A 57,671-nucleotide genomic window follows, 5' to 3' on the forward strand; every position below is an offset into this window, starting at 1 on the left:
GCGGATGCCAGCCTTGTTTTCGTACCCCCACCGTTCGCCGCGGATTCCATCATGGAGGCCGCCGACGCAGGTATTCGCTATTGCGTGTGCATCACCGATGGCATCCCGGCGCAGGATATGATCCGGGTCAAGCGCTACATGTATCGCTATCCCAAAGACAAACGCATGGTGCTGACCGGACCAAACTGCGCGGGTACAATCAGCCCAGGTAAAGCGCTATTGGGGATCATGCCCGGACACATCTATTTGCCGGGCAATGTCGGAATCATTGGCCGCTCGGGGACGCTTGGGTACGAGGCTGCGGCCCAACTCAAGGAACGTGGTATTGGCGTTTCGACCAGCGTGGGTATCGGTGGTGATCCGATCAACGGGTCCTCGTTCCGCGATATCCTTGAGCGGTTCGAACAGGACGAAAGTACCGAAGTCATCGCCATGATCGGCGAGATCGGTGGCCCACAGGAGGCCGAGGCCGCGGAATACATCCGCGATCATGTGACCAAACCCGTCGTCGCCTATGTCGCAGGCTTGACCGCACCCAAAGGCCGGACGATGGGCCACGCGGGCGCGATCATCTCGGCCTTTGGCGAAAGCGCGTCCGAGAAAGTCGAAATCCTTTCGGCAGCCGGCGTCACGGTCGCTGAAAATCCCGCTGTTATCGGCGAAACCATCGCCCGCGTCATGGGAAAGGCTGCGTAATGGCTAAACCTTCGGTTCTTGTTACCCGTCGCTGGCCTGCTGCCGTCGAGGCGCAGTTGGCCGAGAATTACAACGTCGTTCTGAATACCGGGGACAAGCCCATGTCCCCGGCTGAAATACGGGATTCCTTGAAACGCTATGATGCGGTGTTGCCCACTGTCACAGATACGCTGAACGCCGAGGCACTGGACGTTTCAGCGGCGCAAACCAGGATCCTTGCAAATTACGGGGTCGGCTACAGCCACATCTGCGAACCCGCGGCCCGCGAATTGGGCATGACGGTGACAAACACGCCTGACGTTCTGTCCGAATGCACTGCTGATATTGCGATGACGTTGCTGCTGATGGTGGCGCGCCGTGCAGGTGAGGGAGAGCGTGAGTTGCGCTCGGGCAACTGGACCGGATGGCGGCCTACACATCTGGTGGGCACCAAGGTCAGTGGCAAAACTCTGGGCATCATCGGCTACGGCCGCATCGGACAAGAGATGGCCCGCCGGGCGCACCACGGGTTCGGGATGGATATCATTGTCTACAACCGCAGCAAGGTTGCGCCGGATGTACTGGCCCGATGCAACGCAACTCAGGTAGATACGATTGACGATCTGTTGCCGCAGTGTGACTTCGTTTCGTTGCATTGCCCTGGTGGTGTTGCGAACCGGCACCTGATCAACTCGCGCCGGTTAAGCCTGATGAAACCCGACGCCTTTCTGATCAACACCGCGCGCGGTGAGGTGATCGACGAATGGGCACTGATCCAGGCGCTGATGTTTGACATGATCGGCGGAGCGGCGCTGGATGTTTTCGATGGCGAACCCCGCATCAGCCCGGACCTGTTGCAATGCGACAACCTCGTGATGCTGCCGCATCTGGGCAGCGCCACGCGCGAGGCGCGCGAAGCGATGGGGTTTCGCGTTCTGGATAACCTCAACGACTTTTTCGCCGGACGCGCGCCCCGAGATCGCGTGATCTGAGGCCAACCCCGATCACTCTGAACCAAAAGACGAAGGACCCAAACCATGAGCTTTCATTCCATCGACCAGGCGCCCGCCCGCCTGAACCGCAGCGAACTTGCCGTTCCGGGCAGCCAGCCTGGTATGTTCGAAAAGGCCGCGAAATCAGATGTGGACGTCATTTTTCTTGACCTCGAAGACGCTGTTGCCCCGGACGAAAAGGAACAGGCGCGTAAGAATATCATCGAGGCACTGAATGATATCGATTGGGGTTCCAAAACCATGTCGGTTCGGATCAACGGGCTGGATACCCATTACATGTATCGCGACGTGGTCGATGTGGTCGAACAGGCTGGTGAGCGGCTGGACCTTATCATGGTCCCAAAGGTAGGCACCGCCGCAGACGTCTATGCTGTTGATATGCTTGTCACTCAGATCGAGGATGCCAAAGGATATAAGAAGCGGATCGGTTTTGAACACATTATCGAAACTGCATTGGGCATGCAGAACGTCAGCGAGATCGCGGCCGCCTCAAAACGCAATGAAAGCCTGCATTTTGGGGTTGCCGATTATGCCGCTTCTACCCGCGCGCGGACGACGATCATCGGTGGGGTGAACCCGGATTATTCGGTTCTGACAGACGCGGATGCTGATGGTGGCCGTCTGACTCATTGGGGCGACATGTGGCACTATGCACTAGCCCGCATGGTCGTTGCTGCCCGTGCTAATGGTCTGCGCCCAATCGACGGGCCTTTCGGAGACTTTCAGGATCCTGACGGCTACAAGGCTGCGGCAAAACGTGCGGCCGTTCTGGGCTGCGAAGGCAAATGGGCCATCCATCCCAGCCAGATTGCATTGGCCAACGAGGTCATGTCCCCATCTGACGCTGAGGTGAACAAGGCACAGCGTATCCTTATCGCCATGTCCGAGGCCGAGGCATCCGGGAAAGGTGCTGTGTCGCTGGATGGACGATTGATCGACTATGCCTCGATCCGTCAGGCAGAAGTATTGGTCGAAAAGGCAGGCCAGATAGCGGCGGCATAAACCAAGGTAGACCAGGCATCACTTGGCGCGGGGTCGTTCAGACCCTGCGTTTCGATTTTACGACTACGATCGGAAACGCATGGCCGCGACGACCCCTGCGGACTTGTTCCTTGCTTTCAACCCCACGATCGGTTCAAACTAGGTCCTTGCCAATTGATGTTCGGCTGCCCCAAAGATTGATCGGGTCTTGAAAGGGGCTATCGCGCTGATAAAGAACAACAAGATCTCGTCGAATGTTAGCACTCACAGACAAATCGAAGACCGAACAGCAAATAGCTTTCGAGATTTTTGTTCAGGCGGAATTTGCCTATCTGGAGCTGTCATCCATCATTGCAGTTTTGCAGACGGCAAATGATGTTCTCAACCGCGATCTTTTTCGGTGGCGGATTACGTCGGACACGCCCGGCTTGGTATCCAGCAGTTCAGACCTGATTGTGCGGGCAACGCCTGCCATCTCTGACCAGTATCTGAGCGATTGCCTGTGTGTCGTGGGCGGTCAATTGGGAAATGTCAGTACATGGTTGCGACGCGTCCGGGCAATGCAAAAGCATAAACGACCGGTTGCCTTGTTTTCGGACGCGGCGCGCGAATATATCAAGGCGACAGTGCAACAATCCGGGCCGGTCACGGCACATTGGCGCGACATAGGTTTGCTGCGTGAGATTGGGGATTACCCCATGCTTTCTGAAAGTCTTGTTGCCCGAAATGGAACGGTGCTGACTTGCGCCGGGCACGGTCATACCGTCGAGGCGATCATCGGCATTCTGGCCGAGGTTCTTGAGCCTCAGGACAGGGCTGAACTGGCCTGTCAATTGATGCTGAACGACGTTCGGGGCCACGCGCAAGAGCAACCCAAAGGCGTGAGCGCGAACCCGAATTTCCTAGAAAAGCGGCTGCAAAACGCGATCCGCATCATGGAAGAAAACACGGAACACCCGTTGCCAACGGCCAGTCTTGCCCGCCGCGTGGGCGTATCCACCCGGCAGTTAGAGCGCCAGTTTATGCTGCACTTGAGCACATCGCCCGGAAAATTTTATAGAAAGATCAGATTAAAAAAAGCGTTTACCCTGGTCTCGAACTCGCAAATGCCGATTATTGACATCGCCATTGCCTGCGGTTTTGCATCAACCTCTACGCTTGCCCAGACATTTAAGGCCGAATACGGCAAAACACCAAAGCAATTGCGGCGCACCGAGTGACCTTTATGTGGCCTCCGGAATTTCTGGCAGGTTATGCTGAGGGGCCAAGGGTCTTATCTGCATCGCAAAGGCGGTAGACATTCACTTTCCTTGAACGTCCTTTGACCGTGAATTCGCCGCAGTCGATTAGATGAAAAACCGGGCCGATCAGTCGCGCTGTGGCATCGCTGATCAAAATCCTGGTTTGCTCGTCACTTGGCAGTTCGCCTACCAGGGTTTCGATCCGGGCACAGGTGTTCACCGTGTCGCCGATCACTGTGTAATTCATCCTGTCGACGGCCCCGATATTGCCGACAATCAGCGGTCCGGTGTGCACCGCGATCTTGACGCCGTACTCGACGCCAGCCTCAGCCAGAGATTGCTTGATTGCCAATGCAGCCCGGCAGGCGCGCTCGGCATGATCCGTCTGGTCCTGAGGGGCGCCCCAGAACGCCATCGCCGCGTCGCCGATGTATTTGTCGAGCGTTCCGCCTTCGGCTTCGATACAGCGGTTCAGGATCTCGAAATGCCGGTTCAGCATTGCTGCCGTGGCTTGTGGTGTCATGGCCTCGGATGCGGGTGTGAACCCCACGATGTCGGCGAACATGACGGTCAGTTCGACTTCGCGCGGCAACACAAGGTTAGGGTCTCCGGTCTTTAGCATTTGCCGTACAAGGGTTCGGGGCAAATAAGTTTGAAACCAGCGCAGCCCGTCGAGCATCTTGTTGAAGGCCACAGCCTGAAGGTTCAGTTCAGAGACCCGAGAGGGGGGCAGGTGGTCGATTTGGTTCAGATTCAGCTCGCTGATTTTGATGGCTTCTTCGGTCGACCTGTGAATGGGTGCCGCCAATCGTCTGGCCAAAACAAGCGCCGCAATGACCGAAGCGATCAGTAAACCAAGACTGACCAGGGCGGCATCACTCAGCCGGGACCACTGGTTGCTCCAATCGCTTAGTGGAGAATACTGCCCGATCACCCACGGCTCAGATCCGAAGCCTCTGACGATGCTTGTCAAAACCAGGTGTTCTCCGTTCAGCGCCTCGACCAGATATCCGACAAATGTTCCATCGTTGCCCTGAAACTCAGGTGGCTGCATCAGCATTTGTGAGATGACCGCGTCATCAAGTGCTGCGACCGAATGCAAGGGGGCGTTTGAGCTTAACGTGTTTGCAGACAGGTTCAGCAATTTGGGATGGGCCAGAACGCGGTTGTCACCGTACAGAACAAAACCGGTTGCCCCGTATTTCCCGCTTAACTCGTCGACCAGGCCCGAGAAATGGTGAACGGTAGAAGAAACGAGCACGGCCCCGAGGAAAATACCGTCTTTATAGGCAGGTACAGTCGCTGAGATATGTGTCCGGCCCTGGTCAAAGAAGGGTTCGTTCCAGAACAAACCATCATAGCCTTTAACATCTTTAAGATACTGAAGTGTGCCTGCAGCCGGAGGCTCGTATGACGTTATTAAACGTGGCCCCTCAACATCCGTGATATGTGTTGAAATGAACAGACTGCCGTCAGGATACACGATGGCAAGATCTGTCAGATACGGGACCGAAGCCACCACGCCTTTGAAGTAGGCTTTCAGAAAATCGGTGTCGTGCAGATCGACTTCACCCGTGCTTGCGTCTTCTTGTAGGGATTGTGCCAGTTCCTCGATCGGTGTCGTCAGGCTGAAGATATCGTCTTCGATGGATTCGACGATCATCGCGGCAGACGTATTCAACAGTTCCGTCGTGTTCTGAAAATTGGCATAAGTCGAAACCAACAGAACTGCGCCAGCCGATATTGCCACCAGTCCGCCAATGGTCAGCGCCAGCAGAGTGGAAATTCGGATTTTCAACCTTGTTTGGCGGTTGCTTTGCGCCTGGGCGCTTTTGTCGATCACGCCAGTGTGCTGCGTATGCTTGTCTTCGTTGACCATCTTTGAACGATATTTAGCTTGGCGACCCGTTACAACGCCTCGTTGACTTCTGAGGCGGGATCACCGCTAGCCAAGATAGGCACGCAGGCTTGGCGGCGGGTTGTCAAAGAGTTCCGCTGTCTGAACGGGGGCATGCACCGTTTCGTCTGCAACAAGTACGGTTTGGTCGGCAATACGGCGTGCATCCTGCGGGTCGTGGCTGACCATCAACAGGGTCGTTTGAGTTTCGGCTACCAGATCGGCCACCAAATCCAGCATTTCGGCCTTTAGGGCTGGCCCAAGGGCCGCAAATGGTTCGTCCAAAAGCAACAGTTCGCGCCGCTGCACAAGTACGCGGGCCAGGGCAACCCGGCTTTGCTGTCCTCCGGACAGTTCCGAGGGTTTGCGCGCGCCCATACCATGCAAAGAAACCCGGCCCAGAGCGGACTGAACCTGTGCATCCTCGTCTTCGGACAACCGACCGTTTGGGCGCAGGCCCAGGGCGATGTTTTGTTCAGCCGTCAGATGCGGAAACAGGTTTCCGTCTTGAAACAGCATCGCCATAGGGCGCTTGCCGGGATGCAAGTTGGAAATCTGCTGACCACCCCAAAAGATCTGACCCTTTTTCAGATCCCGAAATCCAGCGATAGTCTCCAACAATGTGGACTTGCCCGCCCCGGAGGGGCCGACAATGGCAATGCTGTTGCCAACCTCGATCTGGATATCGGCGTTTAGGGTGAAATTCCCGTTTTCAATCACGCAGTCGTCAAGCTTCAGCATGCGAGCGCCCTCCTCGGTCCAATAGCCAGAATGCGCCCATGGACAGCAGCAACAGCAGTAATGCCCCGCCGGCAGCCGCCTGCATCTGATAGGCACCCATCAAGCGGTAGATTTGCAAGGGCAGGGTCGCGATCTGCGGATCGGCGAACAGTGCGATCACGCCCAGATCACCCATTGACAGAGCCGCCCCAAGACCAGCGGCGAAACCGATCTGTGGACGCATGCGCGGTAGCAAGATGCGCGTGAAAAACGTCCATTTTGTCATATCCAATGAAAGCGCGAGACGTCCGTGCCTAGCGGTTATGTCGCGCGCCGCGGGGACCAGAATGCGTAAAGCAAAGGGCAGGGCCATCGCGGCATTCACCAAAGCAGTGACAGGCAGAGCCAATGTCGTCGGATTTGCCAAAGGCCGGATCAGGATGAACAGGCCCGTACCGATGACCAGTGGTGATGCCGCCAAACCCAAAATGCCACTGAGTTCCACAAGCCCGTGCCGGCCGCTCGCGACGGCGGTGGCCATGGGCAAAGCAAGCAAAAGCAGGACAGCGGTACTTGCAGCGGCAACAAGGACCGAGATCAACGCGGCACGAAAAACGATTGCGGGCATGTCAAACAACCCGGCAACTCCCGAAATTACGACCGATGCCAAAGGCAGTAGCAAAAAGACGGCCGCTGCGACGATCCAGAATACATCTATCGTCGGCGCACCCCCGTCCCAGCGGCGCAATGCGCGATCAAGGCCTGTTCCAAAACCGTCCCCGCGCGAAAACTTCAGCGCCACTAAAGCGGTCGCAGCTGTCAGGGCAAGTTGCAGGGCGGATAACAGGGCGGCGCGGCCCAGGTCGAAATCGTAGGTGAAGGCCTGATAGATCGCCAGTTCGATCGTTGTAGCCCGTGGTCCTCCGCCCAAGGTGAGGGCGACGGCGAAGCTGGTCAGGCAAATGGCGAAGATTACTGCAAGAACCCCGGGCAGGGTCCGTTTCAGCATGGGCATCTCGATCAGTCGAAACATGGCCATGCCGTTGCATCCCAGTTGTGCGGCCAGGCGAAACCGTTCTGCCGGAATTTCCTGCCAGGCTTGCAACACAAGGCGTGTGGCCAGAGGCAGATTGAAGAACACATGCGCCAATACGACGCCATGCAAGCCGTAGATGCGTATGGGCGGCAGGCCGAAAATGCCAAGGATGTCCGAGATCCATCCCGACCGGCCAAAGACTTGCAGCAGACCCAGAATGGCAACGATGACCGGCAGGATGAAGGGCGCGCCCAAAAGCGCAATTAAAGCCCGTCGGCCGGGGAACCTCCGACGTGCCAAAGCCCGCGCAACCGGCACGGCCAACACCACGCTGAACAATGCGGACAGTGTGGCTTGGGTCAGCGTGAACCGCAGCGCAGCCCAGTCGGCGGGAGTGAACCCGCCGCTGGTTTCAGCACGCAGTGCAACCGCCGCAAGAGTGCCCAGGATCAGCGCGGCGACCAGAGCTGCCGCACCGATACCGGGCCATAGGCTTACTGGCTGAGCGCGTTCTGCCATTCTGCCAGGGCCTGATCCCGCACGGCGGCGGCTTCATCGGGAGAGAACAGCAGCGACTTTGCCGGCACTGTCAGGGTGTCAAACCCTTTAGGCAAACCTTCTGCCGGGGTTACGGCCGGGTACATCCAGTTGGTTGTCGGAATAATTTGCTGGAACGCATCCGAGACCATGTACTGCAAAAACTGATCCGCCAGTTCGGCCTGATCCGTCGCGGCCAGCTTTGCCGCAACCTCAACTTGCAGATAGTTGCCCTCGTCAAAAGCGGACGCGGCCTTGCTGCCGTCATCCTCGGCGATCAGGTGATAGGCCGGAGATGTGGTGTAACTGAGAACCATGTCCGACTCGCCCTCAAGGAACAGGCCGTATGCCTCGGACCAACCTTTGGTGACGGTCACGATGTTGTCGGAAAGACCTGCCCAGATTTCGGGTGCTTCGTCACCATAAGCCGCTTTGACCCACATCAGCAGACCCAGACCTGGTGTGGACGAGCGAGGGTCCTGGATGATGATCTTGGTGTTGCTGTCCGCCAGTTCCCGGAAGTTTGCAGGCGCTGTCGCATCCGCTTTGTGAACGAAGGCGAAGTAGCCCCAGTCATACGGTGTGAACGTGTCATCGGTCCATTCGATCGGCAGCGCGAAGTCGGCAGAGACGGAATTGGGCGCAAACAGGCCGGTTTCCCGGGCCGCTGCAATCAGGTTGGTATCCAGACCAAGCACGACGTCGGCGTCAGAGTTTTCACCCTCAAGCCGGACACGCGACAAAAGTGCGGCACCATCTTCGACGCCCACGAGGTTCAGCTCGCAGTCGCAGGTTGCCTCAAAGGCTTCTTTGACCTGCGGGCCGGGGCCCCAATCGGATACAAAGCTGTCATAGGTGTAAACGGTTAGCTGAGGCTTGTCGGCAGCGATGGCCGTAGTTGCACTCAGAAGTCCCGCAGCAATTAGCAGATGTTTCATGTCATCCTCCATTGCGGCGAGAGGGCAAGGATGGATGAAACCGAAACCCTTCCCTCCGCCGGTTCTAGCCGGTTCAGGTTCTACGGGTTCGCTTGATAAGCATCTCAGCGCGGCAGGCCGTGCTCCCCGAGGTGAGGCCGTCACTAGGGGGGATTGGCTAGAAAGACAACCAAATTCGGTGCCTCAGCGCGGTGCGTGTCACATGCGGGCAAGTAAACCTGTCCGGAGTCGGACGCCCTTTGAACCTGTAATACGTTTGGTTCAAAGGGCCATAGGTCAGAAGTAACGCAGCCAAATATAGACGTTCGCGATCATCAGGGTGAGGATCATGATCGGGAATGCAATTTTGGCGAAGGCGATGAAGCCGATGGGCTGCTTGGCCTTTTCCGCAAAAGCAGCCACCGTAAGGTTGGCGCTTGCCCCCAACAGTGTACCGTTGCCGCCCAGACAGGCCCCAAGCGCCAGCGACCACCAAAGGGGTTCAATCGCGTCCTTGCCGCCGAACGTGTCTGCGGTGGACTCGATCAGAGGGATCATCGTTGCCACGAAAGGAATGTTGTCGAGGATTGCGGACAAAATGCCGGAGGCCCAAAAGATGAAGAACGCGGTCCACATCATGTCGCCTTGGGTCAGCTCCAGCACTTTCTCACCGAAGAATGCCAGCAGTCCAACATGTTCGACACCGGCAACGATGACGAACAGCCCACCGAAGAAAAAGATTGTGACCCATTCAACTTCGCCAAAGATGTGGTGAACCGACTCCGACTGTTCTTCACCGCTTTGGTGGCCATAGGCCAGCAGCATCAACAGGCCCGCACCGGCCAACGCTGACGTACCCGGCTGAATGCCGTAGCTGTGCCCCAGCGTGAACCCCAGCAAAACCAGAGCCAAAACGGCCAGAGACTTGATCATCAAGACTACATCAGTAACCGCTTCGGATTCGTTGAACCCCATAATCCGATCGCTGGCCGATTTCGGAATGCGGGCCAGTTCCTTGCGGTTCATAAGGTAAATAATGCCGGTCAGGACAACCAGACATATGGCCGAGATAGGCGCCAGGTTCACCACGAAATCGTTGAAGCTAAGCCCTGCGGCCGAGCCAATGATGATGTTGGGTGGGTCACCGATCAGCGTCGCTGTTCCGCCCACGTTCGAGGCCAGGATCTCGGCGACAAAGAACGGGAACACACGCGTTTCCAGGGCTTCAGTGATCAGCAGCGTAATCGGGGCGATCAGCAAAACGGTCGTCACGTTGTCCAGCAGGGCCGAGAACACCGCCGTAATCAGCGTCAGCATGATGAGGATGCCGGTTGGATTGGCTTTCACCGCTTTTGCGGCCTTGATCGCTACGTATTGGAACAATCCGCATTTGCTGGTGATCCCCACGATGACCATCATGCCGATAAGCAGTGCCAGAGTGTTGGCGTCCACACCCGCCACGGCCTGTTCCTGATTGATGATGCCAAACAGGACCATCAGGGACGCGCCCAGCATCGTCAGAATGGCGCGGTTAACCTTTTCGGTGATCAGGACCGCATACACCAAAATCAGAATTCCGGTCGCGATCCAAAGCGGATCAATGCCCAATAGTTGTGGAACAGAGAGAGCGGCCTCTCCGTGTGACGTCGAATGCGTAGCCAAGGTTTTAGTCCGGTTTGTATAGGGTTAGCTGAGTGCGCGATCCAAAAGCGAGTTGGCGCTTACGGTGCCAACGAAACGGTTGGTTTCGGGCTCAACAAGGATCACGTGCCGTTTGAATTTGTAGATCAGGAAGATACCTTCCATCACCGGCGTATCAGGTGCAGCGACAGGGATGTTCGAGGGCCTCGACATGTTGTCGCGAACCTTTTCGGTCTTCAGCCGCTCCATCTGTTGTTCGAAATCATCCCGCGTCAGATTCATGAAGCTGAGCGAGTCGATCGCGACGCGCGACGCATCATCATTTAGACCGATTGTAGCCGCCTTCGGCAGAATCAGTTTCAGCAGCGTCGGGGCGGTAAAGACGCCAACATAAGTCCCGTCTTCGGCCACGACAGGCAGAAACCGTGCCCGGCTGCCCCTGATGATGTTGAAAGCCGTGGCGATGCTTTCATCCGGCAGAATGGTCTTTTGTACCTCAGGCGGCACCATCACGTCATAGCAGGTTAGGCCCATGCTTTTCCTCTGACTTCACGCGGCTATCGGGTGAAACGCCATCCAACAGCCACAGGGCACGCCCTTTTCGGCTTGTTAAAGCGTGTCAGGGCGAATCAAAATTTGTTGATGTGCACTGATTCCATTGCCGGGCGGAATTGACCAGCCCGGTAATGAAATTAAGTTGTTATCCTTCCGTTATTCGCGATGCAGGCCAATAACGGAAGGTTGGTTTCAGCTTGGGTTTGCGTCAGAGGCGTTTTGTGCCTCAGCTTTCGTTTCCGAAATAACCGGGGCTGCCTTCGAGGCGAGGAAAGCCGTAGTCCCTCAAAGGCGCAGGTCAGCTGTAATTCGGTGCGCGTTTTTGCAGTTTGGCCGCAACGCTTTCGGCGAAATCCGGGGATTGTAGCTGCGCGGCAAAGATCTTGATTTCTGCGGCCATGTGTCCGGCCACTTCGTCACGCTGATTGCGGATCAGGACCTTGGACTGCTTGAGCGCCACTGGGGATGAGGCTGCAATGGCTTTTGCGATCTCCTGGACTTCGCTCATCAACTCACCGTCGGCAAAGACGCGCGCGACCAACCCGTGGTTCAGGGCCTCGGATGCCGTCAGAACCCGCCCCGCCAGCAAGACGTCATTGGCGACAGCCATGCCGAGGGACGCAGGCAGCAACATCGAAGAACCGGCCTCGGGCACCAGACCCAGTTGGACAAATGGAGCGCTGAATGAAGCGCTGTTCGCGGAATAGACCAGATCGCAGTGCAGCAGCATGGTCAGGCCAACACCAATTGCAGAACCGTTGACTGCGGCGATCAGGGGTTTCGGACAATCCCGGATCGCATTCAGGAACCGAATAATCGGATTTTCAACGTCACCCGCCGGAAGGCCCCCTGTCATAAAGTCCTGCAGGTCATTCCCGGCTGTGAACATATCGCCTTCACCAGTGATGACCAGCGCCCGGGCATGATCAGTTTGACCGTATTCTTCGATGGCTTCAGCTATCGCAGTATACATGGCAAAAGTGATCGCGTTTTTCTTGTCTGTGCGAGAAATCGTGACTGTGGTGACGCGATCCTGAGTGCTGACGATGATATGTTCGCTCATGGCGTTATTCCTTGGATGTCCGGCGGAATTTGTGCCGCGTCGGCTGTGGGTTTCCTGCATGTGGGCAAGTTCGTATGCGGGCAAATAGCCTGCGTCAACAAATCAGGGCGGTTACCTCACGTCGCCGGGCGAGTGTGCCAGATTGATCCCCACCGCTGAATTCAGTGGTGCCTTAACTTTGCAGCGCAGCCACGACTTTTTTTACATCTGGAGGAGATCTACGTCTTTTTGCGTAAGCTATCCGGTAATCCTGCCGCAAAGGGATCGGCGACATGCTCATCCTGGTGAGGGTCTCCGACTTTAAATCCATCGCCGTCATTTCTACTGAACCAGCGCCCTCAGGAACGGGCGCTTTCCGCCGGGCAATCCGTTTCTGGTCAGAGCTTTTGAAATTCTTATGCTCCCCAAAAAGGCTATCCATTGATAAAACCCTGTTTCAAGCCCTGCTTAGGATAACAGGAAGGGAGGGTCGAAGATGCGTGATGTCATAAACTTGGATTTGTATCCGCTGGACCAGCCGGGCAGCATGGCCTGGCACAGCCTGATCGAACGCTGCAAAGCCGATCTTTCTGAGAATGGACTTTTCAACCTGCCTGGCTTTGTTCGCGACAGTGCGCTGGAATCGGCGGTGTCTGAGCTGCAACCGGTTTTCGCTGAAGAGGCTTTTGTCCATGCACGGCGGCACAACATCTATTTCAGGACGTCTATCGAGGGCCTCGGTAGCAACCATCCTGCCCTGACCCAACTTGAAACGTCTAACAGGACGATTTGCGCCGATCAGTTGGGGCAGGCCTTTGTCATCCGCCTGTATGAATGGCCGCCATTTGCGAAGTTTCTGGCCGCGGTCATGGAAAAGCCTAAGCTTTTTGTCATGGATGATCCGCTGGCCCGCGTGAATGTAATGGCTTACTCAGCCGGGCAGGCCCTGAACTGGCATTTCGACAGGTCCGAATTCACCACAACGCTGCTGTTGCAAGCGCCGTTGGCGGGCGTTGAATTCGAGTACGAAAAGGACCTGCGTAGTGATGACAACCCTAATTATGACGGGGTGGCTGAATTGCTGGAAGGTCGGCGCAAGCCCACACTCATGAAACTGCAACCGGGGACTTTGAACATCTTCAAAGGCAAAAACACGGCGCACCGCGTTTCGCCTGTTCAAGGCGACCGCGACCGCATGATCGCCGTGTTTTCCTTTTATGATCGGCCAAATGTTCAGTTCACAGACGAAGAACGCATCGGGTTTTACGGGCGCGCGTCGTGATCTGAGATGGCACATGCCTGACCCTAGCCAGTGTCAGAATCGTTAATCCGGACAGCGCTAAAGCCTCTGACTGCGTCGTTCTGATGGGAACTCAATAAGACATCTGGGTGCGTTCCCAAACGGGCGAATACCCCGGGCACTGAAACGCAAAAAAAGCAAGTGTCCGAGATGCTTTGGTGTCCCCGGCTATGTTCAGCCCGTTCTGGGTTTTCATGCCAAAACGGGCTGCCCGGTCAGGTCATAGACATTCCGCCAAAGTTTTTGCGATGCTCCGGATCATTTGCGGGTACAGTTCGGCCCCAGGTTCAAGATCAGAACCTAGCGGATCTATCACACCGGTATTCGCTTCGGTTCTGTCCAAGACGGTGGCGACGATGCCGGGGTTGAATTGCGGCTCTGACAGAACACAATTGATCCCTTCTTCACGAATGCGCACCTGAATTTCTGAAATCCGCGCCGGACTTGGATCCGACGCATCGCTGAGCGAAATCGCACCCGACGCGGGGATGTCGAAGGCGTTCTCGAAGTACTGATAGGCATCGTGGAACACGATGAAGTTGCTTCCGCGTACAGGTTCCAGAGTTGCACTTACTTCAGCAGAGAGGGCTGCCATCTCTTCGCGCGCAGCCGCCGCGTTTGCGAAATATGCACCCGCATTGTCCGGGTCCGCAGCGGAAAGCTGAGCGGCAATCACGTTCAGCCAGGTGTCGGCGTTTTTGGGCGAAAGCCAGGCATGCGGATCATGATCGCCGTGCGCGTGGTCATGGTGGTCGTCGTGTTCTGCATGATCCTCGTGATCGTGGTCATCGCCCTCGGCATGCTCTTCGTGGTCATGATCGTCATGGTCTTTGTCGTCGGCATGATCCTCGTGACCATGATCGTCATGTTCCTCCTCTTCGGCGTGATCTTCATCGTCATGATCGTGCGCCTCAAACAGCGCATCCTCGCGGAAATCCAGAAGGACGGTGCCATCCACTTCCAGCAGGGGGGTGACTGTCGCGCCGTTGGCCAGGGTCTCTACCGCGCCTTCCATCCATGGGGTCAGGTCCTTCCCCATCCAGAATACCAGATCCGCATTTTGCAGGGCAGCCGCCTCAGAAGGGCGCAGGTTGTATTCATGCGGGGACGCGCCGGTTTGTACGATCAGGTTAGGTGTCCCAACACCTTCCATCACGCGCGCCACCAACGAGTGCACCGGTGCAATATCAACTGCAACATTTGGGACATCGGCCATTGCTGTGCCCCCCATCAACGCAGCCGTGATCGAAACAGGAAGAAGCTTTCTGGACATCAAACCCTCTATGTGATTTTATAACGTTGCGAGTGGCATATATGATATGGAATAACATGACAAGTGAGACGAGACCTGCACCTGCCGAAGACTCCGCCCTTGTCGGATTCCAAAAGCACGACCACGCGCACTGCGTCGAAAGCAGCCTGACCGTTGCCGAGACCCGGTGCAAAGAAGAAGGTTTGCGGCTGACTCCCGTGCGGCGCAAGGTTTTGGAAATGCTGCTGCAGGAACATCGGGCCTTGGGTGCCTATACAATCCTTGATCGATTGCGCGACGAAGGCTTCGGATCGCAGCCGCCGGTGGCTTATCGCGCCCTCGATTTTCTTGTTGAGAACGGGTTTGTCCACAAAATCGAACGGTTGAACGCATTTGTCGCCTGCGCGCATCCCGGGGCAACGCATTCCCCGGCCTTCATGATTTGTAGGAAATGTGATGCCGTGGCCGAAGCACATTCAACACCCGCGAAAGGAGAGCTGGGCGCAGCCGCGCGGGCGGTGGGTTTCGAGATTGAGCGGACCGTTGTAGAAGCCGAAGGCGTTTGCCCCGACTGCACCGAAAAGGCGTAGAAATGAACCTGATTACCGTAGAAGACCTCAGCGTTAGCTATGGGGCCAATACCGTGTTACGGCACATTAACATGGGGGTCGAACCTGGTGAAATCGTGACCATCGTCGGCCCTAACGGTTCGGGTAAGACAAGCCTGCTGCGCGCCATAATCGGTGCAATCAAACCGTCTGCCGGGCGGGTAAAGCGAAAGCTGGGGCTGAGAATTGGTTACGTCCCGCAAAAGCTGCATATCGACCCGACCTTGCCGATCACCGTCGAACGGTTCATGCGGCTGACCCATCGCGCCTCAAAGAAGGATTGCGCGACTGCGTTGGAAACAGCCGGAGTGCCCGATCTGCTCAAGCGCCAGATGTCACAGCTTTCGGGCGGACAATTCCAGCGCGTGCTGCTGGCGCGAGCCTTGATCAACCGGCCCGAAATCCTGTTGCTGGATGAAGCCACGCAAGGGTTGGACCAGCCCGGTTCGGCTGCGTTTTATCGCCAGATCGAAGACGTGCGCCAGGAAACAGGGTGCGCGATCATCATAATAAGCCACGAACTCCACGTGGTGATGAGCGCCTCGGACCGGGTGATCTGCCTGAACGGCCATGTCTGCTGCGAGGGCTCACCTGCGGTCGTGGCCTCGGCCCCCGAATACCGCGCCCTGTTCGGAACCGGAACAGGCGGTGCCCTTGCCCTTTACCGCCATGATCATGATCACAACCACGATCATCATCATGACCATGGAACAGATTCTCAGGAAGCCGCAGAATAATGCTTGATGATTTCATGACCCGGGCCACACTGGCCGGAGTTGGCGTGGCCTTTGCTGCAGCGCCGTTGGGGTGTTTTGTGGTGTGGCGCCGTATGGCCTATTTCGGCGATGCCACAGCGCACGCCGCCATTCTTGGCGTCGCCCTGTCGCTAACGTTTCAGATGTCGATTTTTACAGGCGCGCTGGCCGTCGCCTTGTTGATGGCGCTGACCGTGACACTGTTGGTAGGTCGTGGTTACGCTATGGATACGTTGCTGGGCGTCATGGCGCATTCCGCCTTGGCATTCGGTCTTGTGGCAGTCTCATTCCTCTCCGGTGTCCGGATTGATTTGATGGCCTATCTGTTTGGCGACATTCTGGCCGTTTCCCGTTCGGATCTGGCCGTCATCTGGGGTGGCGCTGCACTGGTCGTAGTTTTGATTGCGTGGCGTTGGTCCCAGTTGTTGACGGCGACGTTGAACGAGGAACTGGCGTATGCCAGCGGGTTCGACCCCAAGCGAGAACAACTGATTTTGACGCTTGCACTGGCCATCACGGTGGCAGTCGCCATCAAGGTCGTGGGCGTTTTGTTGATCGCGGCAATGCTGATAATACCGGCCGCAGCGGCGCGGAGTCTGGCACGGTCACCGGAAACGATGGCTCTGATCGCTGCAGCGATTGGGGCGACATCTGCTGTGGCCGGGTTGCGAGCGGCTTATGTCTTCGACACGCCCGCAGGTCCTTCCATCGTCTGCGTCGCCGCCATTCTGTTTGCCTGTTTTAGCCTGCTTGGATGGCAACGCCATACCAAGCCCTGAAAACCGCCTGGAAACTGCAACCGATGTTAGGCGGGTCGTAAAAATCTCATTTGCCCTGACCGCGCGTCACAAGCTATCGAACAGACGCCCAGGCAACGCTTTGTGACGTGGCAGGTTCAGCGCTTTCAGCAGTCCAAAGACCATCGCTTGATTGGAGGTAATGACGGGTTTGTTCAGCGCGGCCTCAATCCGTTCAATCGCCTCGACCGAGCGCATGTCTGTGCAACTTAGGACGATTGCCTGCGAATCCGGGTGATCGGCCCTACACGCCAGATCGAACACCTCGTCCGGGGTCAGTTCACCTTGCCCATAATTGCCAAGCTCGCGGCCGACATCGGCACATTTGACGGTTTCAATGCCGTTTAGGGCCATGAAATCCATCGCCCGGGCATTGATCTCGCCCAAATAGGGCGATGAAAAGCCGACCTTTGTTGCGCCGACAGCATTGATCCCAGCGATCAACGCCCCTGCAGCGGTCAGCGAAACTGCACCCGAGCCCGCCTTAATCTGCAGGGCCAGCTCTGCATCAAAGGACGGTCCGTGGGTCAGTGTCGCCGAGGTGCAGCCATACAGCACCACATCGGGGCGTATGCCCGAGATCATCCGCAGGTCGTGAGTGATATCCGATGCGCCCAACCCCGCCATCTGATCCGAGCCGGGGATTTCATCCACGTCATATCCGCCCATGCGTTGAAAATGGACTGTGGTGTTGGGCGGCCTCAACAACTCCATATCCGGTTCGAGGTTGGTGTTGGTGAAGGGTACCAGAACACCGATTTTGGCTGCGGTTCGTGTTTCGGTCACTTCTGTGCTCCCTTCAAGGCGGTCAGGCACCGATCCATGACCGGTGCCTCGCAGATAGTGGCGCGCAGGCAGTCGGGTAAGCCGTATCCCCCCATGCCGCGCATCAGAAGGTTGTCGGATTGAAGCGCCGCATCAGCCCGTTGTGCATCCTGCGTTGATTCAAAGCGCAATAGCACAAAGTTTGTATGGCTTTGAGGAACGATTAGGCCCAACGCACGACATTCCACGGCAAACCGTTCACGGATTTCAGTCGTGCGGGCAACCACATTTTGCATATGCTCCTGATCGCGGATCGCGGCAGCGGCTGCTGCTTGTGAAGCGATGGAGATATTGTTCGGGTTGAGCAATTTTCGCAACTCAGCTGCAATCTCGGGCGGGAAGTATCCCCAACCTGCGCGCGCGCCCGCCAGGCCATAGGCCTTGGAAAAGGTGCGCATGATCACGGTGTCCCCTCGATCGGTCAGCGCGAAGATGTCGGCCGGATCATGTATGTGATCGGAAAACTCAGCATAAGCTTGATCGACGACCAGCAGAACATCGGTGGGCAGTTCCCCGCGCAGACGAAGGATTTCGGAATTGGGGATTAGGGTGCCGGTCGGGTTGCCGGGGTTGCAGACAAAGACGATCCGCGTTTCAGGTGACACCGCGGCGATGATATCGTCGACGGATACGGTCAGATCCACTTCACGCGCCTTGACGTAATCGGCCTGAACCTGGGCTGCTGCTGAGGCGACAAACGCATATCCATAATCCGTGCCAAGGACCCGATCACCCCGCCCGGCATAGGCGCGGATCAAACAGCCGATCAGCTCCATCGAGCCCGCTCCGCACAGCACCCGTGCCGGATCAAGTCCATGCACATCTGCAATTTCTGCGCGCAGTTCCAACCATTCCGGATCAGGATACAATTGCAGATCGGCCATTGCGTCACGACCCGCCTTGATGGCAGCGGGGCTTGTGGGAAAGGCGCTTTCGTTCTGGGCCAACGAGATAGTGTTTTCGCCACCAAGGTCGGCCAGCGCATAGGCCGCCATTGCACTTATGTGGGGAACCGGGCGGATCATGATGTGCCCCCATAGGATTTTGCGCCTTCTGCGCTGATCAGACCGCGCTTGAGGTCTAGGGAGATTGCCTGTGGGTCTCGCGCGGCCGGGTCGCCAAAACCACCGCCCCCAGGGGTTTCAAATATAAGGTAGTCGTCAGCTTCAACGCGCAGTTCTCCTTTGCCCGGGATATCACTTTCGCTATCGCGGAAACGAATACGACCAGGTGCGCCGGGTTTTCCACCCATGCGTCCGAGGGCGGGGAATTTGAGGCGCTCAACCGACAGGAAAACGAGAAAGGGTGCACCATTGGCCGAGGTCATCTCGATCCGTTGGCCGAGACCGCCGCGAAACTTGCCTGCACCTCCTGAATCCTGGCGTAGTTCGCGTTTCCAGATTGTGACGGGGGCCACGCTTTCCGTGATCTCGACCTGAGATCCGAACACGCCCGAAGGGTAGGCTGTGGCAGACAAGCCATCCGCGTGTGGCCGAGCGCCGGTGCCGCCATTATGCACAGGTTCAACCGCGAATTCCCGACCTCCATCACGCGCCACTTCGGGTGCGTGCCGCATCGGCAGATCGAACATGCAGGATGCGCCCTCGGCGGGGACCTGAGCTGGCAGGGCCTGATGCAGGCATCCAAGCACCAGATCTGGTGTTACCTGTCCTAGCGTGTGCCGCATTGCCACCGGGGCGGGGCGTTGTGCATTGAGGATGCAGCCTTTTGGGCCGTCCACTGTAAACGGCTCCAACGATCCGGCGTTGTTGGGGATGTCAGACCCGACGATGCAGCGCAGGGCGAAGACTGTATAGGCGGTCGCATAGTTCAACGGCACATTGATACCCTTGCCCGAACAACCCGACGTTCCCGTGAAATCCACATGCATGCCCGTTTTGCTGACCGTTAGGGTGGCGTGCAGTTCCAGTTCTTTTTCATAACCGTCCATCCTCAGAACGTTTCTATAGGTGCCTGTGGGCACTTCAGCGATGGCTTCAAGCGTGCCTCGGCGCGAGGTGTCGATGATGTAGCCGCCCAGTTGATAAAGATCGTCGATTCCGAATTCATCCATCATACCGAGCAGCCGGTTCACGCCCGCTTCGCAGCAAGCGATCAGTGCATATATGTCGCCCTCATTCGCAATGGGCTCGCGGCTGTTGGCGCGGACAATGTCCAAAAGCAAGGCGTTCGGGACACCTTGTTCGACCAGTTTGCAGGGTGGGATCAGCAGGCCCTCATCATAGATATCCGACCCTTCGGGTCCCATTCCAAGGCCGCCCAGATCTACAAGATGCGATGTGCATGAAGTAAAGCCGACGACCTTACCGTTTTTGAAGGCAGGCATCATCAGCAGAAAGTCGTTGAGGTGTCCCGAAGCCAGCCAAGGATCATTGGTCATGTAGATATCGCCGGGCTTCATGTTCTGAACCGGGAAATGACCGCGCAGATGCATCACGGCTTCGGCCATCGTGTTGATGTGTCCGGGCGTTCCGGTAACCGCCTGTGCCAGCATCCGACCCCCGGCGTCAAAGATCCCGGCTGAGATGTCTCCGCATTCGCGCACAATGGGTGAGAATGCGGCGCGGATCAGGGTCTGACCTTGTTCTTCGACGACGGCAAGCAGGCGGTTCCACATGACTTGCAGGCGGGCGGGGGAATGATCGGCAGTCATCATACACCTCCTTTCGGATCTTGGATAAGGATGAGGTTTCCAATGGCATCCACATGCGCCGAGAAGTCTGATGAGACCAAAGTCGTCGTCTGCGGTTCCGTGATCAGCACCGGGCCGCAAACCCGGTCGCCGGGGCTCAGACTGTCGCGTGGCACAAAACCAGCCTGCTTTATCTGACTATCTACATCGCAGGTGATGGGGCGGGTTTGGGCTGGTGTGATAGTTGTCAGAACTGGCGTTTCCGGCAAATCTGGAACATCCGCATCTGGGGTTGCGACGCGGACCGCCCAGTTCAGGATCTCGATTTGCATCCCGGGCACGGGACGCGAGAATTGTTTACGGTATTCCGCCTCGAACGCATCGGTCAGCGGTTTTATGTCTTCGAATGTTAGGTCGCGATCGGGCAGGGCAATCTCGATCTCGTGGCCCTGACCATTGTAGCGCATGAAAGCCGTGCGTTGGGTTTCGGTGAGTGCATCACCCGCGCCTTGGGCAACCACCCGGCTTGCCTCGTCGATCATGTCGGAAAACAGGGCATTGACCCGCTCCAGATCCAGGTATTCAAGTAGAGAATAACTTGATCTGACGATCTCAAAACTGACCGGAGCAAACAGGAACCCCACCGCGGATCCAACACCTGGATTGGGCGGGATCACGATGCGACGGACCCCGGCGGATCGGGCCACACGGCTTGCATGCAGGGGGCCGTTGCCGCCGAAAGCGATCATTGTGCGCGAACCGAGGTCCTTGCCCGACTCCACCGCATGCATTCGGCCCGCACTGGCCATGCTTTCATCGACGATGCGACTGACGCCGTCCGCTGCCGCAGTGCCGTTCGTGCCCAGACGCGCGGCGATGACCCGGTTCAGCGCAGCTTCAGACGCTTCGGGGGCGATCTTGATAAACCCTTCGGCAAATGTGTCCGGCACAATATAGCCCAAGGTAATGTCGCTGTCGGTCACGGTTGGCTCTGTGCCGCCCCGCCCAAAAGCTACCGGACCGGGTTCTGATCCGGCCGATTTTGGACCCACAGTCAACCGACCCAGACGGTCAACCCCGGCGATTGAGCCGCCGCCCGCGCCAATCTCGATCATTTCGACCACAGGGATACGTACAGGCATGCCCGACCCCTTGATGAACCGCGCGGCCCGCGCGATTTCGAATTGGCGCGAGGTTTGAGGCCTTGCATTGTCAATCAGGCAGAGCTTCGCAGTCGTCCCGCCCATGTCGAAAGATAAAACCTCGTCAATCCCAGCCCGCGCTGCGATCCGTGCGGCCAAAATTGCTCCGCCCGCCGGGCCGCTTTCGACCAGCCGGATCGGAAAGCGTGAGGCCGTCTGAACGGTGCACATTCCGCCACTGGCCGTCATCATCAGGATCGGACAGGTCACGCCTTCTGTCTGGAACCGTGAGGCAAAGCGCGCCAGATAGCTTTCCATTAGTGGCTGGATGTAGGCATTGGCGACCGTGGTACAAAGCCGGTCGAACTCGCGCGCCTCGGGGCTGACATCAGAGGAAATTGAAACTGTCAGGCTGGGGCGTTTTTCCGCGAGAATGTCGCGCAACCTGCGTTCGTGCGACGGGTTGGCGTAGGCATGCATCAAACAGATTGCGACCGCTTCTGCACCGGTGGCATCCAGTTCGGCCAACAGCGCGTCTATCGAACTGGCGTCCAGCGGGATCAGCACATTCCCATCGGCAGCCATTCTTTCGCGAATGGTCAGCGCCCGTTCGCGTGGGACCAGCAGGGCCGGCTTTTCCAGGTTGATGTCATATTGCGCATATCGCCGCTCATACGCGATTTCCAGAATGTCGCGAAACCCTTCAGTCGTCACGGTTGCCACAACGGCGCCTCGACGTTCGATCAATGCGTTGGTCGCCAGTGTCGTTCCGTGGATGAAACCTGTCACCTCATTCAACGACCGGCCGGATTCCGCCATGACACGTCTTGCGCCCTCCATCGCGCCATCTGCGGGATTTTTGTGCGTCGTGAGCGTCTTGGTCGAAGCCAATATGGTCTCATCGCCCGAGACGAGTACCGTATCGGTAAAGGTGCCGCCGATATCAATGGCCAGGCGTAAGGTTTGAGATGTCATGAGAGTGTCCGAATTGTCCGTTGTCTGGGCAGATGGCAAAAGGCGCAGAGCGCCTGCCATCATCCACTCACGACGAGGTCACAACCGGTTGCGCGGCGATCCAGAGGGTTAGGACTACAAAGCGTTGTCATATACGCAGTTTGACACGCCCAAGACGTGTCGCAAGTTGGTTTGCGACCAAATCGCCCGGAAGCGACAGAGATGTGCGACTTGATTGCCTAAGCGTTTGTGCATCAACAATCCTGAGCGGTTGATGGTTCGCTCAGGATTTCTTGGAGAGAGCAGCCCTGACCAAAACGCCATCCATGATAAGCGCCTTCAGGCTGGTCCGGATTTCACTTTCCGGGAACTTTCCGATGCTCCAATGCCGGAGAGACCAGACATTACAAAGGAAATACAGATAATTGGCCATCAGCTCTGTGTTCATGGGGCGGAACACATTCTGCTCGACCCCTTTGTCCAGAATGCCTTTCCAGCGGCCCATGAACTCACGCTCCATATCAAATACGCGCGCGCGGTTCTCGGCAGACATGGACCGCGTTTCCGAATAGACCAAATTGATATAGCGGCGGTTTTCGCCAATGTAGTCGATGTACCGGTCAACCGCTTTTTCAAGGTTTTGATCGGCGGGGCCGGTGAACAGTTCTCCGGTATCGAAAAAGTCGATGATGTCCTGCATGCACATCGTAGTGATCAAGTGCAGTATGTCATCTTTGTCCTTGATGTACTTGTACATCAGCGGAACCGACAGCCCGGATGTTTTGGCAATCTCGCGCATCGATGCATTGCCGAACCCATGCTTGGCAATCACCTTGCATGCGCCTTCAAAGATCTGCCGCCGCCGTTCCTCGGCGGTGTCGGACAGGGCGCGGGGCGGCTTTTCAGTCTGAGTGGATTTCGGCGTTTCCGCCAGTTGCGCATCGACTGAGAACGTGCAGGTCACTTCCATCAGCGTGGCGGCTTCACCGGGATTGTGTCCGGCCTGAACGATCGAGACACGGTATGTGGTCAGCGGCGAATCTTCTGGCGACATGCGGATGGCCTGAGCCTCGATTTGCCCCTGTCCCGCAGTTGCCAGATTCGTGGCCGAGGTGTTGACCAGTGTTGGATGCAAAGTGTCTCCGAGGCGTTTGAGTTCCTCGCGCGCAGCATCAATCGCCAACGCAACGCACACGCCATCTAGCTGCGATTTATTAATAAATTCATCAACTTGCGCAGCAGAATACAAAAACACGTGGCTTGCCTCCATAGGACCCTACCTGAGGGCAACATGTTGAAATCCCTATCTCTTGTCCAGTTGGAAATCGTCGCAGTGTCATTGCGACGTAGGGAAAATCAATTCGGGGCTTGACGAAATTGCCGGCTGTATGGGATTGTTAGTGAACGTTCAATCACACGCCAGGGGACGCCTGTATGAAGTTCAAGATTCTCGCCATTCCATTCGCACGCCAGCATGGCGAGGATACTCAGCTTGCCGGACGTGACCCTGCTCGGTTCAACAAGATGATGCACACGATGCGTGATCAGATGGTCCTTGCCGAAGAGCTGGGCTATGACGGCTTCTGCCTGACTGAGCACCACATGCAGGTCGAAGGCGTTGAATGCACCACGAACCCGCTGTTCTGGAACATGTACATCGCCCAGCACACCAAGAACTTCAAAGTTGGTCAGTTGGGGATGAACCTGACCGCGATGAACCCGATCAAGACAGCCGAAGACATCGCCATGCTGGACCATATGACCGGCGGCCGCGTCTTCGCAGGGTTCTCGCGCGGGAACACGCCGCGCTGGACGGCGACCATGGGGCAGCACCTGGACATCACCTCGGCTGAATCCGACAAGTCCGAGGCCGACCAGCGCAACCGTCGCGCGCTGTACGAAAACTGGCGTCTGATCAAGTCGCTGTGGACGGACGACCTGACCGAACATCAGGGCGAATTCTGGAATTTCCCGTCGAATGTCGAGTGGGAGTTCAATCCAACCAAACTCTGGGGTGGTGACAGCCCGGTTGATAGCAACAAGATCCTGCGCAAATCGGGCATCGTGCCTCGTCCGCTGCAAAAGCCGCACCCAAAAGTATATGCGCCGTTCTCGTATTCGATGGAAACTGCCAAGTTCTGGGCTTCGGAAGGGGCCAAGATGGTGTCCTTCGTGACCGCCGACAAAGAAGAATTCATGCCGGTGATTCTTGAGAACTGCCTGAAGGCTGCGCATGAAAACGGGCTGCCTCAAACCACCAACAACGACGTCCTGGCTCTGGGTGCGCATCTGATGATGGGCAAGACTCCGGCCAAGACCAAACAGTACCGCGAAATGTTCGACAACCTGTGGTTCTCGGCCTACGACGCGCCGCCCTATCACGTCCCACTGGGCCGCGTCTGGGACGGCTCGCGTCAACAGGTTCTGGACCAGGTCGGTGAACTGGCCGTGCGCTATCAGATCGACGAATTCTTTGTCTGGCACCACGTGAACTACTTTGGCGACGAGATCGAGCAGGAAGCTCTGATCGAATTTGCCGAAGGCGTCATCAAGCCTCTGAACGGATAAGGGGAAGACCGTGTTCGATCTGCATGAAGTTTATCAGCTGTCGCCCATCGAAGAGATCATTACGGATTGCGAACAAGGCCGTATGGTAATTCTTGTCGACGATGAAAACCGCGAGAATGAGGGCGATCTGGTGATCCCCGCCGCCTGCGCGGATGCGGCCGCGGTAAATTTCATGGCACGCTTTGGTCGGGGTTTGATCTGCATGGCCATTCCGCCCGAACGGGCCGAGCAGTTCAGTCTTGGACCGATGACAGCGTTGAACACGGATCCACATCATACGGCGTTCACCATTTCGGTGGATGCGAAAGAAGGCACGACCACCGGCATTTCCGCCAGCGACCGGGCGCGGACCATTGCACTTTTGGCATCCGACAGCGGCTCTTCGGTCGATCTGGTTTCGCCCGGGCATCTGTTTCCATTGGTGGCGAGACCGCACGGTGTGCTGGAACGCGAAGGCCACACCGAAGCCGCAGTTGATCTGGCCCGCCTGTCCGGGCAGGGGGATGCCGGCGTGATCTGCGAAATCATGAATAATGACGGTGAAATGGCGCGCCTGCCGGATCTGCTGGAATTTGGGGCCCGGCACGGCCTTAAGGTCGGCACGATCGAAGACCTCAAACGGTATCGTCAGGACCTGCTTGCAGACAAGGCCGCCTGACAGCCAACACCACCTGCGTTTCAAGACACTCATGACCGAGGATATCCTATGACCGCATTCGCCGAGATCGAAACCCTGATGCAAGCGTATATCGAAAACCTGCATGACGGAGACATCAGCAAGACCGACCAGATGTTTCTGCCAGAATGTGATCTTTGCTGCGCCAACGAGGATGGCAGCTATGTCCACATGACGCTTGAGAAGTACAAAGAGGTCATCGGCGGTCGCGAAAGCCCAAAATCCAAAGGCTATCCGGTCTATGGTCACACGATCTCGATCGATCAATCAGGGCCAAACACGGCCTTTGTCAAGATCGACTGCGCCGTGCAGCCGCGATACTTCATCGACTACCTATCGCTGGTCCGCACCGGCGAGGGCTGGAAGATTGCGGCCAAGGTCTATTACGTCCAGCGCACCGAAGACTGATCCCCTTTATCTGATCGAGCCCCCGAATGACCGCCCCCTATTCCCAACTTTCGGCGCGTGCCATGGTGCAGGCCTTTGCTCGGCTGGAACTGTCTCCGGTCGAGGTCACGCAGGCAGCGCTGGCCCGTATTGAGTCGGTTAATCCTAGGATCAATGCGATTTACCACGTGGATGCCGAGGGCGCGCTTGAAGCCGCATGGGCGTCCGAGAAACGTTGGCACGACAACATACCAATGGGGCCGCTGGATGGCGTGCCGACAACAGTCAAGGACGCAATGGATTGCATCGGTATGCCCGCATATCGCGGCTCGGCGGCGGGTGAGGCATCGGTCAGCACAACCGATCATCCCACGGTAGCACGCATGCGTGAGGCCGGTTCCGTGATCCTGGGCAAGAATACCATGTGTGATTATGGCATTCTTGCAGGCGGAGTGAGCTCAAAGCACGGAGTTACCCGCAATCCATGGGATGTATCGCGCACAACAGGCGCATCATCTTCGGGCACGTCGGCCAGTGTTGCCGCCGGGATCGAGCCGGTTTCGATTGGCACCGACATCGTGGGATCCATTCGCCTGCCGGCCTCGTATTGCGGCCTGGCCGGGCTGAAACCCAGCCAGGGGCGTGTGCCCTATTACGTCTGCAACAGCCCGGCGATCACAGCGGGGCCGTTGGCCCGCAATTTTGGCGACGTCGCGCTGCATATGAATGTTCTGACCGGAGAGGATACGCGCGATTTCGCGGCTTTGGCGCGGGACGGCGTGAACTATGTCTCGCGCCTGACGCGCGGCGACCGCAAAGGCATGTCGGTTCTAGTTATCCCAGAGCTGGGCTTGGGCGAACCGGTGGCGGAAGATGTTCAGGCAGCGCTGGAACGGACGGCGCAAGTTCTGCGGGATATGGGTGTTCAGATCACCTATCTTGAAACCGCACCGTTCAGCCGAACAGACTGGGAACCCGCCGAGGCGTTCTATAAAATACGTACCCTGTCCGAACTGATGCGCCAACCCGATGCCGAACAGGCGAAAACGCCCTATATTCGCGATTGGACCAACGATGCTCGCGTTTTGTCTGCTGTTGAGCATCAGCGAAATTTCGACCACACACAGGCGTTGCGCGAACGTGCGTTGGCGCTGATTGACGGCCATGATTTTGTCCTGCTGCCATCGACACCGGACACAGCCTTTGCTGCCGAACTGCCAGGATCAGACCCCGATAAGCCGTTCGAAAGCTGGGCTAATACCTTCCTGTTCAACCTCACTGAGCAACCGGCATCCAGTATTCCGGTCGGACCAGACCGCAACGGGCTACCGATCGGTATGCAACTGGTCGGACGCCGCTTTGACGATCTGGGCGTTTTGCAAATGTCGTGGCGGATCGAACAGGACATCGGGGAAATGCCGCCTGCGCCTCTGTGACGGACGCAGATGCAGAGAACCACATTGAGAGGCAAAATAATGAGCGCAGAAAAAACGACGATTCCCGGTCAGATCATGACGATGCCACTGACGGTGACCAGCATTTTCCGTCATGGCATGCGTGCGCATCCCGAGGCGGAGATTGTCTGGCGCAACTCGGACATGACGATTGATCGGTACAGCTTTGCGGATATGGGGCGACGGACCCAACAACTGGCGCACGCTTTGACCGAACTGGGTGTGGGGCCGGGTGACCGCGTCGCGACGCTGGCCTGGAACAACAATCGGCATCTGGAACTCTATTATGCATTGGCTTGCATCGGTGCGATTTGCCACACGATCAATCCGCGCCTGCATCCCGATCAGATCGCGTTTATTATCAACGACGCCGAAGACACGCATATGTTCTTCGACACGACTTTTGCGCCGCTGATCGATGCTGTCTCGGCCCGCTGCCCCAGCGTTCAGGCCTGGTTCAGTCTGACTGGCCCGGACCAGGTGCCGCAGATGAACACCCCGGTCAGTGACTACGAATCCCTTATCGCGGGCAAGCCCGAGGTTTATGACTGGCCCGAACTGGATGAGAACGCGGCCATGGCGCTGTGCTACACATCTGGCACAACTGGCAATCCCAAAGGCGTTTTGTATTCCCATCGCGGGACCGTGTTGCACGCCATGGGCGTGTCCGGTGGCGACTGGCTGGCGCTCAGCTCGCGTGATGCCACTTTGCCCGTGGTGCCGATGTTCCACGCCTGTGCCTGGGGTATTCCCTATGCGGCCCTGATGAACGGCACCAAACTGGTAATGCCCGGACCGGGCATGGATCCGGCCCCCCTGCGCGAACTTATGGACGATGAAGAGGTCACGATGATCTCGGGTGTGCCGACGGTCTGGCTAGGTTTGTTCGAATATCTGGATCAACAGGGCACCACGTTAAAAACAGTCAAACGTGCGATGATGGGAGGTTCAGCAGCACCTCTGTCACTGATCGAGCAGATCGAAAAAGGCCACGGTATCGACGTGGTGCATGGCTGGGGCATGACCGAGCTGAGCCCAGTCGGCACGCTTTCGGTGCCCAAATGGGGCGAGGATAAACTGCCAATCGACGACCGTCTTGCGTTGAAGACCAAACAGGGCCGCGCGCTTTACGGCGTCGAGATGCGTATCGTTAATGACGAAGGCGCGTTGCTGCCACATGACGGCGTCGCCTCTGGCATGTTGCAAGTGCGTGGCCACTGGGTTGCCGAAAGCTATTGGGGTGGGGCCGGTGCCGATGCCTTTACCGAGGACGGTTGGTTCATCACCGGTGATGTGGCGGCGATCGACCCGAAAGGCTATCTGCGCTTGACCGACCGAACCAAGGACGTCGTCAAATCGGGCGGCGAGTGGATTTCCTCGATCGATCTGGAAAACATTGCGATGAGCCACCCGGACATTCTGGAGGCCGCCTGTATCGCCGCCAAGCACCGCAAATGGGATGAGCGCCCGCTGATCGTTGCTGTCAAGCGTGACGGATCAGATGTCAGCCGCGAGGACATTCTGGCACTGTATGACGGTCAGATCGCCAAGTGGTGGACGCCCGACGACGTAGTGTTCCAGGCCGAGCTTCCGCACACCGCGACCGGCAAAGTTTCAAAGCTGCATCTGCGTGAGCAATACGCCGACTACAAGCTGCCCACTGACATCTAATACTTCCTTCAAGGATCAATCTAATGCGTTCTGCTGTAATCGTCTCAACCGCCCGTACTGCAATTGGCAAAGCCTTTCGCGGTGCTTTCAACGACACTCACCCCGCCGTTTATGGTGGCCATGCTGTCGCCGAGGCGGTCAAACGCGCCGGTGTTGACCCGTCCGAAATTGAGGATGTGATCATTGGCAATGCCGTCCCCGAAGGTGCAAATGGCGGCAATCTTGGCCGTCAGGTCGCCATGCGCGCCGGTCTGCCCGTGACCGCATCGGGCCAAACCATCAACCGGTTCTGCTCCTCGGGTCTTGAGGCGCTGACACGCGCCTGCTCGCGGGTCATGGTCGATGGCTGCGATGTGGTTGTCGGTGGCGGTGCCGAAAGCATCTCGCTGGTGATGGGTCGCGATAACACCTATCGCCTGAAAGAGGACTGGATCGCGCAGAACATTCGTGGGTTCTACGATCCGATGATCGCGACCGCCGATACTGTAGCCGAACGCTATGGCATCACCCGCGAGGCGCAGGATGCATTTGCCTTGCAATCGCAGCAGCGCACCGCCGCGGCGCAGGCTGCGGGCAAATTTGACGATGAAATCGTGCCAATCACGGTCACCAAGGCGAACAAGAATAAGGAAACCGGCGAGATCACCTATGAAGAGGTCACGCTGTCGCAGGACGAGTGCAACCGTCCTTCGACCACGCTGGAAAGCCTGCAGGGTCTCACTCCAGTGATGGGTGAGGACAAGTGGATTACGGCCGGTAACGCCTCGCAACTGTCCGACGGTGGCTCGGCGCAGGTTGTGATGGAAGAGAAGCTGGCCGAAAAGCGCGGGCTCGAGCCGTTGGGTCGCTATATGGGTTACGTCGTCGCGGGTTGTGAGCCCGATGAGATGGGGATCGGCCCGGTGTTTGCAGTGCCGAAATTGCTGGAACGCAATGGCCTCAAGATGGATGATATCGGCCTGTGGGAATTGAATGAGGCCTTTGCATCGCAAGCCTTGTATTGCCGTGACAAGCTGGGCATCCCGAATGAGATCCTGAATGTCGATGGCGGTGCGATTTCCGTGGGTCACCCCTATGGCATGTCGGGCACGCGTATGGTTGGTCACGCGCTGATCGAGGGTAAGAAACGCGGTGCGAAGTACATCGTTGCCACCATGTGCATCGGCGGCGGTATGGGTGCTTCTGGTCTGTTCGAGGTTCTCTAAATGACTGCGATCAACAAAGTTGCTGTCATCGGCTCGGGCGTGATGGGGGCAGGCATTGCCGCCCATTTCGCCAATGCCGGTGCCGAAGTCGTTTTGCTGGACATCGTACCAAAGGATGCCGAAGACCGCTCGATGTTGGCTAAAGGTGCCATTGCACGCATGACCAAGGGCCGCGCGCCGCAACTGGCCGATCCGGCCTATGCGGCCCGACTGACAGCGGGCAATCTGGATGATGATCTGGATCAGCTTTCGACCTGTGATTGGGTGGTTGAGGTTGTTCTGGAAGACCTCGCCATCAAACACGCGCTCTATGCGAAAATTGCACCCTACCTTCGCGAGGACGCGCTGCTGAGCTCGAACACCTCGACCATTCCGCTGGCCGATCTGGTCAGCCAGATGGATGAAAGCCTGCGCAAGCGGTTCATCATCGTGCATTTCTTCAACCCGCCGCGCTATATGCGCCTGATTGAGCTTGTGACCGGACCGGACACAGATCCGGCTGCTGCGGAACGTGCGCGTGCGTTCAGCGATGAACGCCTCGGCAAAACCGTCGTGCCCTGCAACGACCGCCCCGGTTTCATCGCCAACCGTCTGGGCGGGCTGTGGATGAACGCCGCTGCCCGCGAGGCTGTGGCGCGTGGCATCACAGTTGAAGAGGCTGATACAGTGCTGGCCCGTCCCTTCGGCGTGCCCGGAACGGGTGTATTCGCGTTGATGGACCTGATCGGTATCGACCTGATGGGCAAATCGCGCCTGTCTATGCGCAATCTGCTTGAGGCTGATGATCCGCAGCAATTCCACACCGACGGTCTGGAGCTGTTCGATCAGATGGCCGCCAAGGGCCTTGCTGGTCGCAAGGTCGGTTCGGGTTTCTATCGCAGATCCAAGGACGAAAATGGCAAACCAGTCGCCGAAGCCGTTGATCTGGCAACGCTAGAGTATCGTGCGCAGGCCAAGGGTCCGGAGTTTGCCAAAAGCTTTGGTGTCGACTTCATTGATCAGGCCGGTGATCGGTTGGCTGGTTTTGCCTGGGCCGTAATGGGGCCGACTTTGTCTTACGCAGCATACTGCGTGCCCGAGATTACCGCCAACCCGGCGGATATCGATGCAGCGATGGAGCTGGGATACAATTGGCGTATGGGCCCATTCAAGCTGATCGACAAGATTGGTGCGGACAAGATTGTGGCTCGCTTGAAGGCCGAGGGTCAGGACGTGCCGCCCTTGCTGGCGCTGGCCGCTGAACGCGGCGGGATTTATTCAGGCCAGGGCCGTGACCGTAAGGTGCTGTTGCCTTCGGGCGAACAGGCGGACGTGCCGCGTGGGCCCGGGGTGATCTTTGCATCTGACCTGACGGATGCTCCGGTGTTCCAGACCGAGGCCATTGTGCTGCGCGATATGGGTGATGGTGTCGCTCTGCTGACGATCACGGCACTTAATGCGGCTTTGGATGATCAGGTGATGACAGGTGTGAGCGAAGCACTGGACGTTGTAGGCCGAGACTTCAAAGCGATGGTCATCGGGTCGGACGGCAACCACTTTTCTGTGGGCGCGAACCTAAAAAAAGCGCTGGATCGTGCTGATGCGGGGGAATTGGATCTGGTCGAAGGGCAACTAGCCATCGGTCAGGCCACGATGCGCAAGATTAAATACGCGCCGTTCCCGGTTGTCTCGGCCGCCGGTGGTCTGGCCCTTGGTGGCGGCTGCGAAATCCTAATGCACTCGGATCGGGTCATGGCCGCTTTGGAAAGCAATATCGGGTTGGTCGAGGCCAATGTTGGCCTGCTGCCTGCGTGGGGCGGAACCACAGCCCTGTTGCTGCTCAAGGCGGCGGAGTTGGGTGATCCGGTCCAAGGGGCCGAGGCTGCGTTCGATGTGATTTCTGTGGCGCTGATGACCGGCTCTGCCCCGATGGCGCAACACGCGGGCTATCTGCGCGCGACGGACGGCGTTGTCATGAACCGCGACCGCCTTCTGGCCGAGGCCAAGGCGGCGGCTCTGGCGCTGGCTGACGGGTACAAACCCGCGCCCAAGGCCGAGATCACACTGGATGCCGCCGCTATCAATGCCGCGCTGGAGCTCAAACTGGCCGCACTGGCCGAGGCTATGCCAGACGCGCCCTACGCGGTCGAGATTGCGCGTGAAACGGCGCACGTACTGGCCGGGGGTGAGGGCGGCGTTCTGGATGAAGAAGCGCTGCACAGGCTGGAAGCCGAAGGCATGATGCGCCTGATCCGAAAGGATAAGACAATCGAACGAATGCGCCACACCATGACGACCGGCAAGCCGCTCAAAAACTGAGGGATCATAGGTATGGACTATCAACTCCCGCAGCGGGACATTACTTTTCTGTTGGACGAGGTTCTTGACCTCGACAAAACGCTGGCACTGCCTGGATATGAGCATTGCGACAAAGATACGTTCTTTGCGGTCGTTGACGCGATCAACGGGTTTGTGCGCGACAATCTGGCAACCTGCAATGAGGCGGGCGATAGCCCGGGTGCGCGGTTGGAAGACGGTCAGGTCCATGCCGCCCCCGGGTTTAGTGATGCCTATAAGGTATTCTGCGAAGACGGCTGGAACGCGCTGGCGCTGGAAGAAGAATATGGTGGCCAACAACTGCCCTTCGTCCTGCATGCCGCCCTGCGTGAAGGGATGGCCGGAACCAATCTGGCTTTTGCCCTGATCCACGAACTGAACTTCGGCGTTGTCGAAGCGCTGATGGCCTATGGATCGGACGAACAAAAGGCGGTCTATTGCCCTCAGCTGACGTCCGGCAACTGGGCCGGAACCATGAACCTGACCGAGCCGCATTGCGGCACCGATCTGGGCCTGATCCGCACCAAGGCCGTGCGAAATGATGACGGATCTTATGCCATCACCGGTAACAAGATCTTCATCACCTGGGGCGACCACGACATGTCGGAAAATGTCGCCCATCTGATCCTAGCGCGGGTCGAGGGCGCTCAGCCCGGACCGCGTGGACTATCACTGTTTTTGGCACCAAAATACATGCTGGATGCGGACAACAACACGACGGACCAGCAAAACACGATCACCATTGCCGGGATCGAGAACAAGATGGGTATCCACGGATCACCCACCTGCGCGATTTCGTTTGAAGACACCAAGGCCTGGATCGTCGGTGACGAGGGTAAAGGCCTGGCCGCGATGTTCGTAATGATGAACGCCGCGCGCCTGTCGGTCGGCTTGCAGGGGTTGGGCGTGGCTGAGGCCGCTGTGCAAACCGCGTCGACATATGCCCACGAACGTCATCAGGGGCGCGCGGACGGGGAACCGTTGAACCCGGACGGTCCTGCGGATCCGCTGATTGCCCATGCGGACGTACGCCGCCGTCTGCTGACCGCCCAGGGCGAAATGGACGCTGCCCGTGCGCTGGCCTATTTTGGAGCGGGCCTGTTGGACGAAGCTCATCGTGCCGCTACGTCCGAGCAGCGCAAAGCGGCAGACGCGCGCCTTTCGCTACTGACGCCGGTCATCAAGTCCTACCTTTCGGACATGGGATCACGAATGGCGAATGAGGCTGTGCAGATGCATGGCGGGCATGGCTTCATCAAGGATTACGGCGTCGAACAGCTGGTGCGTGATGTGCGGATCACTGAAATCTACGAAGGTACCAATGCCGTTCAGGCCCGTGATCTGGTTATGCGTAAGGTGCGCGGCGACAATGGTGCCGCCATCAAGGGTCTGGTGGCCGATATGCTGGACGAGGCGGGCAAACTGGGCGACGACGTCTCTGACTTGAAGAATAACTTGCGCGATGCGGCTTCCCGGCTTGGGCGCTCGACCGATTGGGTGCTGGGCACGGCGCAAGGTGACGTGCTGTCCGGGGCGTGCGACTATCTGGAAATCGTGGCGTTGAGCGTATCGGCCTGGATGTCCGCCCGGATTGCACGGGTGGCCACCGCTGCAGCAGGTTCTCAATCGCCAGAATACTATGCGGATCGGGTGGATGCAGCGCGCGCCTTTATGGCGCGGGCATTGCCCCGCGCTGTCAGCCACGAATTGATCATGCAGGCCGGTGAACCCGGCGTTGTATGTCGGGCTGATCGCTGTCTGTAACTCCTCCTTCTTCACAGACAGCGGTTCTAAAGGGCGTTCTGGAAACAGGGCGCCCTTTTTGCGTTTCTTGACCCAAATCAAGTTCCGCTGAGAGGTCATAGAATAGTATTTAGTTATCGGTCACTAACCTTAGGTAATACCATGAAATCCCATATCCTTGTGCAACCCTACATGCGTTCAAAGGGCGAAGATGTCGTTCTGCCCGGCTCGGACCCGGATCGGTATGAAACGCTGTTGGAGCGGACAACCGAGCAGATGAAGTTTGCCGACGAAAATGGGTATGCCGGGTTTTGCATGACCGAGCATCACTTTCAGGTGGAAGGAATCGAAACCACGACCAACCCGCTTTTGTGGAACATGCACATCGCTGCAAACACCAAGAATCTGATGGTGGGGCAGGTGGGTATGGCGCTGACGGCGCATCACCCGATGCGTCTAGCCGAGGATCTGGCAATGATCGATCACATGTCCGGTGGCCGATTGTTCTGTGGGTTTGTTCGGGGCAACACGCCGCGCTGGCTGAATACACTGGCGCAACATCTTGATATCACAACAACCCAATCTGACCGATCCAAGGAAGATGCCCGAAACCGTCGATTGATGGAGGAAAGTTGGGCCGTGGTCAAAAAGGCCTGGACCAACGAAACCTTCAGTCATCATGGTGAGTTTTGGAACATTCCTTCCGACAACATCACATGGCCCTTCCCCCCGACCGCAAAGTATGGCGGCGAAGGTGCGGTGGACGATAATGGCACGTTGCGCAAAATGGGTATTGTTCCGCGCCCGCGTAAGCGGACCGACGGGCGGGATTTTCCACCGCTTTACGTGCCGTTTTCGTGGTCGATGGAGACAGCGAAGTTCTGGGCCAAGGAAGGCGCCAAGCTGGTGTCATTTGTGTCCAAGGATGAGTTCATGGATATGACGATGCCGATCTATCTGGAAGAAGCGCACCACCATGGCCATACCGATCTGACGGTTGGAAACACTCTGGTTTTGGGCGGGCATTTGACCATCGGATCGACCGACGCGCAGGCCGAACGGCACTATCGCGATTTCGAGGAACTGTTCAATTTCGCCTATAACGCCCCGCCATATCATGTGCCGATGGGTCGGGTCTGGAAAGGCACCGTAGACCAGGTGATTGATCAGGTTGGTGCATTGAAAGAGAAATACGGGACCGAAGAATTCGTAGTCTGGCATCACGTCGGATACTTCACGCAGGATGAAGAGCTTGAGATGCTGGACAACTACGCCAAAGTCATCAAAGCGTTTTCCTGAACCGGGGCAAAAGGGGCCAACAACCCCCAAGCCGCGGTACTAAACTGCGGCTTGGGGAATGCAGGTTTCTATCTGACAGGCGAGGATTGGTTGGCTCTGGTCAATCAACCGCTCAAGGGTAGCCAATCCCGGCGTAGCGCCAACTAGAAGGCCTTGACACAGGCCTTTAAATATCGCTGGTATACTAATGAAAATGTCTGAAGGAAGCACGACGGCCGAACGGTTACTTGGCGTGCTTTTTTTGATCCAAATATGAACCAGAAATCACACGCCAAATGGGGGATCAGATGGCTGACGCACCAAAAGACACGCCGGAACAGGGTCGCACACTAATCCGCAACATCGGTTTGCTTCTGACCGGTGATCTGGACTCGCCTATTGCGGACAGTGATAGCCTTCTCATCGAAGACGGAGAGATTGTGGGCCTTGAGGCCAGCGATGCGGATCGCATCATCGATGCCTCTGGTTGTGCGGTCGCACCGGGCCTGATTGATGGCCATTGCCACCCGGTTTTCGGCGATTGGACCCCACGCCAAAGCCAGATCGGCTGGATCGAAATGAATGTTAACGGCGGCGTCACAAGCTTTATTTCCGCGGGCGAAGTCCATCTGCCCGGTCGCCCCAAGGATGCCGAAGGCGTCAAGGCATTGGCGATGGTGGCACAACGTTGCTATTCAAATTTCCGCCCGTCCGGTGCCAAGGTTTTGGCGGGAGCGCCAGTGCCTGAACTTGATTTTGATCGCGATTTCTATGCGGCAATAAAGGCGGCCGGTATCCGGCATATTGGTGAGATCGGCCTTGGGACAGTAGCCAAAGGCCCCGACGCGGCACGCGTCACTGGCTGGTGTCGGGAATTGGGAATTGAAACCATTATGCATACTGGCGGCCCTTCGATTGCGGGCTCTCACGATGTTCGAGCTGCAGATGTGCTAGAGGCGCAACCGGACGTAGTCAGTCATATCAATGGCGGACCAACCTCAATTTCGCAGGATGAAATCCGAGAGCTTTGCCGTCACGCGAAAGGGGCGCTTGAAGCCGTACACAATGGTAACGAGAAATCGGTACTTGTGACACTGGAAGGCGCTCTGGCCGAAGGACGCCTTGCCGATTTCCTGATTGGAACGGATGCCCCAGCAGGGTCCGGCGTACAGCCGAACGGAATGCTGCGGATGGCAACTCTGTTGGCCAGTATTGGCGGATTGCCTGCCGAACAGGCGTGGTGCTGTGGCACCGGAAACGTGGCAAAGAGACGGGGTCTTGCACAAGGGATCGTGGCACCTGGCCGTCCAGCCGATCTGGTGTTCATGGACCGCCCAGAGGGATCGGACGGTAAGAACGTTTTGGAAGGAATGGCCGTCGGCAACATCCCCGGAGTTGGGGCTGTTATGATTGATGGTAAGATGCGTACCGGACGGTCGCGCTCGACCCCTCCTGCAGCGCGCGTACCTGTACTTTAAAGACACGAGAAACGTAGGTTTGAAGCCTAAACCCGGCCGCCAGATTGGCGGTCGGGCTTAGGGCTTTACCAACAAAACGAACTTGGATTGTCTGCTTCAGACGCTAAATAACCCTTGCCGAGGGTACGTCTTCGGCAGGTTGCGTTTTATCGTATTAGCAAAATCTCAAGCTTTGGGGGCGCAATTGCGCCCCACTTTGATCACTTAAAGCGCAGCTTCGCTGCCCAGAACGGTCGTGAACTCGTTCGAGAACGTGCCGCCGTTGCCATGGGCAATCGCGACATTTACATCGTCGATCTGACGATCGCCACCGTCGCCCCGGATTTGGGTTGCAGCCTCGATCAGACAGAGCAGGCCGTACATGCCGGGGTGTACGCAACTTAACCCGCCGCCATTGGTGTTTACTGGCAGCGAGCCACCAGGTGCGATGTTGCCATCGGCTACAAAGGCCCCCGCCTCACCTTTCTTTACAAAGCCCATGTCCTCGAGGAACAGCAGCGTGTTGATGGTGAAGGCGTCATAAAGTTCGACGACATCCACGTCTTTGGTGGTGACGCCGGCCATCTCGAACGCGCGTTTCGAACTTTCCGCGGCACAGGTTGTGGTCAGCGTGGCAGCCTGGCTGATCTCGCGGTGGGAAATGGCATTGCCGCCCCCAAGGAAATAGGCGGGCTTTTCCTGAAAATCCTTTGCGCGGTCGGCCGAGGTCACGATGATCGCGGCACCGCCATCCGACATCAGGCAGCAATCCAGAACCGCCAGTGGATCGGCAACCATGGGCGAGGACAGATACTCCTCCATCGTCAGGTCATCCTGCATTGTCGCATCGGGGTTCAGCTGAGCCCATTTCCGGGCCGAGATGGCGACATGTCCGAAATGCTCTTTGGGTACGTTGAACTCGTGCATATAGCGTTGCGCGGTGAAGGCATATCCCGGCACCGGCACCATTGGTTCATAGGCGCGTTCCCATTGAGGAGTTTCGATCAACCCATTGAGATCGCGCGCGGATTTCGCGTTCGAGCCGTAGCAGATCAGCACGTTCTTACACAAGCCCGCCTGAATCGCCATGGTCGCTTCGACCAGATAGGACATGAAGGACGATCCGCCCACCATGTCCGAGTTCGCCCAGGTTGGCTTGATGCCCAGATACTCGGCGATCGAGAGGGTGGGGAAGAAGTGGTAGAAGGTGCCGCCACAGACGCCGTCGATCTCGGACAGGTCCATGCCTGCATCGGTCAGCGCGTTCTGTGTGGCTTTGACGATCAGTTCCATTGGTGAGGTGTTGGGCGTTTTGCCCAAACCCCAATAGCCTTTGCCAACGATAGCGGATTTGCCGCGAAGTGCGTGTGCCATGATTGAATTCCTTATTCCGCGGGCTTGAAGAACACGGCGGCTTCGCCGGATTTTGCGTTGGGTCCGAAGTCGGGGGTCATGACAACGGCCTGCACTTTCATACCGATGGTGATCGCTTCGTTGTCCACGTCCACAATGCGGCTGAACATGCGAGGACCTTCGTCCAGATCAATTAGTACGTTGTTGATGTCACCGCCGTATTTCGCCGGACGCCGGATGATGGTCGAGGCAAAGACGGTGCCGCGGCCCGAGGCTTCGACCCATTCCAGATCGTCTGCTCCGGTGGTGGGGGACAGGGCGCGTGGGTAGAAGTTGTATTCACCGGTGGTTTTTGAGCGCTGGATCAGAAATTTTCCAGCGGCCAGACCGGCACGGAACGCCGCGTCGGCCTGAGGGCTGGCCTCGGGAAGAGTAAAGTCAGTCATGTGTCGTCCTTGATGTTCACGCGGCGAAGATCGCCGCAGAATGCGTGGGTTCTGGATTAAGGATGCGGTGCCGCAGCAAACCGGCTTCCGGCAGAATGCGCGCCCGGACATGGGCCGCAGTGGCGCGCAACAATTCGGGCTCGGGGGCATTGTCCGCGGCGGCCTCGAGATCCGCCCAGGCGCGACCAAAATATACCAGCCCGGTCAGCCGCATATAGTCCGAGACCGACGGTCCGATATCCGTATAGCTTTGCATGACTTGGGTTGCGGATTTCCAGGCGTCGATCGCATCGGCCAGCTCGACCGAGCTGGGGCCCGTTGAGGCCAAATCGGCAAAAGCTTGCGCCGCCGCGCCGCCATTTGCGCGGATCGCGCGGCGGGCCACTCCGGTCGCCAGAACGCCGTTGGTGCCTTCGTAAATCGCCATGATGCGGCTGTCGCGCATGATCTGTTCAACGCGGTATTCCTTGCAGAATCCATAGCCGCCGTGGATTTGTACCGCTTGGCTTGAGGCCGCGTTGACTGCGTCGGTCGCAAAGGCCTTGCAGGTCGGAGTAAGGATATCCAGCAACCCCTGATCGGCGCCCAAATCCATATCCACAAAAGTGCGATAGACCATCGCCCGGCATCCCAGCGTATAGGCGTAGATATCCAGCAACATCCGCTGAACGTCACCGTGTTCGGTGATCAGCGCCGTGCCTTCTGATGTCGTTCCCTGGCGCCGACCTGCGGCATGCAAACGCGAACGCTGAAAGGCCACGTCCATCTGGCCCACGGCCTGCAGGGCCACATCCAGGCGCTCGGCATTCATCATGGTGAACATGGCGGCCAGACCTTGGCCTTCATGGCCCAACAATTCGGCCTTTGCGCCGTCGAACGCCATCTGACAAGTGGGTGATGCATGCATCCCCATCTTTTCTTCGATCCGCACGGTCTGAACCCGGTTACGTGTCCCATCGGGTAACACGGCAGGGCAGGCGAACAGGCTGAGACCCCTGACCCCCGGTGCCGCATCCGGGGTGCGCGCGAGCACCAGATGCAAGACGTTGTCGGTATAGTCGTGGTCACCGCCCGAAATGAAGATTTTTGTTCCGCTGAGCACGTAGTCATCACCATCGGGCGTAGCGGTTGTTTTGATCCGACCCAGATCTGACCCCGCATCCGGTTCGGTCAGGCACATCGATGCCATCCATTCACCGGACACCAGCGGCGGCAACAGCCGCGCCTTTTGATCGTCATTGCCCGAGGCATTCAGAGTTCGAATGCAGCCCTGCGCCAGGCTCAGCACCATCTCATAGGAAATACACGCGCCAGCCAGCATGTCCGCCAGAACCGCGCCCAGAATGTGTGGCAGTTCTTGCCCGCCAAATTCTTCAGGCGCACAAAGGCCCGGCCAACCGGCATCGGCATAGCGTTTATAGGCGGCAACCATGCCTGGTGGCATCCGCACCCGGCCATTTTCCAAACGCGCGCCGTGTTCCTCGCCGATCATGTCTAAAGGGGCAATTTCGGTGTTGATGAAGCGGCCTAAGGCTGGGATTACGGCCTCGGCCAGATCGTCGCTCCAATCTGGCAGCCGCTCGGGCCGACCGATATGCTTGAGGACGAATGCAATCTCGGCTTCAGAGGCGGTGTAGTCGATCATGTGGCGGCCTTTCCTGATACGATCACATCCGCGGCTCCATCATACAAGCCAGTGACCGCGTCAGCCCGAAGCTCTAGCGCAAGGCGTTGATTGATATAGCCTTTGTCGGTGATCTCGTTCTTTTCAACTGACGGGGCGTCGTGTTCGATGCGAACGCGCTTCACGCGTGTGGCGCTGCCGGTTTGCCCGGCATTGTATGCAGCCAGCTTTTCAGTGAGAAAGGCGCGTATTGCCGGATCGTCGGCATAGCCAGCCAAAGTGTCGCCCCGTCCGGTCAGGACTTTGCATTCATCTACGTTCAGGAACAGCAGCGCACCAATTTCGGTCCGGTCATGACCGGTAATGACGGCATCCGAGGCAATCGGGCTGAGGGCCTGCAGCAATGCAACGCGTAAGTTGCCGACGGCGACCCAAGTGCCGGTCATCAGTTTGAAATTCTCAGAGATGCGGCCATCGAATACGATGCCCTTTGATGGGTCATCTGGATCTTGCAGGCGTCCCGCGTCGCCAGTCAGGAAGTACCCTTCCTCGTCAAACGCCTCGGCGGTTTTTTCGGCGTTGTTCAGATAACCTGTTGTCACATGCGGTCCGCGGACCCGCATTTCCAGCTTGCCACCATTGGGCAGAAACTTCAGCTCGGATCCCGGACCCGGCACCCCGATGACTCCTGCCTTTTCGATGGGGAAGTGCACACATGTGGCCATCATCGCCTCGGTCAGGCCCCAGGCGCTTACAAACGGGATTTTCTCGCCCCTTTCCTGCAGGCCCAATTGTTCCAGACCTTCCCAAAGATGGTCGGGTAGCCCCGCACCAGAGAAAAAGATCAGGTCAAGCCGCTTGAAAAAAGCGTTGCGAAAGGCTGTGTCCTCGCGCAGGACCGGCAAAAGCATGTCAAAACCGCGCGGGACGTTGAAGAACAGAGTGGGCGATACGTCGCGCACGTTGCGAATTGTCTTTTCGATTTCACCCGGCACGGGTTTGCCATCATCAACATAGAAGCTGCCGCCGTTGCGCAGCATCATGTTGAAATTGAAATTGCCGCCGAACGTATGGTTCCAGGGCAGCCAATCAACCACGACAGGTGGGGCGCTTTCCAGAAACGGCCAAATCTGCACCACGGCTTCTTGAGTGGCCAACATCATGCGCTGCGTTACGATCACGCCCTTGGGCAACCCGGTCGAGCCGGAAGTGAACAGAATCTTGGCCAGCGTGTCATGGTCAATCACGGCCCGCGCTTGGGCAACCGGTTCGTCAGCTGTGGCTTCCAGGGCGTGTTCAAATGTCAGTGCGCCATCGTCCGACAGCTGTTCGATGCCTTCCGAGGCGAGAAACTCAAAAGCATGGGCAAAGCCCTTGGCATCATCGGCATAGGCCATACCGGGATTGGTGGTCCGGACGATATGGCGCAGTTTGGCCAGCGACTCGTCGAACAGAGAGTAAGGGACAGAAACCGGCACTACCGGAATGCCCACATGCATAGCAGCCAGCATCAGCAGACCGTGCCGGACCGAGTTGCCTGACAGAATCAAAAGCGGGCGATCTCTACCCAGTCCCTTGTTCAGAAGAAACGCAGCTAGTGAGCGGGTTTGCGTCAAAGCCTCGGAATAGGTGACGCTGATCCATTCACCGTCTGGCCCACGTTCGGCCAGAAACAGGCGATCGGGTGCTTCTTCCGCCCAGCGTTCCAGATATTCAGAAACGCACTGTACATCCACATTCAGCGGGTATGGGCTGCGCAAAACAAAGGCGCCATCGCTTAGGTCTTCTCGCAACACCTTTGAAGGCGCGAATTTTTGGATAGGCACAACACCGTCTTCACTTTGCCGGGCTGAAATGCTCATCTTTCCTCTCCCTGTCATCTGGTCGTCATGGACACGACATGATGCATATTTTGAAAATCAGGCTATCCAAAAAATTGTTAGTATGCAAATGTATTATTGATCGTTCACTAAGTTCTGACTTAACGGGTATGATGCATCAGGAAATCGCGCAAGACCGAAGCCTGATTTCGTTGCGTCATGGCGTACGGGGCACACAGGGAGACATGGAATGAGAATCGAAAACGCATCCGCAATCGTGACTGGCGGTGCTTCGGGGTTGGGGTTCGCGACGGCCGAATATCTTGCATCATGCGGGGCGAAAGTGGCCCTGTTCGACTTGCCCGGCGACAAACTGGACGAGGCCGCAAAGCAGATGGGGGCAATTGCCGCGCCTTGCGACGTCACCAAAGAGGCCCAGGTTGCTGCGGCGCTGGACACGGCAACTGCCGCCAATGGTTTGCCCCGTGTTGTCGTCAATTGCGCCGGCGTAACGCATGGCGAGCGGATCGTAGGGCGCAACGGCCCGGCGGCGCTGGACGGGTTCGCCAGAACGGTTCAGATCAACCTGATTGGCACCTTTAATGTCATGCGCCTGGCGGCTGAGCGGATCATGCAAAATGAACCGCTTGAGGATAACGAGCGGGGGATTATCATCAACACCGCGTCGGCGGCGGCCTTTGAGGGGCAGATCGGGCAGGCGGCTTATTCTGCCTCGAAAGGTGGGGTGGCCAGTCTGACCTTGCCTGCGGCGCGGGAGTTTGCGCGCTCGGGCGTTCGGGTCATGGCGATTGCACCGGGTATCTTCTCGACCCCGATGATGGATTTGCTGCCGCAAGAGATTCAGGACAGTCTGGGTGCCAAGGTTCCCTTTCCGTCGCGCCTTGGGCAGCCGGCTGAATTTGCGCGCTTGGCAGGGCACATGATCGAAAACACCATGCTGAACGGTGAATGCGTGCGTCTGGACGGCGCGATCCGTCTGGAACCCAAGTAAGGCTTTGCAATGGAATATACACATATCACCCCAGAGACAGACGGCCCGGTTGGTATCCTGACGCTGGACCGACCTGCCAAGTTCAATGCGATCAATCACGGGCTGCTGTTCGAGATCGAGCATTATTTTGACACCCTTCCCGATGAGATCGGCGCAGTTGTGATCCGCAGTTCCGGTCAGCACTTCTGTGCCGGGCTGGACCTGTTGGAACATTCGATGCGCGACGCCGCAGGGGCGATGCATGAATGCCGCCTGTGGCACCGGATTTTCGACAAAATCGAATACGGACGGGTTCCGGTCGTCGCCGCAATGAACGGTGGTGTTCTGGGCGGTGGGATGGAGCTGGCTATGACCGCCCATATTCGGGTCTCGCAGCAGGATACGTTCTATGAGCTGCCCGAAGGACGCCGCGCGATCTTTGTCGGCGGCGGCGCAACGGTACGTGTTGGCCGGATTATTGGGGCCAGCCGGATGATGGAGATGATGCTGACCGGCCGCCGCTATGGCTCGGACGAAGGTTTGCAACTGGGGCTGGCACATTATGTTGAGCCGGACGGAACCGTGTTCGACAAAGCGATGGAGCTGGCCCGGCGCGTGATCGAGAACGCACCGCTGTCAAACTACATGATGATGCAGGCGATCACGCGCATCAATGACATGTCGGCCAGTGATGGCTTCTTTACCGAAAGCCTGGCTGCGGCGATTGCCCAATCCTCACCCGAAGCGCGGGCCGGGATGGAGGCGTTTCTGAACAAGACAGGAAAGCGGGACAATCAGTAAGTCCCGAGACACGCGGGATCTGGTGTGAGAGCGTTTCACCAGATCCCGGTGTAGGGCGGGGCAGAGCCCCGGTTGGTCAATCGACAAAAGCGCGTTCGACCACAAAAGTTGCAGGTTTGTTGTTCGCGCCCTCTTCCAGACCGAACCCTTCCAGCGCGGCCTTGGTATCCTGCAGCATCGCCATCGAGCCGCAGATCATTCCGCGATCTGTTTCAGGTGAGATTGGCGGCAGGTCCAAATCATCGAATACTTTGCCCGATGCCATAAGGTCGGTGATCCGACCTTTGAACGGATAGTCCTCACGCGTGAGGGTGCAATAGTGCCGCAAATTCTGCGCCATCTCGCCCACCAACGGATCGGATTTGAGCGCCGCAACCAATTCTTTGCCATAGTCCAGCTCGCCTTTTTCCCGACAGGTATGGGTCAGGATTACTTCGTCGAACTTCTCATAGGTTTCGGGGTCGCGGATCAGCGATGCAAAGGGCGCAATGCCGGTTCCGGTCGAAAACATCCAAAGCCGTTTGCCTGGCAACAGCGCGTCATTGACCAGCGTGCCTGTGGGCTTTTTGCGCATCAAAACCGTATCACTTTCGCGAATTTTCTGCAGGTGTTCGGTCAGCGGGCCGTCGGGGACTTTGATGGAATAGAACTCGATCTCTTCGTCCCAACTGGGTGATGCGATGGAATAGGCGCGGTACACAGGTTTTTCCGCGTTCGGCAGGCCAATCATCACAAACTCACCTGACCGAAACCGGAAGGAAGCCGGGCGGGTGATGCGGAATTTGAACAGCCGGTCGGTGTAATGCTTCACTTCGGTAACGGTTTGGGCGAACACGCCCGCCGGAATGGGGAATTCAGTTTTGGTCGTAGAATCCAGCGACATATTAGTCTCCTATTCTGCCGGGGCATCCGACAAGAGCGCAAGCTTGCCTTCTTTGCCGTTCCAGTCGTCCGCTGCAGGCATCGGGTCTTTCTTTTCGGTGATGACGGGCCAAGCCTCTGCGTATTTGCCGTTTAGTTGGACCCACTTTTCCATCCCATCCTCGGTGTCCGGGCGGATTGCGTCGGCGGGGCATTCCGGTTCACACACGCCGCAGTCGATGCATTCGTCCGGATGGATGACCAGTGTATTTTCCCCTTCGTAGAAACAATCCACTGGGCAAACCTCCACGCAATCGGTGAATTTGCAGTTGATGCAGTTTTCGGTGACGACGTAAGTCATGGAGCGCCTAATCGTTAGTATACAAATGAGTATTGTGAGAAGCGCGTGCCTGTCAATACGTTTCTGTACGAATAAAATTTTCCTGAGTCGGACTCTTGACCCAAATGTGAAAAAAATTAGTGTACTAACGAAAATACTACGCTTCGGCAGGGTGGCATGACTGACAAGCGGGTTGTCGAAACATCGGACTTATGCTGTTGGGGAGATGCAGGATTCGATCCCGGACACAAGTTGGCCGATCGCAGCAGAGTTTTGAAAGGTTCAACCCATGAGCACCCCCTTGCACGGATTGAAAGTGATCGAGCTGGCCCGCATTCTGGCCGGACCCTGGATTGGGCAGACACTGGCTGATCTGGGGGCAGATGTGCTGAAGATCGAAAGCCCCGAGGGGGATGATACGCGAAAATGGGGCCCTCCGTTTATCGAGCGCGATGGCGATAAGACAGCCGCCTATTTCCACGCGGCCAATCGGGGCAAGGACAGTATCGCATTGGATTTCCGGGATGCGGGTGATCGGGCGAAGCTGTTGGACCTGATCCGCGATGCGGATGTGCTGATTGAAAACTTTAAGGTTGGCGGGTTAAAAAAATATGGCCTGGATTATGATAGCGTCAAACAGATCAACCCCGGACTTGTTTACGCATCCGTCACTGGGTTCGGTCAGGATGGACCCTATGCCCATCGGGCGGGGTATGATTTTCTTATCCAGGGTATGAGCGGGATCATGGACCTGACAGGCGACCCGGAGGGAGAGCCGCAAAAGATCGGCGTCGCCTTTGCAGATATCTTCACAGGCCTCTACGGGGTAATCGGCATTCAGGCTGCACTTGCTGAACGAGAGCGTTCGGGGCAGGGACAACACGTGGATCTGAGCCTGCTGGATTGCATGACGGGCGTTCTGGCCAATCAGGCGATGAATTATCTGGCCTCGGGTGTGTGCCCAACGCGACTGGGTAACGCCCATCCCAATATCGTGCCTTATCAAGTGTTTCCGGTGGCGGATGGGCACATCATCATCGCCTGTGGAAACGACCGGCAATATGCAAGCCTGTGCGAAATACTGGGCCTGTCGGGGTTGATCGACGATACCCGATTCATGTCCAATGCGGACCGTGTGGAAAATCGCGCTGCGTTGACTGAATTGCTGACGAGTTCCTGTCTGAAATGGACCAAGGCTGATCTGTTGGCGGCCCTTGAACAACATGGCGTGCCCGGTGGCCCGATCAATTCAGTGCACGAGGCACTAAGCGACCCGCAGATTCAGCATCGCCAGATGCAGATCAACCCGGAGGGCGTGCCCGGTTTGCGCACTCCGATCCAGTTTTCCCGGTCTGAATTGCAGTTGGACAAGGCGTCTGCCAAACGGCCCGTCAAATCATGAGATTTTTCGCAGAATACGGATAAGGTTGCGCTGTTCAGCGGCCGTCAGCGGCTTGAGCGTTTCGTTGGTGATCTGTTGACCGACATCTTTCATCCGCGCGACCATGGCCTCGCCTTCGGGGGATAGCGAAATCAGTGTGCGTCGCTTGTCGTCCGGATCGGGTTCGACAACCGCAAATCCCTTTTGACGCAGGCGATCAACGACCCCTTTGATTGTCGCAACATCCATTGCCGCCAGCCGCCCCAACCGGTTTTGAGAGCACTTGCCCAAATCTGCAATACGGATCAGCGCAGCAAACTGCGTTGGCGTCAGGCCGTCCAATGTGTGTGACTGGAAAATCGACGCGTGGCGCTGGTTCGCCAGCCGCAAAAGATAGCCGACCTGCTCGTCAAGCGCATAGCTTTCAATCGATTCCGTCATGACGGCTCCTGCCTGATTCAATTGTTCGTACTATAATAATCAAAGCCATGTCCTTCCCACAAGACCAAGGTATTATACGGCAAGATAGGTATTTGAAATTTCTGGGTTTTCGTCGAGGTCAGTAAAGCTGCCTTCGAACCGCATTTCGCCTTTTTCGATGATATAAGCCCGGTCCGACACGATACGCGCAAAGTGCAGGTTCTGTTCACTGATCAGCACCGACAGCCCCTCTCGTTTCAGTTCCGCAATCACGCGGGCCATCTGTTCAACAATGACCGGGGCAATCCCTTCTGATGGCTCATCCAACAGGACCAGCTTGGGATTGCCCATCAACGTGCGGGCAATGGTCAGCATCTGTTGTTCCCCACCCGAAAGCTGTTTGCCCAGGTTCTTGCGACGTTCAGCCAGATTTGGAAACAGCTCGAACAAGTGTTCCTGTGTCCATTCGGGTGCATCTGGACGTGGTTCGCGGCGTCCGACTTCAAGGTTTTCTTCGATGGTCAGATCCCCGAAAATCCGACGGTCTTCGGGGACATAACCCATGCCAAGGCGACAGATTGCATGAGGGGTATTCCCCTGAATCTCGCGTTCGGCATAGCGGATGGTGCCATTTATGTGCCGCACCAATCCCATGATGGACTTCATGGTGGTCGATTTGCCGGCACCATTCCGGCCCATCAGCGCAACCACCTCGTTCTCGCCGACGTTCAGCGAAACACCGTTGAGGATTTGCGCACGGCCGTACCAGGCCCCAAGGTTTTTGACATCAAGCATGGGCGCTCTCCGCTTCAAAGACTGAGCCACCGCCCAGATATACCTCTTGGACCAATGGGTTGGTGCGGATTTCAGGCCCTGTGCCTTCGGCGATCAACTCACCCCGGTTCAGCACCAGAATACGATGAGCATGGGCAAAAACGACGTCCATGTCATGTTCGGTGAACACCACGCTTACGCCGCCTTTAGCCACGATTTCCGCGGTCAACGCCATCAGGGCTAGCCGTTCGGACGGTGCCATGCCCGCCGTCGGTTCGTCCATCAGCAGAAGGGCGGGTTCATGCGCCAAGGCAATCGCCAGTTCCAGCCTTTTCAGATCGCCATACGCCAGTTCCGAACATGCCCGCCCGGCTTGATCCTGCATCGAAACAAGTTCCAGCAACGCCATTGCCTCATCCACATACATCCGCGTCGCGCGGGAAAACAGGTCGAACACCCGGCGGTGATGCGAGATCAGCGCCATCTGGACGTTTTCCACAACGGTCATCGACAGGAAGGTTGCCGTAATCTGGAACGTTCGACCAACGCCCATACGCCAAATCTTGCGCGGCGGATGGCCGATCAGGGCCTGACCGCGCAAGGATACCGAGCCTGCATCCGGTTTCAGGTAGCCATTCAGCATGTTGAAACATGTGGTTTTGCCCGCGCCGTTGGGACCGATCAAGGCAAGGAATTCCCCTTCCTTCAGATCGAAATTCACACCCTTCACGGCCTGCACGCCGCCAAAGGATTTAGACAGGTTGCGGACTTCGAGAACGTTGGTCATGCGCGGCCTCCTTTCAGGCCGCGCAGCAGGCGCTGGACACCGCCCGCAATTCCGTCAGGTGCCACTAGGACAACGATTAGAATGATGGCCCCGAAGATGAAACGCCAATAGTCTAACCGCGTGACCCAATCTTCGATCAGTACAAAGGCACCGGCCCCCAGGATCGGACCCGCCAGTGCGTGAATGCCACCCAGAAGAACCATGATCAGACCGTCGATGCTCAGCGCGATGCCGAGGCTGTCAGGAAAGACGCTGCCCTTGGAGAATGCAAAGACGACCCCGGCCAAACCGGCAAAGCCACCCGCCAGCACAAATCCCATCCATTGATGAAACCGGGTATCGATGCCAATCGATTCAGCCCGGGTTTGGCTGTCGCGTATGCCGCGCAGGATATAGCCGAACGGAGAGAAGGCCACACGACGCAGCGCCCATATTCCGCCAATACAAAGGACGAAGGCGATGTAAAAATAAACCTTGTCAGAGCTGGCCCATTTCGCAGGCCATACACCAAGGATGCCATCATCCCCGCCTGTAAATTCCTGCCATTGGAACGTGACACCCCATAGGATCTGGGCTGCGGCCAAGGTCAACATGGCAAGGTAAACGCCAGACAGCCGAACACAGAACCAGCCGAAGAACAGCGCTGCAATAGCCGCGCAAACCGGGCCGAAAAGCATTGCCGAGACCATGCCGAGCCCAAGGAATTTGACCACCATCGCGGCACCATAGGCACCAACGCCGAAATAGGCGGCATGTCCGAAACTGACCATGCCGCCGACGCCCATCATGAAATGAAGCGATACGGCAAATAGCGTCGCGACCATCACATCGACCATCAGGACCGAGGTGAAATCTGCAGTGAACAAGGGGCTAAGGGCCAAAACCAACAGCGCAGCCATCAGCACCATTGCTGATTTCTGATCCATCAGCGCAAGTGGTTGGTCCGGCTCCTCGGGTGCTCCTTTTTCGCTGCCCGGTTTGCCAAACAGACCATGCGGGCGGAAGATCAGGACAATCGCCATGATAATGAAGGGTAAGACGATCGAGATCTGCGGGAAGATCAGGATGGCAAATGCGTTCAGGACCGAGATCAGAACCGCCGCCACAAACGCGCCGGACACGCTGCCCATACCACCGATGACAACCACAACGAAGGCCTCACCAATGATCGACAGGTCCATCTGCAGAGATACTGCCTCGCGCGGGATTTGCAGCGCGCCGCCCAATCCAGCCAGGAATGACCCCAGAACGAAGGCCGCTGAAAACAACCAGACTTGGTTGACGCCTAACGCCCCGACCAACTCGCGGTCTTGGGTTGCAGCACGCACCAGAACACCCCATCGCGTTTTGTGAAACAGCAGCCAGATGGCCAACAGGACGACCGGCCCGATAGCAATCAGGGCGAGGTCATATTCGGGAATTGGTTCTCCCATGATGCGCACCGCACTATCCAACCCCGGTGCGCGCGGACCCAGCAGGTCCTCTGCCCCCCAGATCGCCAGCGTGCCATCCTGAAAGATCAAAACGACGCCAAACGTTGCGACCAGTTGGAACAACTCGGGCGCGTGGTAAATGCGGCGCAGGATAGTGAGTTCGATGATCAGGCCGATCACCCCGACGATTATTGCCGCCAAAATTACGCCGACCCAAAATCCAAGGATGCTGCCACTCCAGAGTGTGACCAGTGTGTAAGCGAGATAAGCGCCGACCATGTAGAACGAGCCATGCGCAAAGTTCACGATCCGCGTGACGCCGAAGATGATCGAAAGCCCGGATGCGATCAGGAAAAGCGAGGAAGCGTTCGCCAATCCAGTCAATAGCTGTGCAAAATAGAACCCCATCGGGCCACCGTCCCTTGTTCGTGTTCTTTTTGTGGGGCGGGGCAGCTATTGCCCCGCCAACGTCGGCTTATTCCGCTGGACGCAAGGCTGCTGCGTCGTCTTCGCTGGGCAAATAATCTGCCCCGTCGGCATAGGACCAGTCGACCATCGATGGTTTGCCGTCGACTGTCCCAGTCATGCCGACATAGGCGCCCATCGTGGACTGATGGTCAGCCGCGCGGAAGGTGAAGGGGCCGGTTGGGCTGCTGTCGACGGTCAGGCCCTCCATCGCGGCTAGCAAGGCGTCAGTGTCTGTGGAATCGGCCTTTTCTAGTGCTGCGGCGATGGCGAGGATCGAGTTATATCCAACGATAGATCCGGTTTTGGGCGCTTCGCCGAACTTTTCGATATAGGCTTCAGCAAATGCCTTATGCTCGTCCGTTGCGATGTCGGTCGAGGGGTATCCGGTGACGATCCAACCCTCAGGAGCCTCAGCCCCCAGCGGGTCGAGGTATTCCGGTTCTCCGGTCAGCAATGATGCCACGTCGCGATCCTCGAACAGGAACCGCAGCGAACCTTCGCGAACAAATTTGGCCAGATCGCCGCCGAAGGTCACGTTGTAAATCGCATCCGGTTTTGAGGCCTCAAGCGCGCGAACGGTGGAACCTGCGTCGATCTTGAACAGCGGTGGCCATTGTTCTTCGACAAATTCCACATCGGGGCGCAATTTGGTCAGTTCGGATTTGAAGGCCTTCACCGCATCCTGACCATAGGCGTAGTTCGGCGCGACAGTCGCCCATTTCACAGCATCCAACTTGGCGGCCTGTTCGGCCAGCATCGCGGCTTGCATGTGGGTCGAGGGGCGCAGGCGATAGGTGTATTTGTTACCTTTGGACCAGACAATCGCGTCGGACAGAGGCTCGGAAGCGATGAACAGGACTTCTTTCTGCTTGGCAAAATCGGAAACGGCCAGACCGATATTGGACAGGAAGGTGCCAAAGATCAGAACTGCACCGTCTTTTGAGACCAGTTCCTCGGCGATCCGGATTGCGGTGGCTGGATCACCGGTATCATCCCGGCTGATCACTTCCAGTTGCTTGCCGTCGATCCCGCCTGCGGCGTTGATCTGTTCGACCGCCAGTTGCCAACCTTTCTTGTAGGGCTCGGTAAAGGCGGGCAGACGGGTATAGCTGTTCACCTCACCCAAAACGATGGTGTCCTGGGCCAGGCTGACCCCAGCCGTCAAACCGGTGAAGGGCAGCGCCGCAAGCGCGCCCAGTACCGTGCGTCTGATCAGATTCATTTCAAATTCCTCCCAATGATCATTGTTCACGGCCAGTTATCCCGGCTTCTTAATGTGTTGTCAGCCCTAAAGAGCGCAGCTGCTACATTCAGCGCAGCCCGTCTTTGCCTTCTGCCTCCTCATTCGTCAGTCCGCCTACACGCGGCAGCGGTCGTCCGCTGTCGGTGACCGCAACTGCCACCATGATCTCATTCGCGCGGGGCGCGTCGTTCAACTGCACTTCGATGCCGTCAAAATGGCTGCGCACATAGGCCGCGTCCTTGTGACCAAGCGGTACGTCCAGTACCTGCCCAGGGCTGCCCATCTTCTTCGAAGAAGGCACCAAGGCAGCGCCCTTTTCGACCTCTTTGCGCAGTGGCGCGCCCAACTTGGGGTGCAGGATGGCGGCGGCATGTTCCAGCTCGCCATTCTCACCGACCATCGCAGATTTTCCGTAGCTTTCAGCCTGTTCCGGCGTGATGTTAAGGGCCTCGACGCAGCGGCGGCCCAGCAAAGCGCCCAACTCAGCACCAGTTTCCATCAGCGGTGTCAGATCCTCGACATATTGCCCGGCAAAGGGGTTTTCGATCACGGCCACAGCCACCGCCTTGCGTGTGGCGGGCGAGATCGGGCGCCCTGCCTCTATATGGGTTTCTTCAACGTTGACTGCGATTTTGCGGATCTTTGTCATCTTAGGCCGTCCTCTCCTTTGATGTCCCAGGCCTCAAGCCCGCCCGAGCGCGAATGCACCCGCGGCCCAGTTGTCATGACCAGCGAGAAAGCCAGCTCGCCTGCGCGCGGGGCGTCATTGCAACCCACCTCCATGCTGTCGAAATGGCTGCGCACATATGAGGCGTTGATATGCGTGATCGGCACATCCAGCCGCGCACCCACGCCGCCAACTTTTTTCGATGAAGGCACAATCGCGTTGGCTGTACCCAGCAACTGCCGCATCGCGTAACCACCGGGGGCATGCCACAGCGCGCCGTGTTCCAGCTCGCCGCCTTCGCCAACCAAGGACCCTTTGCCGTACCCTTGGACGTTTTCCGGACCGCCCAACATGTCGATCAGTGTTTGCGCCATTTCCAAACCTAAAGGTTTGAGGTCTTCCATAAAGCCCTGAATTTCGGGTTCGTAGCGTCCTGCGAAGGGGTTGGCGATCACGGCCATCGCAGCGACCCGCACCAGCGGCGTGTCGGACAGTGGTCCGCCTTCGTGATAGATTTCTTCAAGCGAAAACAGCTTTTTTCGCAGTTGAACGTCAGGCATATTGTGGAACCTTCTGAGTGGTTGAGATCACCAATCGGGACGCGCCCGTCTGGCAGGAGTGAGAGCCAAGAGACAGATGGGCGGCAGAGATCAAACCGCGTCCAAGCATGGTCTCGGCAGTATTCAGGCCGTGTGACAGGGCATCTTGAATATCTTGGGCAGAGAGTTGACCGACAGAAACCGGAACCGGCAGGTCGCCCAAATCGCTGTCATCGCGCAGTTGATTGGCCGGAAGGCGCCGGATGGCCGGATGCCCGGGCAGATCAACCGCGTTGGCGATCAGAGTCGCTGCCACATCGGCCATTGCTGCGTTGCTGGCCAGCACTGTAACGCTGTCGGCGATGCCAAGGCTCAGACTACGTCCGCCGCGACCCGACGTGGCAATGCCACCAATTTTGTCGCTTGCACGGATAGCAATGCGGCCCAGGTCGCACCCGTCAAGCCCACTCATGGCGATGCTATAGTCCTGACTCGAGCACAGATGCACGGCGATGTCTCCGCCATTGTTGACCGACGCGCGATCCAGGGGCGTGGCCTGTAGCATGGCCGCCAGTACTTCGTCTGCAACGGCTCCGGCAACTGCGGCCATGCGTGTAACAAACACGTTGGTATGAGGGCGGGCAGCGTCATCCATACGGCGCGCTACCCGTCCTTGAGGGCGGGCGCATTCAGCCGTCATGGGCGTTTTCAACAAAGCCAGTTCATCCACTAAGCTTTGCAGCAAGGATTGGAACCGTAACTGGGCAGCTTCAAATGCGATATCGCGCGCCCCATCTGCCTCGACGATCAGGTCGATCGGGCCGTGTTGCAGATGCAATCTGCGGCCACACGGCAATATGGCAGAGATGGGTTGCATCTGACCTTATGCTCCTTTCGCCCAGCGGTAGTTGTTCGAAGACATAGGGTCGGGCTGGTTTTCGAACTGATCTACCTTGCGGGTTTCGTCCGAGATGACATCTGCAACTGGCTTGATCTCATCCATGTGCCCCCCCAGCGTGCCATAGTCGCTGACACGCATTGTGAACTCGATGGGGGCGACCAGTGCCGGGGTCGGAACATATCCGAACGATCCTGTGGGCATATCCAGAATGTCCACCATCACGGTGATGCCGCCGCCAGGCCAAACGTAAGCTTCGGCCCCGCCGCAGGATACAAAGGTAAGCGAGTCCTTGACCGATTTCGTGAGACGAACCGGGTTTTCCGTGACACCCGCCCGCAGGCTGCCGCCTGCGCCGCCCATGAACAGAACCGAGCAGACCGAAGGTTCGCAGTTTTCGGCAATCAGCTCAGCAGACGCCTTCAGCGCCGGGGGAATCTCGACGGGCTGAGGTTTCAGCTCGGCATCCAGTTCAAAATAGCCATATTGCTCACCAGTGGTGGATACCATCAACAGGCTCATACCTTCACGCGCGAATTTCGGATTGAAATCGCCCAGAATTTTCAGCGGATCCTCGATATCCGTACCGCCCCAGCCGGTGCCGGGCTCTGCGACCTGAAAATAGCGACCCGGAGTAGAACGACGGCCATTGATTTTGATCCCCGTGGGTTCGACGTCCAGCAGTTTGCCTGCCTGATGCTCGGACAGAACGCCGGTAATGTGGTCGTCGACCACCACCACGTCATCCACATGTTCAATCCACTGCTTGGCGAACATCCCGATTGTGGCCGAGCCGCAGCCCACCCGCATCAGTTTTTCCTCGACCCCGTTGATGATGGGCGCTTTGCCGGCCTGAACAACAACCGTGGTCTCATGTCCTTCATCACCGATCACCATCTCGACGGCTTCACGATTGCACAGCCGAAGCAGGGCATCGCAGGTGATCCGGCCCTCTTTTTTGGTGCCGCCAGTCAGGTGCTCTACGCCGCCCAGCGACAACATCTTGGATCCGTATTCTGAGGTCATTACGTGCCCGACCGGCTCTCCATTTACGCGGACAACATCGCGTTCGTGGCCGATATGACGGTCGGTGTCGATCTTCACCTTGACGCCGCAATACGAGAATATCCCCTCGGTCACCACGGTGACCATATCCACGCCCGCCACGTTCTGGCTGACGATGAAGGGCGCGGGTTTGTAGTCGGGATAGGTCGTGCCCGCGCCGACGGCCGTCACAAAGGGCCGTTTTCCCTGCACGATGTCGCCGTCCCAATCTTCGGGGCCCTTACCATCCTTCAGGAACGGGACCAGACGAGTGTCTTCTGCACTTTCGATGATGGTCAGCGCATCCAGTCGGACAAGATCGCCGCCATGGTTGGCATAGCGGTCACAGGCCCCGATTTTGCCATCTGCGATATAGCACATCACCGGGCAGGCGTCGCAGCGGATTTTTTCCGTTATTGTGCGCTCAGTTGGCATCTGTCAATTCCTTGATTGCTGCGCGCATTTTTGCTGGTGTGGCGGGACCGTGAGTCAGCCGAACGCCGCACGCGCGCTTGATTGCGTTGAATAGGGCCGGGGCTGTCGGGATCAGCACGTGCTCGCCCAGGCCTTTGGCACCATAGGGGCCGTGGGCATCCTCTTCCTCGATGATCAGCGTTTCGATCGGAGGGATGTCACCAATGGTCGGGACCAGATAGTCATGCAGGTTCTCGGTGCGGCCGGGCAGGTATTCTTCCATCAGTGCCATGCCCAGACCCTGCGCGATACCGCCCTGTACCTGACCTTCGACCAGCATCGGGTTGATCGCCTTGCCAACGTCATGGGCGGCCACGAATTTGATCGGTTTCACCGTGCCCAGCTTTGTGTCCACCTCGACAACCGCCAGATGCGCAGCATAACCAAACTGAGCATAAGGTATCCCCTGACCGTTTTCGTCCAACGGTTTTGTGGGCGGGTCATAGGTTTCTTCGGCGCGCAGGACGTAGCCTTCTGCGTCAGGCTCCAGCACAGTCAGGTCGATAGAGTGATGTTGCCCGTTGTCGTCCACCACAATCAAACCTGCGCTCAGGGTGATCATGGCGTCAGGCCCGGCGTTCACGCGGGACAAAATCTGCGCCCGCATCGATTCACCCGACAGACGTGAAGCGCTGCCAGAGACATAGGTCTGACGCGAGGCCGAGGTTTTGCCGGCATCCGGCGTGACATCCGTATCGGCCCCGATGATTTCGATCTGCGCAACCGGGACACCAAGCGCTGTGGCAAAGATCTGCGTGATCACGGTGTTTGCCCCTTGGCCGATATCCATCGCCCCTTGGTGCAGGACCAAACTGCCATCAGACCGGATGCCCGATTTGATCGTCGACGGGTTGGGCAACGAAGTGTTGCCGCACCCGTACCAGCCTGCCGCCAGTCCAACGCCGCGCTTCAAGGTATTGTTTTGTGCATTGAATGCCTGAACTGCTGTATTTTCTTCGGCCCACGCGGGACGCAGCGCTTCGAGGCAGGCGCGAATGCCGACGCCCTGATCGAAGATCTGTCCACAAACGGTGGGTACACCGTTTTCCAGCGCATTGTTGATGCGGAAATCAAGCGCGTCGATGCCCAGCTTGTCCGCCAACTCGTCGAACAGGCATTCCTGTGCGATAGCCGATTGCGGAACCCCAAAGCCGCGGAATGCGCCCGATGGCGGGCAATGCGTATGGATGCCTTTGGCTTCGGCGCGGTAGTCTGTGATTTTGTAGGGGCCTGAGGCATGCACGGGCACCCGGTTGGCTACGGTCGGACCCCAGCTGGCATAGGCGCCTGTGTTGAACAGCCCGTCAAAAGTCATCCCACTGATACGACCGTCTTTGGTTGCCCCGATCTTGACCTGCAGGTCGGAAGGGTGGCGTTTGGTGGTGGACTGCATCGACTCGGTTCGGGAATAGGTCAGTCGCACCGGCTTACCGGTTTTAAGCGCGGCAAGTGCCAGATAAGGCTGCACCGAGATATCGAGTTTTGAACCGAACCCGCCGCCGACCCCGGTCGGGGCAATACGGATCTGATCGCGCGGCATCCCCAGAATGATCTCCAGCGCGTCCAGATCCATCACCGGGGCTTGCGTGCAGGCATGGACTTCGACCCGCCCGTTCACGATCTCGGCGAACCCGGCTTCAGGCTCGATATACCCATGTTCGACAAAGCCCGAGCGGAAATGGCCTTCGACCACAACATCTGCGTTATCCAACGCGGTTTCTGGTGTTCCGCATTTCACGAAACCGGCACACATAACGTTGCCGTCGCGATCTGGGTGCAGCTGCGCGGCTTGGGGCGTCATGGCGTCAAGGGAGTCCAGCGCCGCGGGGCGTTCTTCCCACGTTACCGGAAAATCTGCTGGGTCGAATGTTGCCAGAACCTCGGGCAGGCCAATGATGGCGGCGACAGCCTCACCACGGAACCGAGCCTCGGTTTCCGCAAAGACAGGCTGGTCGGCAAAGTCGGGAATAACGCCAAAGTTGTTGCGCCCGGGAATGTCGGCCGCAGTCAG

The 57,671-nt window shown here is 57.6% G+C and carries 50 protein-coding genes and 1 riboswitch (2 of these 51 cut by a window edge); of the genes, 21 read left to right on the forward strand and 29 right to left on the reverse strand.

The window, feature by feature from the left end; translation table 11 throughout:
* The 4 genes from sucD to AC2FI9_RS04975 all read left to right on the forward strand — a co-directional run.
* Positions 1 to 696, forward strand: the 3' portion of a protein-coding gene (gene sucD, locus AC2FI9_RS04960) for a succinate--CoA ligase subunit alpha (protein WP_496766196.1). It extends 195 nt beyond the left edge of the window; the window shows 696 of its 891 coding nt (coding positions 196–891); its start codon lies beyond the left edge, outside the window; it ends in the stop codon at positions 694 to 696.
* Positions 696 to 1,667, forward strand: a complete 972-nt coding sequence (locus AC2FI9_RS04965) for a 2-hydroxyacid dehydrogenase (protein WP_496724919.1) — start codon at positions 696 to 698, stop codon at positions 1,665 to 1,667. The genes sucD and AC2FI9_RS04965 overlap by 1 nt, the downstream gene beginning before the upstream one ends.
* A gap of 45 nt (positions 1,668 to 1,712) precedes the next feature.
* Positions 1,713 to 2,690 carry an HpcH/HpaI aldolase/citrate lyase family protein gene (locus tag AC2FI9_RS04970; protein WP_496724917.1) on the forward strand — a complete coding sequence of 326 codons (978 nt, stop codon included), beginning with the start codon at positions 1,713 to 1,715 and terminating at the stop codon, positions 2,688 to 2,690.
* A gap of 233 nt (positions 2,691 to 2,923) precedes the next feature.
* On the forward strand, positions 2,924 to 3,889 hold the full coding sequence (locus AC2FI9_RS04975; RefSeq protein ID WP_496766198.1) for a GlxA family transcriptional regulator: 966 nt from the start codon (positions 2,924 to 2,926) through the stop codon (positions 3,887 to 3,889).
* 31 nt (positions 3,890 to 3,920) lie between these two features.
* Here AC2FI9_RS04975 and AC2FI9_RS04980 read toward each other — a convergent pair whose 3' ends face one another.
* The 7 genes from AC2FI9_RS04980 to AC2FI9_RS05010 all read right to left on the reverse strand — a co-directional run bounded on the left by AC2FI9_RS04980 (position 3,921) and on the right by AC2FI9_RS05010 (position 12,276).
* The gene (locus AC2FI9_RS04980) at positions 3,921 to 5,789 is read right to left on the reverse strand and encodes an adenylate/guanylate cyclase domain-containing protein (RefSeq protein ID WP_496766200.1); all 1,869 of its coding nucleotides are present in this window, start codon (positions 5,787 to 5,789) and stop codon (positions 3,921 to 3,923) included.
* Between the two features lie 66 nt (positions 5,790 to 5,855).
* Complete coding sequence (locus AC2FI9_RS04985; RefSeq protein ID WP_496766203.1) at positions 5,856 to 6,548, reverse strand: thiamine ABC transporter ATP-binding protein; 693 nt, start codon at positions 6,546 to 6,548, stop codon at positions 5,856 to 5,858.
* On the reverse strand, positions 6,535 to 8,082 hold the full coding sequence (locus tag AC2FI9_RS04990) for a thiamine/thiamine pyrophosphate ABC transporter permease ThiP (RefSeq protein ID WP_496766205.1): 1,548 nt from the start codon (positions 8,080 to 8,082) through the stop codon (positions 6,535 to 6,537). Before AC2FI9_RS04990 ends, AC2FI9_RS04985 begins: the two co-directional genes overlap by 14 nt.
* On the reverse strand, positions 8,058 to 9,038 hold the full coding sequence (gene thiB, locus AC2FI9_RS04995) for a thiamine ABC transporter substrate binding subunit (protein ID WP_496766207.1): 981 nt from the start codon (positions 9,036 to 9,038) through the stop codon (positions 8,058 to 8,060). The genes AC2FI9_RS04990 and thiB overlap by 25 nt, the downstream gene beginning before the upstream one ends.
* A 33-nt stretch (positions 9,039 to 9,071) precedes the next feature.
* A riboswitch (TPP riboswitch) is annotated at positions 9,072 to 9,177 on the reverse strand.
* Between the two features lie 137 nt (positions 9,178 to 9,314).
* On the reverse strand, positions 9,315 to 10,679 hold the full coding sequence (locus AC2FI9_RS05000; RefSeq protein ID WP_282169644.1) for an ArsB/NhaD family transporter: 1,365 nt from the start codon (positions 10,677 to 10,679) through the stop codon (positions 9,315 to 9,317).
* Between the two features lie 24 nt (positions 10,680 to 10,703).
* Positions 10,704 to 11,192, reverse strand: a complete 489-nt coding sequence (locus AC2FI9_RS05005; protein ID WP_058272048.1) for a CBS domain-containing protein — start codon at positions 11,190 to 11,192, stop codon at positions 10,704 to 10,706.
* Positions 11,193 to 11,511: 319 nt separating this feature from the next.
* Positions 11,512 to 12,276: an enoyl-CoA hydratase gene (locus AC2FI9_RS05010; protein ID WP_496766210.1), complete on the reverse strand. Its 765-nt coding sequence runs from the start codon at positions 12,274 to 12,276 to the stop codon at positions 11,512 to 11,514.
* Between the two features lie 475 nt (positions 12,277 to 12,751).
* Here AC2FI9_RS05010 and AC2FI9_RS05015 point away from each other — a divergent pair, with 475 nt between their 5' ends.
* Positions 12,752 to 13,537 carry a HalD/BesD family halogenase gene (locus tag AC2FI9_RS05015; protein WP_496766213.1) on the forward strand — a complete coding sequence of 262 codons (786 nt, stop codon included), beginning with the start codon at positions 12,752 to 12,754 and terminating at the stop codon, positions 13,535 to 13,537.
* A 238-nt stretch (positions 13,538 to 13,775) separates the two neighbouring features.
* On the opposite strand, the gene AC2FI9_RS05020 is transcribed toward AC2FI9_RS05015, so the two are convergent.
* Positions 13,776 to 14,828 carry a zinc ABC transporter substrate-binding protein gene (locus AC2FI9_RS05020; protein WP_496766215.1) on the reverse strand — a complete coding sequence of 351 codons (1,053 nt, stop codon included), beginning with the start codon at positions 14,826 to 14,828 and terminating at the stop codon, positions 13,776 to 13,778.
* A 56-nt stretch (positions 14,829 to 14,884) separates the two neighbouring features.
* Here AC2FI9_RS05020 and AC2FI9_RS05025 point away from each other — a divergent pair, with 56 nt between their 5' ends.
* The 3 genes from AC2FI9_RS05025 to AC2FI9_RS05035 are packed head-to-tail and all read left to right on the forward strand — an operon-like array spanning position 14,885 to position 16,949.
* Positions 14,885 to 15,397, forward strand: coding sequence for a Fur family transcriptional regulator (locus tag AC2FI9_RS05025; protein ID WP_496734856.1), 513 nt, complete (start codon positions 14,885 to 14,887; stop codon positions 15,395 to 15,397).
* A gap of 2 nt (positions 15,398 to 15,399) precedes the next feature.
* Positions 15,400 to 16,152, forward strand: a complete 753-nt coding sequence (locus AC2FI9_RS05030; RefSeq protein ID WP_496766217.1) for a metal ABC transporter ATP-binding protein — start codon at positions 15,400 to 15,402, stop codon at positions 16,150 to 16,152.
* Positions 16,152 to 16,949 (forward strand): iron chelate uptake ABC transporter family permease subunit, encoded by a 798-nt coding sequence (locus tag AC2FI9_RS05035; RefSeq protein WP_496739138.1) that lies wholly within the window; start codon positions 16,152 to 16,154, stop codon positions 16,947 to 16,949. Before AC2FI9_RS05030 ends, AC2FI9_RS05035 begins: the two co-directional genes overlap by 1 nt.
* Before the next feature lie 66 nt (positions 16,950 to 17,015).
* On the opposite strand, the gene AC2FI9_RS05040 is transcribed toward AC2FI9_RS05035, so the two are convergent.
* The 5 genes from AC2FI9_RS05040 to AC2FI9_RS05060 all read right to left on the reverse strand — a co-directional run bounded on the left by AC2FI9_RS05040 (position 17,016) and on the right by AC2FI9_RS05060 (position 23,796).
* Entirely contained in the window at positions 17,016 to 17,753 is a 738-nt protein-coding gene (locus AC2FI9_RS05040) for a maleate cis-trans isomerase family protein (RefSeq protein WP_496766219.1), read from the reverse strand.
* The gene (locus AC2FI9_RS05045) at positions 17,750 to 18,817 is read right to left on the reverse strand and encodes a pyridoxal phosphate-dependent aminotransferase (RefSeq protein ID WP_496766221.1); all 1,068 of its coding nucleotides are present in this window, start codon (positions 18,815 to 18,817) and stop codon (positions 17,750 to 17,752) included. The genes AC2FI9_RS05040 and AC2FI9_RS05045 overlap by 4 nt, the downstream gene beginning before the upstream one ends.
* Positions 18,814 to 20,466 (reverse strand): hydantoinase B/oxoprolinase family protein, encoded by a 1,653-nt coding sequence (locus tag AC2FI9_RS05050; RefSeq protein WP_496766223.1) that lies wholly within the window; start codon positions 20,464 to 20,466, stop codon positions 18,814 to 18,816. The genes AC2FI9_RS05045 and AC2FI9_RS05050 overlap by 4 nt, the downstream gene beginning before the upstream one ends.
* Positions 20,466 to 22,562, reverse strand: a complete 2,097-nt coding sequence (locus tag AC2FI9_RS05055; protein ID WP_496766225.1) for a hydantoinase/oxoprolinase family protein — start codon at positions 22,560 to 22,562, stop codon at positions 20,466 to 20,468. Before AC2FI9_RS05055 ends, AC2FI9_RS05050 begins: the two co-directional genes overlap by 1 nt.
* A gap of 262 nt (positions 22,563 to 22,824) precedes the next feature.
* On the reverse strand, positions 22,825 to 23,796 hold the full coding sequence (locus AC2FI9_RS05060) for a TetR/AcrR family transcriptional regulator (protein ID WP_496766227.1): 972 nt from the start codon (positions 23,794 to 23,796) through the stop codon (positions 22,825 to 22,827).
* 179 nt (positions 23,797 to 23,975) lie between these two features.
* Here AC2FI9_RS05060 and AC2FI9_RS05065 point away from each other — a divergent pair, with 179 nt between their 5' ends.
* The 10 genes from AC2FI9_RS05065 (at position 23,976) to AC2FI9_RS05110 (ending at position 37,317) form a co-directional block, all read left to right on the forward strand.
* The gene (locus tag AC2FI9_RS05065; RefSeq protein WP_496766229.1) at positions 23,976 to 25,109 is read left to right on the forward strand and encodes an LLM class flavin-dependent oxidoreductase; all 1,134 of its coding nucleotides are present in this window, start codon (positions 23,976 to 23,978) and stop codon (positions 25,107 to 25,109) included.
* A gap of 10 nt (positions 25,110 to 25,119) precedes the next feature.
* Entirely contained in the window at positions 25,120 to 25,767 is a 648-nt protein-coding gene (gene ribB / locus AC2FI9_RS05070; RefSeq protein ID WP_496766231.1) for a 3,4-dihydroxy-2-butanone-4-phosphate synthase, read from the forward strand.
* 48 nt (positions 25,768 to 25,815) lie between these two features.
* Positions 25,816 to 26,193 carry a nuclear transport factor 2 family protein gene (locus tag AC2FI9_RS05075; RefSeq protein WP_496766233.1) on the forward strand — a complete coding sequence of 126 codons (378 nt, stop codon included), beginning with the start codon at positions 25,816 to 25,818 and terminating at the stop codon, positions 26,191 to 26,193.
* A gap of 26 nt (positions 26,194 to 26,219) precedes the next feature.
* Positions 26,220 to 27,608 (forward strand): amidase family protein, encoded by a 1,389-nt coding sequence (locus tag AC2FI9_RS05080; RefSeq protein ID WP_496766235.1) that lies wholly within the window; start codon positions 26,220 to 26,222, stop codon positions 27,606 to 27,608.
* Between the two features lie 39 nt (positions 27,609 to 27,647).
* Positions 27,648 to 29,297, forward strand: coding sequence for a long-chain-fatty-acid--CoA ligase (locus AC2FI9_RS05085; protein WP_496766237.1), 1,650 nt, complete (start codon positions 27,648 to 27,650; stop codon positions 29,295 to 29,297).
* Positions 29,298 to 29,320: 23 nt separating this feature from the next.
* Positions 29,321 to 30,502: an acetyl-CoA C-acyltransferase gene (locus tag AC2FI9_RS05090; RefSeq protein ID WP_496766239.1), complete on the forward strand. Its 1,182-nt coding sequence runs from the start codon at positions 29,321 to 29,323 to the stop codon at positions 30,500 to 30,502.
* Entirely contained in the window at positions 30,503 to 32,800 is a 2,298-nt protein-coding gene (locus AC2FI9_RS05095) for a 3-hydroxyacyl-CoA dehydrogenase/enoyl-CoA hydratase family protein (RefSeq protein WP_496766241.1), read from the forward strand.
* Between the two features lie 12 nt (positions 32,801 to 32,812).
* On the forward strand, positions 32,813 to 34,582 hold the full coding sequence (locus AC2FI9_RS05100) for an acyl-CoA dehydrogenase family protein (protein ID WP_496766243.1): 1,770 nt from the start codon (positions 32,813 to 32,815) through the stop codon (positions 34,580 to 34,582).
* Between the two features lie 141 nt (positions 34,583 to 34,723).
* Positions 34,724 to 35,860: an LLM class flavin-dependent oxidoreductase gene (locus AC2FI9_RS05105; protein ID WP_496766245.1), complete on the forward strand. Its 1,137-nt coding sequence runs from the start codon at positions 34,724 to 34,726 to the stop codon at positions 35,858 to 35,860.
* Between the two features lie 287 nt (positions 35,861 to 36,147).
* Positions 36,148 to 37,317: an amidohydrolase family protein gene (locus AC2FI9_RS05110; protein WP_496766248.1), complete on the forward strand. Its 1,170-nt coding sequence runs from the start codon at positions 36,148 to 36,150 to the stop codon at positions 37,315 to 37,317.
* A gap of 204 nt (positions 37,318 to 37,521) precedes the next feature.
* Here AC2FI9_RS05110 and AC2FI9_RS05115 read toward each other — a convergent pair whose 3' ends face one another.
* Genes AC2FI9_RS05115 through AC2FI9_RS05130 form a run of 4 tightly spaced genes read right to left on the reverse strand, consistent with a single transcriptional unit; the run spans position 37,522 to position 42,581 of the window.
* Positions 37,522 to 38,670, reverse strand: coding sequence for an acetyl-CoA acetyltransferase (locus tag AC2FI9_RS05115; protein WP_496766251.1), 1,149 nt, complete (start codon positions 38,668 to 38,670; stop codon positions 37,522 to 37,524).
* An 11-nt stretch (positions 38,671 to 38,681) separates the two neighbouring features.
* A complete protein-coding gene (locus AC2FI9_RS05120; RefSeq protein ID WP_496706163.1) occupies positions 38,682 to 39,095 on the reverse strand; it encodes a Zn-ribbon domain-containing OB-fold protein in 414 nt (137 codons plus the stop codon).
* A gap of 16 nt (positions 39,096 to 39,111) precedes the next feature.
* Entirely contained in the window at positions 39,112 to 40,740 is a 1,629-nt protein-coding gene (locus AC2FI9_RS05125) for an acyl-CoA dehydrogenase family protein (protein ID WP_496766254.1), read from the reverse strand.
* The gene (locus AC2FI9_RS05130) at positions 40,737 to 42,581 is read right to left on the reverse strand and encodes a feruloyl-CoA synthase (protein WP_496766256.1); all 1,845 of its coding nucleotides are present in this window, start codon (positions 42,579 to 42,581) and stop codon (positions 40,737 to 40,739) included. Before AC2FI9_RS05130 ends, AC2FI9_RS05125 begins: the two co-directional genes overlap by 4 nt.
* A gap of 208 nt (positions 42,582 to 42,789) precedes the next feature.
* Between AC2FI9_RS05130 and AC2FI9_RS05135 the strand changes: the two genes are divergently transcribed.
* The gene (locus AC2FI9_RS05135) at positions 42,790 to 43,551 is read left to right on the forward strand and encodes an SDR family NAD(P)-dependent oxidoreductase (protein WP_496766258.1); all 762 of its coding nucleotides are present in this window, start codon (positions 42,790 to 42,792) and stop codon (positions 43,549 to 43,551) included.
* Positions 43,552 to 43,560: 9 nt separating this feature from the next.
* Positions 43,561 to 44,331 (forward strand): crotonase/enoyl-CoA hydratase family protein, encoded by a 771-nt coding sequence (locus AC2FI9_RS05140; RefSeq protein WP_496766260.1) that lies wholly within the window; start codon positions 43,561 to 43,563, stop codon positions 44,329 to 44,331.
* A gap of 76 nt (positions 44,332 to 44,407) precedes the next feature.
* On the opposite strand, the gene AC2FI9_RS05145 is transcribed toward AC2FI9_RS05140, so the two are convergent.
* Positions 44,408 to 45,214 (reverse strand): ferredoxin--NADP reductase, encoded by an 807-nt coding sequence (locus AC2FI9_RS05145; RefSeq protein WP_109311145.1) that lies wholly within the window; start codon positions 45,212 to 45,214, stop codon positions 44,408 to 44,410.
* Positions 45,215 to 45,223: 9 nt separating this feature from the next.
* The gene (fdxA, locus tag AC2FI9_RS05150) at positions 45,224 to 45,553 is read right to left on the reverse strand and encodes a ferredoxin FdxA (protein WP_282169614.1); all 330 of its coding nucleotides are present in this window, start codon (positions 45,551 to 45,553) and stop codon (positions 45,224 to 45,226) included.
* A gap of 268 nt (positions 45,554 to 45,821) precedes the next feature.
* Here fdxA and AC2FI9_RS05155 point away from each other — a divergent pair, with 268 nt between their 5' ends.
* Positions 45,822 to 46,934: a CaiB/BaiF CoA transferase family protein gene (locus tag AC2FI9_RS05155; protein WP_496766264.1), complete on the forward strand. Its 1,113-nt coding sequence runs from the start codon at positions 45,822 to 45,824 to the stop codon at positions 46,932 to 46,934.
* On the opposite strand, the gene AC2FI9_RS05160 is transcribed toward AC2FI9_RS05155, so the two are convergent.
* The 10 genes from AC2FI9_RS05160 to AC2FI9_RS05205 all read right to left on the reverse strand — a co-directional run.
* Complete coding sequence (locus AC2FI9_RS05160; protein WP_108859585.1) at positions 46,929 to 47,354, reverse strand: MarR family winged helix-turn-helix transcriptional regulator; 426 nt, start codon at positions 47,352 to 47,354, stop codon at positions 46,929 to 46,931. The genes AC2FI9_RS05155 and AC2FI9_RS05160 overlap by 6 nt on opposite strands.
* 72 nt (positions 47,355 to 47,426) lie before the next feature.
* Entirely contained in the window at positions 47,427 to 48,128 is a 702-nt protein-coding gene (locus tag AC2FI9_RS05165) for an ABC transporter ATP-binding protein (RefSeq protein ID WP_496766266.1), read from the reverse strand.
* The gene (locus tag AC2FI9_RS05170; protein WP_496766268.1) at positions 48,121 to 48,894 is read right to left on the reverse strand and encodes an ABC transporter ATP-binding protein; all 774 of its coding nucleotides are present in this window, start codon (positions 48,892 to 48,894) and stop codon (positions 48,121 to 48,123) included. The genes AC2FI9_RS05165 and AC2FI9_RS05170 overlap by 8 nt, the downstream gene beginning before the upstream one ends.
* On the reverse strand, positions 48,891 to 50,735 hold the full coding sequence (locus tag AC2FI9_RS05175; RefSeq protein WP_496766270.1) for an ABC transporter permease: 1,845 nt from the start codon (positions 50,733 to 50,735) through the stop codon (positions 48,891 to 48,893). Before AC2FI9_RS05175 ends, AC2FI9_RS05170 begins: the two co-directional genes overlap by 4 nt.
* A gap of 67 nt (positions 50,736 to 50,802) precedes the next feature.
* Entirely contained in the window at positions 50,803 to 52,017 is a 1,215-nt protein-coding gene (locus AC2FI9_RS05180; RefSeq protein ID WP_496766272.1) for an ABC transporter substrate-binding protein, read from the reverse strand.
* Positions 52,018 to 52,105: 88 nt separating this feature from the next.
* On the reverse strand, positions 52,106 to 52,687 hold the full coding sequence (locus AC2FI9_RS05185; RefSeq protein WP_113788526.1) for an amino acid synthesis family protein: 582 nt from the start codon (positions 52,685 to 52,687) through the stop codon (positions 52,106 to 52,108).
* Entirely contained in the window at positions 52,684 to 53,265 is a 582-nt protein-coding gene (locus AC2FI9_RS05190; RefSeq protein WP_113788527.1) for an amino acid synthesis family protein, read from the reverse strand. Before AC2FI9_RS05190 ends, AC2FI9_RS05185 begins: the two co-directional genes overlap by 4 nt.
* Positions 53,258 to 54,121 carry a UPF0280 family protein gene (locus AC2FI9_RS05195; protein ID WP_496766275.1) on the reverse strand — a complete coding sequence of 288 codons (864 nt, stop codon included), beginning with the start codon at positions 54,119 to 54,121 and terminating at the stop codon, positions 53,258 to 53,260. The genes AC2FI9_RS05190 and AC2FI9_RS05195 overlap by 8 nt, the downstream gene beginning before the upstream one ends.
* A 6-nt stretch (positions 54,122 to 54,127) precedes the next feature.
* Positions 54,128 to 55,621 carry a 6-hydroxynicotinate reductase gene (locus AC2FI9_RS05200; RefSeq protein ID WP_496766277.1) on the reverse strand — a complete coding sequence of 498 codons (1,494 nt, stop codon included), beginning with the start codon at positions 55,619 to 55,621 and terminating at the stop codon, positions 54,128 to 54,130.
* Positions 55,611 to 57,671: the 3' portion of a molybdopterin-dependent oxidoreductase gene (locus AC2FI9_RS05205; protein ID WP_496766279.1), read on the reverse strand. 690 nt of this gene lie beyond the right edge of the window; the window shows 2,061 of its 2,751 coding nt (coding positions 691–2,751); its start codon lies beyond the right edge, outside the window; the stop codon is at positions 55,611 to 55,613. Before AC2FI9_RS05205 ends, AC2FI9_RS05200 begins: the two co-directional genes overlap by 11 nt.

This window comes from Ruegeria sp. CDSA246, assembly GCF_059611225.1.

Excerpts from the sequence above, each read along its gene's own strand:
- AC2FI9_RS04965 (WP_496724919.1), top strand. The coding sequence starts at position 696 with ATGGCTAAACCTTCGGTTCTTGTTACCCGTCGCTGGCCTGCTGCCGTC.
- AC2FI9_RS04970 (WP_496724917.1), top strand. The coding sequence starts at position 1,713 with ATGAGCTTTCATTCCATCGACCAGGCGCCCGCCCGCCTGAACCGCAGC.
- AC2FI9_RS04975 (WP_496766198.1), top strand. The coding sequence starts at position 2,924 with ATGTTAGCACTCACAGACAAATCGAAGACCGAACAGCAAATAGCTTTC.
- AC2FI9_RS04980 (WP_496766200.1), bottom strand. The coding sequence starts at position 5,789 with ATGGTCAACGAAGACAAGCATACGCAGCACACTGGCGTGATCGACAAA.
- AC2FI9_RS04985 (WP_496766203.1), bottom strand. The coding sequence starts at position 6,548 with ATGCTGAAGCTTGACGACTGCGTGATTGAAAACGGGAATTTCACCCTA.
- AC2FI9_RS04990 (WP_496766205.1), bottom strand. The coding sequence starts at position 8,082 with ATGGCAGAACGCGCTCAGCCAGTAAGCCTATGGCCCGGTATCGGTGCG.
- thiB (WP_496766207.1), bottom strand. The coding sequence starts at position 9,038 with ATGAAACATCTGCTAATTGCTGCGGGACTTCTGAGTGCAACTACGGCC.
- AC2FI9_RS05005 (WP_058272048.1), bottom strand. The coding sequence starts at position 11,192 with ATGGGCCTAACCTGCTATGACGTGATGGTGCCGCCTGAGGTACAAAAG.
- AC2FI9_RS05010 (WP_496766210.1), bottom strand. The coding sequence starts at position 12,276 with ATGAGCGAACATATCATCGTCAGCACTCAGGATCGCGTCACCACAGTC.
- AC2FI9_RS05015 (WP_496766213.1), top strand. The coding sequence starts at position 12,752 with ATGCGTGATGTCATAAACTTGGATTTGTATCCGCTGGACCAGCCGGGC.
- AC2FI9_RS05020 (WP_496766215.1), bottom strand. The coding sequence starts at position 14,828 with ATGTCCAGAAAGCTTCTTCCTGTTTCGATCACGGCTGCGTTGATGGGG.
- AC2FI9_RS05025 (WP_496734856.1), top strand. The coding sequence starts at position 14,885 with ATGACAAGTGAGACGAGACCTGCACCTGCCGAAGACTCCGCCCTTGTC.
- AC2FI9_RS05030 (WP_496766217.1), top strand. The coding sequence starts at position 15,400 with ATGAACCTGATTACCGTAGAAGACCTCAGCGTTAGCTATGGGGCCAAT.
- AC2FI9_RS05035 (WP_496739138.1), top strand. The coding sequence starts at position 16,152 with ATGCTTGATGATTTCATGACCCGGGCCACACTGGCCGGAGTTGGCGTG.
- AC2FI9_RS05045 (WP_496766221.1), bottom strand. The coding sequence starts at position 18,817 with ATGATCCGCCCGGTTCCCCACATAAGTGCAATGGCGGCCTATGCGCTG.
- AC2FI9_RS05050 (WP_496766223.1), bottom strand. The coding sequence starts at position 20,466 with ATGACTGCCGATCATTCCCCCGCCCGCCTGCAAGTCATGTGGAACCGC.
- AC2FI9_RS05055 (WP_496766225.1), bottom strand. The coding sequence starts at position 22,562 with ATGACATCTCAAACCTTACGCCTGGCCATTGATATCGGCGGCACCTTT.
- AC2FI9_RS05065 (WP_496766229.1), top strand. The coding sequence starts at position 23,976 with ATGAAGTTCAAGATTCTCGCCATTCCATTCGCACGCCAGCATGGCGAG.
- AC2FI9_RS05075 (WP_496766233.1), top strand. The coding sequence starts at position 25,816 with ATGACCGCATTCGCCGAGATCGAAACCCTGATGCAAGCGTATATCGAA.
- AC2FI9_RS05080 (WP_496766235.1), top strand. The coding sequence starts at position 26,220 with ATGACCGCCCCCTATTCCCAACTTTCGGCGCGTGCCATGGTGCAGGCC.
- AC2FI9_RS05085 (WP_496766237.1), top strand. The coding sequence starts at position 27,648 with ATGAGCGCAGAAAAAACGACGATTCCCGGTCAGATCATGACGATGCCA.
- AC2FI9_RS05090 (WP_496766239.1), top strand. The coding sequence starts at position 29,321 with ATGCGTTCTGCTGTAATCGTCTCAACCGCCCGTACTGCAATTGGCAAA.
- AC2FI9_RS05095 (WP_496766241.1), top strand. The coding sequence starts at position 30,503 with ATGACTGCGATCAACAAAGTTGCTGTCATCGGCTCGGGCGTGATGGGG.
- AC2FI9_RS05100 (WP_496766243.1), top strand. The coding sequence starts at position 32,813 with ATGGACTATCAACTCCCGCAGCGGGACATTACTTTTCTGTTGGACGAG.
- AC2FI9_RS05105 (WP_496766245.1), top strand. The coding sequence starts at position 34,724 with ATGAAATCCCATATCCTTGTGCAACCCTACATGCGTTCAAAGGGCGAA.
- AC2FI9_RS05110 (WP_496766248.1), top strand. The coding sequence starts at position 36,148 with ATGGCTGACGCACCAAAAGACACGCCGGAACAGGGTCGCACACTAATC.
- AC2FI9_RS05115 (WP_496766251.1), bottom strand. The coding sequence starts at position 38,670 with ATGGCACACGCACTTCGCGGCAAATCCGCTATCGTTGGCAAAGGCTAT.
- AC2FI9_RS05120 (WP_496706163.1), bottom strand. The coding sequence starts at position 39,095 with ATGACTGACTTTACTCTTCCCGAGGCCAGCCCTCAGGCCGACGCGGCG.
- AC2FI9_RS05125 (WP_496766254.1), bottom strand. The coding sequence starts at position 40,740 with ATGATCGACTACACCGCCTCTGAAGCCGAGATTGCATTCGTCCTCAAG.
- AC2FI9_RS05130 (WP_496766256.1), bottom strand. The coding sequence starts at position 42,581 with ATGAGCATTTCAGCCCGGCAAAGTGAAGACGGTGTTGTGCCTATCCAA.
- AC2FI9_RS05135 (WP_496766258.1), top strand. The coding sequence starts at position 42,790 with ATGAGAATCGAAAACGCATCCGCAATCGTGACTGGCGGTGCTTCGGGG.
- AC2FI9_RS05140 (WP_496766260.1), top strand. The coding sequence starts at position 43,561 with ATGGAATATACACATATCACCCCAGAGACAGACGGCCCGGTTGGTATC.
- AC2FI9_RS05145 (WP_109311145.1), bottom strand. The coding sequence starts at position 45,214 with ATGTCGCTGGATTCTACGACCAAAACTGAATTCCCCATTCCGGCGGGC.
- fdxA (WP_282169614.1), bottom strand. The coding sequence starts at position 45,553 with ATGACTTACGTCGTCACCGAAAACTGCATCAACTGCAAATTCACCGAT.
- AC2FI9_RS05155 (WP_496766264.1), top strand. The coding sequence starts at position 45,822 with ATGAGCACCCCCTTGCACGGATTGAAAGTGATCGAGCTGGCCCGCATT.
- AC2FI9_RS05160 (WP_108859585.1), bottom strand. The coding sequence starts at position 47,354 with ATGACGGAATCGATTGAAAGCTATGCGCTTGACGAGCAGGTCGGCTAT.
- AC2FI9_RS05165 (WP_496766266.1), bottom strand. The coding sequence starts at position 48,128 with ATGCTTGATGTCAAAAACCTTGGGGCCTGGTACGGCCGTGCGCAAATC.
- AC2FI9_RS05170 (WP_496766268.1), bottom strand. The coding sequence starts at position 48,894 with ATGACCAACGTTCTCGAAGTCCGCAACCTGTCTAAATCCTTTGGCGGC.
- AC2FI9_RS05175 (WP_496766270.1), bottom strand. The coding sequence starts at position 50,735 with ATGGGGTTCTATTTTGCACAGCTATTGACTGGATTGGCGAACGCTTCC.
- AC2FI9_RS05180 (WP_496766272.1), bottom strand. The coding sequence starts at position 52,017 with ATGAATCTGATCAGACGCACGGTACTGGGCGCGCTTGCGGCGCTGCCC.
- AC2FI9_RS05185 (WP_113788526.1), bottom strand. The coding sequence starts at position 52,687 with ATGACAAAGATCCGCAAAATCGCAGTCAACGTTGAAGAAACCCATATA.
- AC2FI9_RS05190 (WP_113788527.1), bottom strand. The coding sequence starts at position 53,265 with ATGCCTGACGTTCAACTGCGAAAAAAGCTGTTTTCGCTTGAAGAAATC.
- AC2FI9_RS05195 (WP_496766275.1), bottom strand. The coding sequence starts at position 54,121 with ATGCAACCCATCTCTGCCATATTGCCGTGTGGCCGCAGATTGCATCTG.
- AC2FI9_RS05200 (WP_496766277.1), bottom strand. The coding sequence starts at position 55,621 with ATGCCAACTGAGCGCACAATAACGGAAAAAATCCGCTGCGACGCCTGC.